This is a genomic window from Streptomyces sp. NPDC007164, assembly GCF_040634135.1.
Lineage (GTDB): Bacteria > Actinomycetota > Actinomycetes > Streptomycetales > Streptomycetaceae > Streptomyces > Streptomyces sanglieri.
The window spans coordinates 115344-172221 of the sequence record NZ_JBEYFB010000003.1; the positions used below are offsets into that span (position 1 = coordinate 115344).

The 56878-nt window shown below is 68.2% G+C and carries 52 protein-coding genes and 1 riboswitch (2 of these 53 only partly in view); of the genes, 26 read left to right on the forward strand and 26 right to left on the reverse strand.

The features are described 5' to 3' along the window. On the reverse strand, positions 1 to 364 hold the start of the coding sequence (gene hisC, locus ABZ622_RS07120) for a histidinol-phosphate transaminase (protein WP_360541206.1). Its footprint begins 716 nt before the window's first position; 364 of the gene's 1080 nt are visible here — the first part of the coding sequence; the start codon lies at positions 362 to 364; its stop codon lies beyond the left edge, outside the window. 370 nt (positions 365 to 734) lie between these two features. Between hisC and ABZ622_RS07125 the strand changes: the two genes are divergently transcribed. The 3 genes from ABZ622_RS07125 (at position 735) to ABZ622_RS07135 (ending at position 4086) form a co-directional block, all read left to right on the forward strand. Beyond that, the gene (locus ABZ622_RS07125) at positions 735 to 1847 is read left to right on the forward strand and encodes a LacI family DNA-binding transcriptional regulator (protein WP_124719917.1); all 1113 of its coding nucleotides are present in this window, start codon (positions 735 to 737) and stop codon (positions 1845 to 1847) included. 173 nt (positions 1848 to 2020) lie between these two features. Beyond that, the gene (locus tag ABZ622_RS07130) at positions 2021 to 3079 is read left to right on the forward strand and encodes a metallophosphoesterase (protein ID WP_360541208.1); all 1059 of its coding nucleotides are present in this window, start codon (positions 2021 to 2023) and stop codon (positions 3077 to 3079) included. A gap of 182 nt (positions 3080 to 3261) precedes the next feature. Beyond that, entirely contained in the window at positions 3262 to 4086 is an 825-nt protein-coding gene (locus ABZ622_RS07135; RefSeq protein WP_360541210.1) for a hypothetical protein, read from the forward strand. A 182-nt stretch (positions 4087 to 4268) separates the two neighbouring features. On the opposite strand, the gene thiC is transcribed toward ABZ622_RS07135, so the two are convergent. After that, positions 4269 to 6044 (reverse strand): phosphomethylpyrimidine synthase ThiC, encoded by a 1776-nt coding sequence (gene thiC / locus ABZ622_RS07140; RefSeq protein ID WP_360541212.1) that lies wholly within the window; start codon positions 6042 to 6044, stop codon positions 4269 to 4271. Continuing rightward, positions 6037 to 6170, reverse strand: a riboswitch (TPP riboswitch). It overlaps the preceding gene by 8 nt. A gap of 70 nt (positions 6171 to 6240) precedes the next feature. On the opposite strand from thiC, the gene ABZ622_RS07145 reads away from it, so the two are divergent. Continuing rightward, entirely contained in the window at positions 6241 to 7563 is a 1323-nt protein-coding gene (locus ABZ622_RS07145) for a YibE/F family protein (RefSeq protein WP_360541214.1), read from the forward strand. A gap of 79 nt (positions 7564 to 7642) precedes the next feature. On the opposite strand, the gene ABZ622_RS07150 is transcribed toward ABZ622_RS07145, so the two are convergent. From ABZ622_RS07150 to ABZ622_RS07165, 4 genes are all read right to left on the reverse strand, one after another. Further along, positions 7643 to 8080: an SsgA family sporulation/cell division regulator gene (locus ABZ622_RS07150; RefSeq protein WP_072488197.1), complete on the reverse strand. Its 438-nt coding sequence runs from the start codon at positions 8078 to 8080 to the stop codon at positions 7643 to 7645. Positions 8081 to 8181: 101 nt separating this feature from the next. After that, the gene (locus tag ABZ622_RS07155; RefSeq protein WP_360541216.1) at positions 8182 to 8952 is read right to left on the reverse strand and encodes an IclR family transcriptional regulator C-terminal domain-containing protein; all 771 of its coding nucleotides are present in this window, start codon (positions 8950 to 8952) and stop codon (positions 8182 to 8184) included. A 243-nt stretch (positions 8953 to 9195) separates the two neighbouring features. Next, positions 9196 to 9408 (reverse strand): DUF5326 family protein, encoded by a 213-nt coding sequence (locus ABZ622_RS07160; protein WP_266731284.1) that lies wholly within the window; start codon positions 9406 to 9408, stop codon positions 9196 to 9198. Positions 9409 to 9706: 298 nt separating this feature from the next. Beyond that, the gene (locus ABZ622_RS07165; protein ID WP_360541218.1) at positions 9707 to 10024 is read right to left on the reverse strand and encodes a cupin domain-containing protein; all 318 of its coding nucleotides are present in this window, start codon (positions 10022 to 10024) and stop codon (positions 9707 to 9709) included. A 68-nt stretch (positions 10025 to 10092) separates the two neighbouring features. On the opposite strand from ABZ622_RS07165, the gene ABZ622_RS07170 reads away from it, so the two are divergent. The 4 genes from ABZ622_RS07170 (at position 10093) to ABZ622_RS07185 (ending at position 13334) form a co-directional block, all read left to right on the forward strand. Further along, complete coding sequence (locus tag ABZ622_RS07170) at positions 10093 to 10470, forward strand: phage holin family protein (RefSeq protein ID WP_266914452.1); 378 nt, start codon at positions 10093 to 10095, stop codon at positions 10468 to 10470. Positions 10471 to 10552: 82 nt separating this feature from the next. Then, on the forward strand, positions 10553 to 11683 hold the full coding sequence (locus ABZ622_RS07175) for a cystathionine gamma-lyase (protein WP_360541221.1): 1131 nt from the start codon (positions 10553 to 10555) through the stop codon (positions 11681 to 11683). Between the two features lie 211 nt (positions 11684 to 11894). Next, a complete protein-coding gene (locus ABZ622_RS07180; protein WP_360541223.1) occupies positions 11895 to 12791 on the forward strand; it encodes a LysR family transcriptional regulator in 897 nt (298 codons plus the stop codon). A 63-nt stretch (positions 12792 to 12854) separates the two neighbouring features. Next, positions 12855 to 13334 carry an NUDIX hydrolase gene (locus tag ABZ622_RS07185; protein WP_360541225.1) on the forward strand — a complete coding sequence of 160 codons (480 nt, stop codon included), beginning with the start codon at positions 12855 to 12857 and terminating at the stop codon, positions 13332 to 13334. A 115-nt stretch (positions 13335 to 13449) separates the two neighbouring features. Here ABZ622_RS07185 and ABZ622_RS07190 read toward each other — a convergent pair whose 3' ends face one another. Next, entirely contained in the window at positions 13450 to 14631 is a 1182-nt protein-coding gene (locus ABZ622_RS07190; protein ID WP_360541227.1) for a globin domain-containing protein, read from the reverse strand. Positions 14632 to 14964: 333 nt separating this feature from the next. Between ABZ622_RS07190 and ABZ622_RS07195 the strand changes: the two genes are divergently transcribed. Next, positions 14965 to 15492, forward strand: coding sequence for a DUF2269 domain-containing protein (locus ABZ622_RS07195; RefSeq protein ID WP_360541229.1), 528 nt, complete (start codon positions 14965 to 14967; stop codon positions 15490 to 15492). 5 nt (positions 15493 to 15497) lie between these two features. Continuing rightward, positions 15498 to 16367: a GNAT family N-acetyltransferase gene (locus tag ABZ622_RS07200; RefSeq protein ID WP_360541231.1), complete on the forward strand. Its 870-nt coding sequence runs from the start codon at positions 15498 to 15500 to the stop codon at positions 16365 to 16367. A gap of 17 nt (positions 16368 to 16384) precedes the next feature. Here the strand turns inward: ABZ622_RS07200 and ABZ622_RS07205 are convergent, their stop codons facing one another. Both ABZ622_RS07205 and ABZ622_RS07210 read right to left on the reverse strand, forming a co-directional pair. Then, positions 16385 to 16810: a heme-binding protein gene (locus tag ABZ622_RS07205; protein WP_360541233.1), complete on the reverse strand. Its 426-nt coding sequence runs from the start codon at positions 16808 to 16810 to the stop codon at positions 16385 to 16387. A 119-nt stretch (positions 16811 to 16929) separates the two neighbouring features. Beyond that, entirely contained in the window at positions 16930 to 18141 is a 1212-nt protein-coding gene (locus ABZ622_RS07210; RefSeq protein ID WP_360541235.1) for an MFS transporter, read from the reverse strand. Between the two features lie 141 nt (positions 18142 to 18282). Between ABZ622_RS07210 and ABZ622_RS07215 the strand changes: the two genes are divergently transcribed. Both ABZ622_RS07215 and ABZ622_RS07220 read left to right on the forward strand, forming a co-directional pair. Next, the gene (locus ABZ622_RS07215; protein WP_266797268.1) at positions 18283 to 18750 is read left to right on the forward strand and encodes a MarR family transcriptional regulator; all 468 of its coding nucleotides are present in this window, start codon (positions 18283 to 18285) and stop codon (positions 18748 to 18750) included. A gap of 73 nt (positions 18751 to 18823) precedes the next feature. Beyond that, entirely contained in the window at positions 18824 to 19276 is a 453-nt protein-coding gene (locus ABZ622_RS07220) for a GNAT family N-acetyltransferase (RefSeq protein WP_360541237.1), read from the forward strand. A gap of 227 nt (positions 19277 to 19503) precedes the next feature. Here ABZ622_RS07220 and ABZ622_RS07225 read toward each other — a convergent pair whose 3' ends face one another. The 4 genes from ABZ622_RS07225 to dnaB all read right to left on the reverse strand — a co-directional run bounded on the left by ABZ622_RS07225 (position 19504) and on the right by dnaB (position 24645). After that, a complete protein-coding gene (locus ABZ622_RS07225; RefSeq protein WP_360541239.1) occupies positions 19504 to 20880 on the reverse strand; it encodes a serine hydrolase domain-containing protein in 1377 nt (458 codons plus the stop codon). A 254-nt stretch (positions 20881 to 21134) separates the two neighbouring features. Further along, positions 21135 to 22409 (reverse strand): hypothetical protein, encoded by a 1275-nt coding sequence (locus ABZ622_RS07230; RefSeq protein ID WP_360541241.1) that lies wholly within the window; start codon positions 22407 to 22409, stop codon positions 21135 to 21137. A 41-nt stretch (positions 22410 to 22450) separates the two neighbouring features. Next, a complete protein-coding gene (locus ABZ622_RS07235) occupies positions 22451 to 22963 on the reverse strand; it encodes a SigE family RNA polymerase sigma factor (RefSeq protein ID WP_124719898.1) in 513 nt (170 codons plus the stop codon). A gap of 221 nt (positions 22964 to 23184) precedes the next feature. Further along, positions 23185 to 24645 carry a replicative DNA helicase gene (gene dnaB, locus ABZ622_RS07240; protein ID WP_360541641.1) on the reverse strand — a complete coding sequence of 487 codons (1461 nt, stop codon included), beginning with the start codon at positions 24643 to 24645 and terminating at the stop codon, positions 23185 to 23187. A 477-nt stretch (positions 24646 to 25122) separates the two neighbouring features. Here dnaB and ABZ622_RS07245 point away from each other — a divergent pair, with 477 nt between their 5' ends. Next, complete coding sequence (locus ABZ622_RS07245; RefSeq protein ID WP_360541243.1) at positions 25123 to 26460, forward strand: MATE family efflux transporter; 1338 nt, start codon at positions 25123 to 25125, stop codon at positions 26458 to 26460. 161 nt (positions 26461 to 26621) lie between these two features. On the opposite strand, the gene rplI is transcribed toward ABZ622_RS07245, so the two are convergent. The 4 genes from rplI to rpsF form a co-directional block, all read right to left on the reverse strand. Continuing rightward, positions 26622 to 27068 (reverse strand): 50S ribosomal protein L9, encoded by a 447-nt coding sequence (rplI, locus tag ABZ622_RS07250; RefSeq protein ID WP_124719895.1) that lies wholly within the window; start codon positions 27066 to 27068, stop codon positions 26622 to 26624. A gap of 18 nt (positions 27069 to 27086) precedes the next feature. Continuing rightward, a complete protein-coding gene (gene rpsR, locus ABZ622_RS07255) occupies positions 27087 to 27323 on the reverse strand; it encodes a 30S ribosomal protein S18 (RefSeq protein WP_003967857.1) in 237 nt (78 codons plus the stop codon). A 43-nt stretch (positions 27324 to 27366) separates the two neighbouring features. Beyond that, positions 27367 to 27981, reverse strand: a complete 615-nt coding sequence (locus ABZ622_RS07260) for a single-stranded DNA-binding protein (RefSeq protein WP_124719894.1) — start codon at positions 27979 to 27981, stop codon at positions 27367 to 27369. Positions 27982 to 28055: 74 nt separating this feature from the next. Beyond that, positions 28056 to 28346 (reverse strand): 30S ribosomal protein S6, encoded by a 291-nt coding sequence (gene rpsF, locus ABZ622_RS07265; protein ID WP_072487610.1) that lies wholly within the window; start codon positions 28344 to 28346, stop codon positions 28056 to 28058. 276 nt (positions 28347 to 28622) lie between these two features. Here rpsF and ABZ622_RS07270 point away from each other — a divergent pair, with 276 nt between their 5' ends. The 3 genes from ABZ622_RS07270 (at position 28623) to ABZ622_RS07280 (ending at position 31468) form a co-directional block, all read left to right on the forward strand. Next, positions 28623 to 28937: a hypothetical protein gene (locus ABZ622_RS07270; protein ID WP_317860251.1), complete on the forward strand. Its 315-nt coding sequence runs from the start codon at positions 28623 to 28625 to the stop codon at positions 28935 to 28937. A 228-nt stretch (positions 28938 to 29165) separates the two neighbouring features. Further along, entirely contained in the window at positions 29166 to 30284 is a 1119-nt protein-coding gene (locus ABZ622_RS07275) for a peptidoglycan bridge formation glycyltransferase FemA/FemB family protein (RefSeq protein ID WP_360541246.1), read from the forward strand. Between the two features lie 152 nt (positions 30285 to 30436). Further along, on the forward strand, positions 30437 to 31468 hold the full coding sequence (locus tag ABZ622_RS07280; protein WP_360541248.1) for an alanine racemase: 1032 nt from the start codon (positions 30437 to 30439) through the stop codon (positions 31466 to 31468). A gap of 79 nt (positions 31469 to 31547) precedes the next feature. Here the strand turns inward: ABZ622_RS07280 and ABZ622_RS07285 are convergent, their stop codons facing one another. Then, positions 31548 to 33047, reverse strand: a complete 1500-nt coding sequence (locus ABZ622_RS07285; RefSeq protein WP_360541250.1) for a glycosyltransferase 87 family protein — start codon at positions 33045 to 33047, stop codon at positions 31548 to 31550. A gap of 102 nt (positions 33048 to 33149) precedes the next feature. Then, entirely contained in the window at positions 33150 to 35888 is a 2739-nt protein-coding gene (locus ABZ622_RS07290) for a transglycosylase domain-containing protein (RefSeq protein ID WP_360541252.1), read from the reverse strand. Between the two features lie 409 nt (positions 35889 to 36297). On the opposite strand from ABZ622_RS07290, the gene ABZ622_RS07295 reads away from it, so the two are divergent. The 3 genes from ABZ622_RS07295 to ABZ622_RS07305 all read left to right on the forward strand — a co-directional run bounded on the left by ABZ622_RS07295 (position 36298) and on the right by ABZ622_RS07305 (position 39542). Continuing rightward, positions 36298 to 37005, forward strand: a complete 708-nt coding sequence (locus ABZ622_RS07295) for a helix-turn-helix transcriptional regulator (protein ID WP_360541254.1) — start codon at positions 36298 to 36300, stop codon at positions 37003 to 37005. A 62-nt stretch (positions 37006 to 37067) separates the two neighbouring features. Then, entirely contained in the window at positions 37068 to 38150 is a 1083-nt protein-coding gene (locus ABZ622_RS07300; protein WP_360541256.1) for an inositol-3-phosphate synthase, read from the forward strand. 123 nt (positions 38151 to 38273) lie between these two features. Beyond that, positions 38274 to 39542, forward strand: a complete 1269-nt coding sequence (locus tag ABZ622_RS07305; RefSeq protein ID WP_360541258.1) for an MFS transporter — start codon at positions 38274 to 38276, stop codon at positions 39540 to 39542. A gap of 116 nt (positions 39543 to 39658) precedes the next feature. Here ABZ622_RS07305 and ABZ622_RS07310 read toward each other — a convergent pair whose 3' ends face one another. Continuing rightward, positions 39659 to 41101, reverse strand: coding sequence for a CCA tRNA nucleotidyltransferase (locus ABZ622_RS07310; RefSeq protein WP_360541260.1), 1443 nt, complete (start codon positions 41099 to 41101; stop codon positions 39659 to 39661). A 183-nt stretch (positions 41102 to 41284) separates the two neighbouring features. On the opposite strand from ABZ622_RS07310, the gene ABZ622_RS07315 reads away from it, so the two are divergent. The 7 genes from ABZ622_RS07315 to trxA all read left to right on the forward strand — a co-directional run bounded on the left by ABZ622_RS07315 (position 41285) and on the right by trxA (position 51158). Further along, entirely contained in the window at positions 41285 to 43582 is a 2298-nt protein-coding gene (locus ABZ622_RS07315; RefSeq protein ID WP_360541262.1) for a DUF6049 family protein, read from the forward strand. A 49-nt stretch (positions 43583 to 43631) separates the two neighbouring features. Next, positions 43632 to 45791, forward strand: coding sequence for a murein biosynthesis integral membrane protein MurJ (gene murJ / locus ABZ622_RS07320; RefSeq protein WP_360541264.1), 2160 nt, complete (start codon positions 43632 to 43634; stop codon positions 45789 to 45791). Positions 45792 to 45918: 127 nt separating this feature from the next. After that, entirely contained in the window at positions 45919 to 47646 is a 1728-nt protein-coding gene (locus ABZ622_RS07325; protein WP_360541266.1) for a protein kinase family protein, read from the forward strand. A 380-nt stretch (positions 47647 to 48026) separates the two neighbouring features. Then, positions 48027 to 48731, forward strand: coding sequence for an RNA polymerase sigma factor SigM (gene sigM, locus ABZ622_RS07330; RefSeq protein WP_360541268.1), 705 nt, complete (start codon positions 48027 to 48029; stop codon positions 48729 to 48731). Beyond that, a complete protein-coding gene (locus tag ABZ622_RS07335; RefSeq protein WP_360541270.1) occupies positions 48728 to 49684 on the forward strand; it encodes a hypothetical protein in 957 nt (318 codons plus the stop codon). Before sigM ends, ABZ622_RS07335 begins: the two co-directional genes overlap by 4 nt. A gap of 134 nt (positions 49685 to 49818) precedes the next feature. Beyond that, entirely contained in the window at positions 49819 to 50781 is a 963-nt protein-coding gene (trxB, locus tag ABZ622_RS07340; RefSeq protein ID WP_360541272.1) for a thioredoxin-disulfide reductase, read from the forward strand. A gap of 47 nt (positions 50782 to 50828) precedes the next feature. Further along, the gene (trxA, locus tag ABZ622_RS07345) at positions 50829 to 51158 is read left to right on the forward strand and encodes a thioredoxin (protein WP_360541274.1); all 330 of its coding nucleotides are present in this window, start codon (positions 50829 to 50831) and stop codon (positions 51156 to 51158) included. A 118-nt stretch (positions 51159 to 51276) separates the two neighbouring features. On the opposite strand, the gene ABZ622_RS07350 is transcribed toward trxA, so the two are convergent. The 6 genes from ABZ622_RS07350 to yidC form a co-directional block, all read right to left on the reverse strand. Continuing rightward, a complete protein-coding gene (locus ABZ622_RS07350) occupies positions 51277 to 51894 on the reverse strand; it encodes a GNAT family N-acetyltransferase (RefSeq protein WP_360541276.1) in 618 nt (205 codons plus the stop codon). Positions 51895 to 52191: 297 nt separating this feature from the next. Then, a complete protein-coding gene (locus ABZ622_RS07355; RefSeq protein WP_360541278.1) occupies positions 52192 to 53304 on the reverse strand; it encodes a ParB/RepB/Spo0J family partition protein in 1113 nt (370 codons plus the stop codon). Continuing rightward, a complete protein-coding gene (locus tag ABZ622_RS07360) occupies positions 53301 to 54377 on the reverse strand; it encodes a ParA family protein (protein WP_124720173.1) in 1077 nt (358 codons plus the stop codon). The genes ABZ622_RS07355 and ABZ622_RS07360 overlap by 4 nt, the downstream gene beginning before the upstream one ends. Before the next feature lie 309 nt (positions 54378 to 54686). Next, the gene (gene rsmG / locus ABZ622_RS07365) at positions 54687 to 55403 is read right to left on the reverse strand and encodes a 16S rRNA (guanine(527)-N(7))-methyltransferase RsmG (RefSeq protein ID WP_360541280.1); all 717 of its coding nucleotides are present in this window, start codon (positions 55401 to 55403) and stop codon (positions 54687 to 54689) included. A gap of 110 nt (positions 55404 to 55513) precedes the next feature. Continuing rightward, positions 55514 to 56023, reverse strand: a complete 510-nt coding sequence (locus ABZ622_RS07370) for a R3H domain-containing nucleic acid-binding protein (RefSeq protein WP_124719874.1) — start codon at positions 56021 to 56023, stop codon at positions 55514 to 55516. Between the two features lie 14 nt (positions 56024 to 56037). After that, positions 56038 to 56878, reverse strand: the 3' portion of a protein-coding gene (gene yidC / locus ABZ622_RS07375) for a membrane protein insertase YidC (protein WP_360541282.1). 422 nt of this gene lie beyond the right edge of the window; only the last 841 of its 1263 coding nucleotides appear in the window; the start codon falls outside the window, past its right edge; it ends in the stop codon at positions 56038 to 56040.

Below are 56878 nucleotides of genomic sequence, written 5' to 3' on the forward strand. Positions count from 1 at the left end.
TGATGATCGGGTACGCCTCGAAGGAGCGCCAGGCGTAGATGACCTCGTCGCCCGGGCCCGACGTCGCCTGGAGCAGCTGCTGCGCCACACCGACCGAGCCGGTTCCGGTGGCGAGGTGCGTCAGGGGCACACCGAAACGGTCGGCCAGCTCGTTCATCAGACCGGTGCAGGCCATGTCCGGGTAGCGGTTGAAGTTCGCGGCCGCCGCCAGGGCGGACTCCATCACTCCGGGCAGTGGCGGATACGGATTCTCGTTGGAGGACAGCTTGAACGCGACCGGTCCACCGGCGGCAGCCGGCTTGCCCGGTACATAGGCGGGAACGCCGTCCAGCTCGGCACGCAGCTTGGGGCTCGTCTCGCTCACCGCAGGTCCTCCTCGATCGTCTGTACACATCAATACTGCTCACCTTATGAGGATTGGGCGCCGCTGCGAATGGCCGGAGCACCCAATCGTCCGGTGCGACCAGGAATGGGGGGAGCGCCTTTTGGTCCCTCGTGCGCCGGTGGCTCACTCCGTGGCGCGCGTCCCTCGAAGAGGTGAGATGAGACCCCTTCGAGACATCGACCATTTAGCAGGCCCATCGGGTTCGACGCATGACACACTACGGTCAAGCCCTTCAACACCCTTGTTTTGCAAGGCATTTGGCCTTTGATGATCATGCAAAAACGTGCCTGTCAACGAGTGAATATGCGACCAGGCCATCCACCCCTCCGAGCCCTACTATCGGCTCGCCATGACAGCAGCAGGGAAGCACCAGGTGAGCCGGACGGACACACCCCGGCGCGGCGGCCGGCAGGGACGAGCGGGAATCCGGGACGTGGCCGCCGCCGCCGGGGTCTCCATCACGACCGTCTCCGACGCGCTCAACGGCAAGGGCAGGCTCCCGGACGCCACCCGCCGCCATGTCCGCGAGGTCGCAGAGCGCCTGGGCTACCGCCCTTCCGCCGCGGCCCGAACCCTCCGTACCGGCAAGTCCGGCCTGATCGGCCTGACCGTGACGACCTACGGGGACGAACCCTTCACCTTCACCGAATTCGCGTACTTCGCGGAGATGGCCAGAGCCGCCACCTCCGCCGCGCTCGCCCGCGGTTACGCCCTCGTCATCCTGCCCGCCACCTCGCGCCACGACGTCTGGTCGAACGTCGCCCTCGACGGCACCGTCGTGATCGACCCGTCCGACCAGGACCCGGTCGTCACGGAGCTGGTGCGCCAGGGGCTGCCCGTCGTCTCGGACGGACGCCCGGCCGGAACGCTCCCGGTCACGGCCTGGGTCGACAACGACCACCGGGCGGCCGTGCTCGACCTGCTCGACCATCTCGCCGCCGCCGGGGCCCGCCGTATCGGCCTGCTCACCGGCACCACCACCGACACGTACACCCGCCTCTCCACCACCGCGTACCTCCACTGGTGCGAGCGCGTGGGCCAGGACCCGGTGTACGAGTCGTACCCCGCCCACGATCCCTGCGCGGGCGCGGTCGCCGCCGACCGGCTGCTCGCCCGCCCCGACCGCCCCGACGCCGTCTACGGGCTCTTCGACCCCAACGGGACCGATCTGCTGGCGGCGGCCCGCCGGTACGGCCTGCGCGTCCCCGAGGACCTGCTGCTGGTCTGCTGCAGCGAGTCCACGGTGTACGCGACGACCGAGCCGCCTATCACCACCCTCTCGCTCAAGCCGCGCAGAATCGGCACCGCGGTCGTCCAGCTCCTGATCGACGCCATCGAGGGCGTGGATCACGACGGACCGGTGGAGCAGGTCATACCGACCGAACTCATCGTGCGGACCTCCTCGCAACGCCGTCCACCCCGCACCACGGTCAGTGCGCCCCGCTCTCCGGCAGGGGATTGATCAGGAGATTTCGGACCAAACGGCCGGTGAACCCGACGTGCGTCCGGATTCACCACCCCTGGTGCGTCACAGAGCACGATCCGCATTCCTATGATGGGCGCACGACACCGCGGACCGCCCCGACCAGCAGGGCCCGTCAGGTGTACGGCGGCGCGACGGTGGTGGAGGGGTCGATGACACAGGGGGCCGGTCAGGAACCCGTGGTGCGGACTGCGACGTTGCGCGACTTCCGCGTACCGCCCTATGCCCAGAGCCCGGTGCCGCCGCCATCGGCGCACCCGGGCAACGCCGTCCCCGGCGACATGCCGCCGGACGGGTACACGCCCACCGCGCGCGATCTTCCGGTGATCAACCGCGGTGACACCGTGGAGGTCCCGACGGTCCCCGACCCGCTCCCCGCCCCGGAGCAGGGCCGCGGGCCGCTGTACGTCGTCGGCGACGTCCACGGCTATCTGGACGAGCTCCACGCCGCCCTCGCCGAGCAGGGCCTCATCGACGCCGAGGGCAAGTGGTCGGCGGGCAACGCCCGGCTCTGGTTCCTCGGCGACTTCACCGACCGGGGCCCGGACGGCATCGGGGTCATCGACCTCGTGATGCGCCTGTCCGCCGAGGCAGCGGCCGCCGGCGGCTACTGCAAGGCCCTGATGGGCAATCACGAACTGCTGCTCCTCGGCGCCAAGCGCTTCAACGACACCCCGGTCAACTCCGGTGCGGGCACCGCCACCTTCCAGGCGGCCTGGCTGCTCAACGGCGGCCAGAAGAACGACATGGAGCGCCTCCAGGACGTCCACCTCCAGTGGATGTCCCGGCTCGACGCGGTCGTCGAGGAGGACGGGCATCTGCTGATGCACTCCGACACGACGGCGTACCTCGAATACGGCAGCACCATCGAGGACGTCAACGACACCGTGCACGCCATTCTCACGCGTAACGACGCCGACGAGTGCTGGGACCTCTTCCGGAAGCTCACCAAGCGGTTCGCCTTCCGCGACGAGTCGGGTCCGCAGGCCGTCCGGGAGCTGATGTCGGCCTACGGCGGACAGCGCATCGTCCATGGTCACAGCCCCATCCCGTACCTTCTGGGCGAGGTCGGCTCGGAGGACGGCGAGGATGGTTCCGGCCCCGTGGTCGAGGGTCCGCACGTGTACGCGGACGGGCTCGCCATCGCCATGGACGGCGGAGTGACCATGGCCGGAAAGCTACTGGTCGTCCAACTGCCTCTGCATGACTGACACACTTCCGGGAAGAGGGTCCCTCGACCTGACCAGTCCGACCGCTGGGCCTATTTACGGAAACCCCCTGTCACCCCGTGCCGTGGGCGCTCTACCATCGGCGTATCAGTAGCAGGCTCTCCTCCGTTTCCGCCCAACTGCTCGCATTCAGCGGGCACTCAGGCCCGACGGAGCATCGGGGGATGCACATGAACAGCGCTCCGCACCTGCTGGCCGAGGACCGACCCGAGTACGAGCGGATCCTCGACGACGCACTGCGTCATGCCCATGAACGGCCGGATCTGGCCGCGGTCGGCGAACGGCTCAATGCCGTGCAGCTTCGCACCATGGCGCTGGACGCCACCGAGCTGATCACCACGACGGCCGCCACCGAGTACAAGCACTACGTGGAGGCCCGCGAGGAACTTCGCGGCCCCGCCGACGGGGCGGACCAGGATGCGAACCCCGGTCCCGGCACGGTCCGTTCGCATCAGTCGGGCGCCGGCATAGGAGCCGTCGTCACGGTCCTGGCGCCGGTGCTCGCCGGTACCGCGGCGTTCATATTCCTGCTGGCCGGCTACCTGCTGAGGCTGCTCGACCCGGCGCCGTCCTTCGCCTCCACGATGGTCTCGGCGGGCTGGTTCTTCGCCGCGGTCACGGCCGCAGCGATCCTGGTCGCCGCCGTCGGGCTGCTCATCACGGCGCTGCGCAACGGATCGGTGGCCCAGCCCGTCGAGGACGACGAGGAGGAGCTGCCGGAGGACGTGGCGCGGGCCAGGGAGGCGTGGCGTCACGCCCTGCTGGAGCGCGGCATCCTGCCATTCCTGCGGGACGCGCTCGCCGATCCCGACGCCGGTCCCGCCTCGCGCACCCCGGTCCGCTCCGCGAACCGCATCCCGAAGATCGGCTACAGCCCGCCGGACTTCTCCAGCCCGGACGACGGCCCGGCGGCCGGCCCCCGGCCGACGTTCACCTCACCGGACTTCACCAGCCCCGACTTCGGCGGCCCCGAGCACGAACTGGACTGACCGGTGTCCGGGCGCACCCCGGCTCCGGCCACAGGCAGGATCACCGCCGATTCCCGGCCGGTGCGTCCTGACCCGTGATTCCCCGGTGATTCCCGGCCTTCGAGTCCCTGCCTTCGTGTCCCTGCCGGACAGCGCGTCGCCGCCCCGGAAGCATGATCCTCCGGGGCGGCGACGCGTCCGGATCAGTCCGCGATCGGCAGATAGACCCGGTTGCCGGCCGCCGCGAACTCCTTGGACTTCTCCGCCATGCCCGCCTCGATCTCCGACTGCGAACCGCCGTGCTCGCGCCGGATGTCCTGGGAGATCTTCATCGAGCAGAACTTCGGACCGCACATGGAACAGAAGTGGGCCGTCTTCGCCGGCTCGGCCGGCAGCGTCTCGTCATGGAACTCCCGTGCGGTGTCCGGGTCGAGGGCCAGGTTGAACTGGTCCTCCCAGCGGAACTCGAACCGGGCGTCGGAGAGCGCGTCGTCCCAGTCCTGCGCCCCGGGGTGCCCCTTGGCGAGGTCCGCCGCGTGCGCCGCGATCTTGTAGGTGATGACACCGGTCTTCACGTCGTCCCGGTTGGGCAGGCCGAGGTGCTCCTTCGGCGTGACGTAGCAGAGCATCGCCGTGCCCCACCACGCGATCATCGCCGCGCCGATGCCGGAGGTGATGTGGTCGTACGCCGGCGCGACATCGGTGGTCAGCGGGCCGAGCGTGTAGAACGGCGCCTCCTCGCAGATCTCCTGCTGAAGGTCGATGTTCTCCTTGATCTTGTGCATCGGAACGTGGCCCGGCCCCTCGATCATGGTCTGGACGCCGAACCGCTTGGCGACCGTGTTCAGCTCGCCGAGCGTGCGCAGTTCGGCGAACTGCGCCTCGTCATTGGCGTCGGCGATCGAGCCGGGACGCAGCCCGTCGCCCAGTGAGTACGTCACGTCGTAGGTCGCGAGGATCTCGCAGAGCTCCTCGAAGTGCTCGTACAGGAACGACTCCTTGTGGTGCGCGAGACACCAAGCCGCCATGATCGAACCGCCGCGCGAGACGATTCCGGTCTTGCGGCGGGCGGTCAGCGGTACGTACGGCAGGCGCACGCCGGCGTGGACGGTCATGTAGTCGACGCCCTGCTCGGCCTGCTCGATGACCGTGTCCTTGTAGATCTCCCAGGTCAGCTCCTCCGCCCGGCCGTCGACCTTCTCCAGGGCCTGGTAGAGCGGGACGGTGCCGATCGGCACGGGGGAGTTGCGCAGAACCCACTCACGGGTGGTGTGAATGTTGCGGCCGGTGGACAGATCCATGACGGTGTCGGCGCCCCAACGCGTCGCCCACGTCATTTTTTCCACCTCCTCCTCGATGGAGGACGTCACCGCGGAGTTGCCGATGTTGGCATTGACTTTCACCAGGAACCGCTTGCCGATGATCATCGGCTCGATCTCCGGGTGGTTGACGTTGGCGGGCAGCACGGCCCGGCCGGCCGCGATCTCCTCGCGCACCACCTCGGGCTCGACGTTCTCCCGGATGGCCACGTACTCCATCTCCGGGGTGATCTCGCCCCGGCGGGCGTACGCGAGCTGGGTCACCGGCCGTCCGTCCCGGCTGCGGCGCGGCAGCCGCGGGCGGCCGGGGAAGACCGCGTCGAGGTTGCGCAGCCCGCCACGCGGCGAGGTGTGCTTGAGCCCGTCGTCCTCCGGGCGGGCGGGGCGGCCCGGGTACTCCTCGGTGTCGCCGCGGGCGATGATCCAGTTCTCCCGCAGCGGTGCGAGCCCGCGACGGACATCGGTCTCGACGGTGGGATCGGTGTACGGACCCGACGTGTCGTACAGCGTCACGTCCTTGCCGTTGGTGAGGTGCACCTGACGGACCGGCACCTGGAGGTCCGGGCGCGAGCCCCGGACGTACCCCTTGTGCCAGCCGATGGACTTCCCGGCCTCGTCGCTCTGGTTCGAGGCAGGCGTGCGTGCGTCCGATGTGGTCATGAGACCTACTCCCTACGCCGGCATTACCCGGTAACAGGTTCGGCGGTCGGCGCAGCCTGTCCCGTACGGACGTACGGAGATCAGCGCCCTCTCAGCCCGGTGCTCCGAGCTCCCGCGTGTGCAAAGGTCCCTCCACGCTAGCGCCCCGTCCCGCCTGCTGAACAGTGGGCCCGTCTCTTCTTGCGATGATCGGCCGGTGACGTCCCCCCGAATCGACCACGAACCACAAACCCATCAGCACGGCCACTCGCACAGCCATGGCCCTGCCGCGCCCGTCTCCAAGCATCTGCGCAAGGTCATCGCGGCCGTACTGTTCCCGTTCGCCGCCGCCGTCCTCGTCGGTCTGGTGGCCCTCTGGCCGGGTGGTGCGCCGCCGCACGAACGGACCGGCGTCGGATTCGACCGGCAGACCCAGCAGGGAAAGGTGGTGAACATCGACAAGGTGGACTGCAAGGAGGTGAACGCGGCCCGGACGCCCGTCGACGGAGACACCACGCCTCCGTCGGAAGGCGGGCAGGGGCTGTGCAAGAAGGCGAGGATCGAGGTGACGACCGGTCATGACAAGGGCCGGACGTTCGTCGAGATCATCCAGCCCGACACCCCGCGCCAGCTGCGCGACGGTCAGGGCGTGGTCGTGGCGTACGCCCCCGACGCGCCCCGTGATCTGCAGTACTCGGTGACGGATGTGAACCGGAAGTTCCCGATGGCGCTGCTGGCCGGGATCTTCGCCCTGGTCGTGGTCGCGGTGGGCCGCATGCGCGGGGTGATGGCGCTGGTCGCGCTCGCGGTCTCGTTCGCCGTGCTGACCCTGTTCATCCTCCCCGCCATTCTCCAGGGCTCGAATCCGCTGCTCGTCGCGGTGGTCGGGGCCAGCGCGATCATGCTGATCGCGCTCTACATGTGCCACGGCCTGACCGCCCGTACTTCGGTCGCGGTGATCGGCACACTGATCTCGCTGCTGCTGATCGGACTGCTCGGCTCGCTCTTCATCGGCTGGGCGAGCCTGACCGGCAACACCGACGACAACACCGGCCTCATCCATGGCCTGTACCCGCACATCGACATGAGCGGTCTGCTTCTGGCCGGTGTCATCATCGGTTCGCTCGGGGTCCTCGACGATGTGACCGTGACCCAGACGTCGGCGGTCTGGGAACTCCACCAGGCGAACCCGACGTTGGGCGTACGGGGGCTCTACCGGGCAGGGATCAGGATCGGGCGCGACCACATCGCCTCGGTCGTCAATACGCTGGTGCTCGCCTACGCGGGCGCGGCACTGCCGTTGCTGCTGCTGTTCTCCGTCGCGCAGAGCAGCGTGGGGACGGTGGCCAACAGCGAGCTGGTGGCGGAGGAGATCGTACGAACGCTGGTCGGATCGATCGGACTGGTCGCCTCGGTGCCGGTGACGACGGTGCTCGCGGCGCTGGTCGTCTCCGCGGACCGCACAGGGCTCGGCGCGGAAGCCGGAGCTTCGGCACCCGTACGGACCGGGAGGGGCCGTCGTCGTAGGACGAGACCCTGAGCGTCTCCGCGGGTGAGTAATTCACCCGTTCAGCAGATGCCGTGTTCGACCGGCGGGCCGGTCGGCTGCGCCGTTCCGCTCAGCCGGCGTTCTGTTCCTCGGCGAGAATCCGGCCCAGGGCGTCTTCGAGATTGCCCTCGAAGTCACCCAGCGTGCACTCCTGCCCAAGTGGCACGAGCTTGTCGGTCCGATCGAGAAACGCCACAAGTGGTGCCGTACCGGCCCTGAAGAGCGCCCGGTCCTCGCCGACCTGGAGCCGGATATGTACGTCGGACAACCCCTCGGGCTCAGTGGGGCCGATGTGCACATCGCCGTCGCCACTGGGGCTGTTGAGGCCGTCGAGCAGCAGCTCACGGCCGAATGCCCAGGTGACGGGGGCGTCACCGGGCAGATGGAAGGTCATCCGGATCGCATACGGATCGCAGACCTCGTACCGGAGCTCCACCGGGATCCGGAAAGAGAGCTCCTCGGAGACGAGGAAGCTCATCATGACCTCAGCTTGAACCGACTCGCGCATCGTTCAACCCCGCAGTAGATGAATCTGGCCAGGAATGATCCCCCGTGGCCCTATTGACGCCATCGTGGTGCACGCGATAGCAGATCACAAGGAGTGATTTTTCAGATACTGATAGAGAACACGAACGAACGCAAGAGGTTGGCCACTTCGCCACGTAGTTGTTCGACTGCGGGGAGCAACCGGCTTTCCTGCTCCAGGGGTACCGAAATCGCCATCGCGGCAGCGGTGAATCCGGCTGTGATCGGGATGGCCGCACAGACCGTTCCGAGGGCGTACTCCTGTCGCTCGATGACAGGTTCCGTCCGCTCCAGCGACCGCAGCCGCTCAAGGAGGGTCGCGCGGTCCTTCACCGAGTAGCGGGTCAGCGGGCGCACAGGGTGACGGTCGAGGTGGTCCTCGCGGGCCTTCTCGTCGAGTTGGCTCAGCAGGCACTGGCCGATCGCGTGGGCATGGCCGGTCTCCCGGAAGGACGCCCACTCGTCGACGGCGGGCATGGCGGGGGTGTCCGCGACCGCGACGAGTTCGATCTCGCCCTCGCGGTAGACGGCGCAGTACACGGGGGTGCCGATGATGTCGCGCCAGCGGGCCAGCGACTCGGCCATTCCGCCGCGCCGGTTCCGCAACGCCCCTTCACCGACCAGGCGTTCCGCCGCGGTCCCGATGAGGAAGACGCCGTTCTCCCGGCGCAGATATCCCTCGTACGTCAGGGTGCGCAGCAGGTGGTAGGCCGTGGGAAGAGGAAGGCCCGCTTCCCTGGCCAGTTGTTTCGCGGGCGCCCCGTCGCGATGGGCCACCACGGCTTCCAGCAGTCTCAGCGCTCGCTGTACCGAGCCGATCAGCGTCGGCGCAGCAGTGCTCGATGCCGTGGTCAACAGTCACCCCCAGGCATGGTGACGGGTGGTCAGCCCGCCTGTGGGGGCCGCCCCCACGGGCTGCCGCATGGCTGGGGTCCGGATGCCGAACGCCGTACAAACCACTGGTCAGTGTGGTGACGGACTGTTAATTCCCAGGTGGTGGCAGCGAACTGCCACCTTATCCGCCAGTTCCGCGAGGGGCGTCGTTTCGACTTTCGCTTAGCTCAGCTGGGCTAATGCCCCGGTCGGCTTCCGATCGTCCTACCAGTCGCCGCGCGACGAGGACGACGACATGAACTTGCGTACGACGAAGATGAGCCCGCCGACCAGGATCACGAAGATCAGGACCTTGAAGAGCAGTCCGATCACGAACCCGATCACGCTGGCGATCAGGCCTCCGAACACGACGATCGCGATGACCGGCACCGCGATCCACTTCACCCACCAGGGCATCCCCGCGAATATCTCCCGCACGGCCATCGTCCTTACCTCGTCTCCATGAGTTCCTGCCTCGATGCTAGAGGCGCGGAGGGGGCCGGTGGGGGGCCCGCAGCCCTTGAAGTCCCCTGATCGACCCCTGAGGGATCCCTGAGACCGGACCCTCGCCCTCCGGGGGATCGCCATGCCTTCCGGGGATCGCCATGCCTTCCGAGGGATCGGTCCGGCCCCCTCCCGGCGTACCGACTCGGCGCCTCCGGAGGATCGCTCAGCTCTCCCGGCGTACCGACTCAGTGCCTCCGGAGGATCCGCTCAGCCCTCCCGGCGGATCCGCTCAGCTCTCCGGGGGAGAGAAGACCACCATCACCCGCAGGTCCTCGGTGATGTGGTGGAACTTGTGGGCGACGCCGGCCGGTACGTACACCACGCTCCCTCTGCCCACCTGCGTGGTTTCCATGCCGACCGTGATGGCGGCGCGGCCACTGACGACGAGGTAGACCTCGTCCTGATTGTGCGGCTGCTGCGGGTCGAGCTCACCGGCGTCCAGTGCGTACAGGCCGACGGACATGTGCCGTTCCTTCACGAACTGCAGATATGCGCCGTCGTTGGCGGCCCGTTCCGCCTCCAGCTCGTCCAGTCTGAATGCCTTCATGGCCTGTCCGCCCCTTGCCTCTGTGCTGCCGGTGTCCGCCACCGATCAGGTCTGCCACGATCAGACACATGAAGAATTTCGTAGTCAAGACGATCGCCAACGCAGGTGCGCTGGCCGTGGCCATCTGGCTTATCCAGGACATCACGCTGACCGGTGGCAGCACCGGGCGCAAGGCACTCACGCTGGTCGTGGTGGCCCTGCTCTTCGGCCTGGTGAACTTCGTGGTCAAGCCGGTCGTGAAGCTGCTGACCCTGCCGCTCTTCATCCTCACGCTCGGGCTGATCACGCTGGTGGTCAACGCGCTCATGCTGCTGCTGACCTCCTGGCTGGCCGGTCTGTTCGACCTGAGTTTCCATGTCGAGGGCTTCTGGACCGCCGTGCTCGGCGGCCTGATCATCTCCATCGTGTCGTGGGCACTGAACGTGATCCTGCCCGACGAGGACTGACCCGACGCCTCCTGAGGCAGTGCAGTTCAGGCCGGTGGCACACCGGAGAGAGAAGCACTGGGAAGAGAAGCGAGGAAGCGGTATGAGCACCATGGGTGACGGAACCCGGGCAGTACGGGCCGGGCTGCCCGAACCGGAGCAGTTCGAGCCCACCCTGCCCGGGCCGGTCTTCGCCGCACACTTCCATCTCTCCGGTGAGCCGACCGGTCCGTACACCTACGGCCGGGACACCAACCCGACCTGGACCCATCTGGAACGGGCCATCGGTGAGCTGGAGGCACCGGGGGAGCCCGTCGAGACCACGGTCTTCGCCTCCGGAATGGCGGCGATCTCGGCCGTGCTGCTCTCCCAGGCGCGCACCGGCGATGTGGTCGTGCTGCCCGACGACGGCTATCAGGCCCTACCGCTGGTGCGCGAGCAGTTGGAGGCGTACGGCGTCGAGGTGCGGACCGCGCCGACCGGCGACGATGCCCAGCTGGCTGTGCTCGAAGGCGCCAAGCTGCTGTGGATCGAGACCCCGTCCAATCCGGGGCTCGATGTCTGCGACGTGCGCCGGCTCGTCGAGGCGGCGCATTCGGCCGGCACGCTGGTGGCCGTCGACAACACCCTCGCCACACCGCTCGGCCAGCGTCCACTGGAGCTGGGGGCCGACTTCTCGGTCGCCAGTGACACCAAGGGCATGACCGGGCACGGAGACATCCTGCTCGGCCATGTGACCTGCCGTGATCCGGATCTGGCGGCGGGAGTACGGCGCTGGCGCAAGGTGGTCGGCGCCATTCCCGGCCCCATGGAGGCCTGGCTCGCGCACCGCTCGCTGGCCACGCTGGAGCTGCGGATCGACCGGCAGTGCGCCACCGCCCTGACGCTGGCGGAGGCGCTCGGCAAGCGGCCGGAGGTGACCGGGCTGCGCTATCCCGGGCTGCCCTCCGACCCTTCGTACCCCAAGGCCGTGCGGCAGATGCGGCGCTTCGGCTCCGTGGTGTCGTTCGTGCTGCCCGACCGCGAGCGGGCCGAGCGCTTCCTGGCCGAGCTGCGGCTGGTCGACGACGCGACGAGCTTCGGCGGTGTGCGTTCCACCGCCGAGCGCCGGGCGCGCTGGGGCGGTGACGCGGTGCCCGAGGGCTTCGTCCGCTTCTCGGTCGGTGCGGAAAGCCCCGCCGACCTGGTCGCGGATGTGGAACGGGCGCTCGACGCGGCAATGGGCGAGCGCTGACCGACCGGTGGTGCGGGCGGTCCGAGCCTCCCCCCTCGTGGCTCGGACCACCCCGGTTCCCCCTGCTCCCCCCTGCTTCCCCCTGCGAAGAACCGCCCGAACAAGGCTAGTTGACTCTCCGTCAGTGTCCAATCACAGTAGCGACAGCGACCTATCGACATATTTATAGTTGTACGGGTCCGAAGCATCGCGAGGGTGGGAGGGACAGGGCATGGACCTGACCCTGCTGCGCACGTTCGTCATGGTGCACCGGGCCGGTTCCTTCACCAGGGCCGCCGCCCTGCTCGGCCTCTCCCAGCCCGCGGTCACCTCGCAGATCCGGACCCTGGAACGGCAGCTGGGGCGCCCGCTCTTCCTGCGCAGGGCCCGCGGTGTGACCCCGACGACGATCGGCGACGAACTCGCGCACCGGGCGGCGCCCCATCTGGACGCGCTGATCGAGATCACCGAGGCGGAGCTCGACGAGGAGTCGGGCGTACGGACGCTGCATCTGGCCGGACCGCCAGAGTTCACCTCGATGCGCGCCCTGCCCGCGCTCACCCCGCTCGTCGCGCAGGGCCTGGCCCTGCGCAGTTCCTTCTTCGCCGGCGCCGAGGAAGCGCTGGAGGGGGTGGCCGCCGGGCACCATGACCTGGCCATCGCGACGGCCCGTCCGCGCGGTGGGCTGCTCACCGCGACCGCGCTCTGCGACGAGGAGCATGTGCTGGTCGCCGCGCCGCGCTGGGCCGGGCGCCTCGGCCCCGGGGCGCTGCGGCACAAGGGACCCGTGGTGCTGGAACAGCTGCCGGTCGTGGAGGTCCACGAGAGCCTGCCGCTCGTCTCCCGATACTGGGCCGCCGTCTTCGAGAGCAGGCCCGCCCTCGCGGGAACCGTCATCGTGCCGGACCTCCGGGCGGTCCTGGAGTGCACCGCGGCGGGCGCCGGACTCGCCGTGCTGCCTCGCTATCTGTGCGAGCGGGCGCTGGAGCGGGGCGAGGTGGTGGCCCTCCTCGATCCTCCGGTTCCGCCGCTGCGCACCTACTTCCTGGCGGTGCGGACCGGCACACTCGCACTGCCCCACATCGCGCGGGCGCACGAGTGGCTGCTGCGTGCTGCCGCCGACTGGTGAGCGCAGGGCCGCCCGGCACCGGTCCGGTGTTTCAGAACCGGTTCTGCGGGCCACTCTCTTGCCATGACCGAACGTCCCGTGGTCAAGCGCACCGCACGCGCCATCCTGCTCGACGGCAATGACCTGATCCTCATCAAGCGCACCAAGCCAGGAGTGGATCCCTACTGGCTCACGCCCGGCGGCGGGGTCGAGCCCGAGGACGCGACCGTCGTCGAAGCCCTGCACCGCGAGGTGGACGAGGAACTCGGCGCCAAGATCACCGATGTGGTGCCTTGTTTCGTGGACACCGTGGAGCACATCGAGGGCGGCGGGGTGAAGGGCGTGAAGGTCCAGCACTTCTTCGTCTGCCGACTGGATTCGATGGACCTGTCCCGGCGGCACGGCCCGGAGATCGACGACCCCTGCGGGGAGTACGACATCGTACGGGTGCCGTTCAGCCGGATGGGGATCGCCGCCGTCCACCTCGTACCGCTGTCACTGCGGCACTATCTGGACGGCAACATCGAGGGCGTACGCGCGATGCACGCACCCGATCTGGGCTGACCGGACGCTGGTGGTCCAGAGCTGCGGTGGCGGCTGCGGCTGCGGGGCGATCCCTCTGCCGTGGCGGTGACTGCCTCCGCCGTCATCGCATCCGCTGTGATTGCCCCCGCCTTGGTCAGGCGGGGCCGGTCGCTGCCAGCTCGTCGAAGAAGTCGTGCCGGATGCGCTCAGCGGGCATGCCGATGCCCCGGAGCGCGTCCACCCCGCTGCGGATCATGCCGGGCGGGCCCGAGAGATAGGCCTCGTACTCGGGCCACGGGCCGCACTCCCGCACCGCCTCGGGCAGCAGCCCCCGCATCAGGCTTCCTCCCGTTCCCGGCCCCGTGGAGACCACCGGCCGGACCGCGAGCCAGGGATAGGTCCTCTCGAGCCGCATCATCGTGTCGATGTCGTACAGGTCGTAATCGCTGCGTGCCCCGTAGAAGACCTCCACCGGGCGCCGGTCGCCGTGCTCCGCGACGTCCTCGACGAGCGCCTTGATGGGTGCGATGCCCGTGCCTCCGCCCAGGCAGAGCAGACCGTTGTGGGTGGAGTGGTCGACCGTCATCGAGCCCGTGGGAGGGCCGAGGCGCAGGATGTCCCCGGGCCGGGCCCGGTGCACCAGGGCGTTGGAGACCCAGCCGGCCGGGACCGCCTTGATGTGGAAGGTGAGCAGGCCGTCTCGGCGGGGTGCCGAGGCGAAGGAGTAGTGCCGCCAGTTCCGGGGCCACCACGGGGTCTCGACGGCCGTGTACTGGCCGGCGAGGAAGGGGTAGGCCTGGTCGGGGCGGAGCGTGAGCACCGCTATGTCCCGGGTCCTGAGGTCGTGGGACACGATCTCCGCATGCCACCAGGCAGGGGACCGCTGTTCGTCCTCGGCTGCGGCGTCGATCATGATCTGCGATATCGCGGTGTAGGCGCGTACCCACGCCGCTTCGGTCTCCCCGTCCCAGGTGGTGGTCGCGTAGCGGCTCAGTGCGCCCATGAGCGCCTCCCCCACCGCGGGATAGTGCATGGGCCGCGTGCCGTACTTGCGGTGGCCCCGCCCCAGTCCGCCGAGGTACTCGGCAAGTGCCCGCGGATCGTCCAGCCGATCGGCCGCGGTGAGGATCGCCCGGAGGAGCCGGTCGCGCTGGACGTCCATCGCGACCGGGAACAGCTCCCTCAGCTCCGGGTGACGCACGAAGAGCAGCGCGTAGAAGTACGAGGTCGCCTGGTCCGCGACGGGCGAGATCTCGGTCAGGGTGCGATGGATCAGGGTCGCGTCGCCGGATCTGCCCGTTCCGTCTTCGGTCCACCCTGTGGCCGGAGCATCCATACTGTGCCTCGCCTCGTACGTCTCGTGGTCGCCCTACGCACCAGCACGGCCCGTGGTCCCCCTGCCCGCGAACTCCGCGAACGCAGTCGGACCCTGCTGACGGCCGTCGCACGGCCACCTTCCGCGATCCCCCGGCCCAGCATGCCTTGCGGCGGACACGGGCGAGTCGTGAACCGATGACTGGCGCCCATGAGCGCATCAGCACCGAGCTGAACAGAAACTCGCCCAGCAAGGAAGCCCGCAGAGGAACGCGTGCCGTACGCCGAGGCTAGTACGCGCGATTACTCCCGCCGTCAGACGCCCGATCGCCCCGCTCCCGGCACCGTGTTTCACGTGAAACCACTCAAACGCTCCGCCCGCCGAAGCCTCCTGGTGGCGCATGTCGCGGTATCCGTGAGCTGGCTGGGACTGACTGTCGGACTGCTGACGCTCGGAATCGCGGCCTTTTCCACCGGGGACCCCGCCACTGCACAGGCCGCCACCCTCGCCATGAAGATCTTCGGGGACTGGTTGATCGTGCCGGTCGCCCTGTTCTCACTGCTCAGCGGCCTCGTCCTGGCGCTCCGCACGCCATGGGGGCTGGCCAGGCACCGGTGGGTCTGGACGAAGTTCTGGCTCACCCTGATCACCGTGGCGCTGTCCATCTTCTCCCTGCGGCCCGGCATCGACGAGGCCGCGGCACGGGGGGCCGTCGACATCGACCTGGTGGTCGCACCGTCGGTGGCGACGGCGACATACCTTTTCGTCACGGCGATATCGGTACTGAAACCCTGGGGGCCGACCCGGCGCGGCCGTCGGCTGCGCCGTTCGTCCGGAGTCGGTAAAGGGGTGGACGAGCGAACATCGGGTCGTACAGCCTGACCTTCATGCCCAGCTCACTGCCCCTTCCGATCACCGAACTGCCTGTCCGGCGCCTCTCCCCGGGCGACCTGGTCGCCTGCGCCGATCTCAGCGAAGACCGTGGCTGGCCACGCGATGAGCACAGATGGGGCCTGCTCCTCGCCGCCGGAACCGGCTACGGCGTTGACGACCCCGAGGGCAAGGGCCTGATGGCCAGCTGCGTGGTGACCTCCTACGGCCCCCGGCTGACCGCCATCGGCATGGTGCTCGTCGCGGAGCGCTATGCGCGGCAGGGAGTCGCGCGGCAGCTGATGCACCGTGTGCTCGCCGAGTCCGGGGACACGCCGCTCAGCCTCTACGCCACAGCTGCGGGGCAGCCGCTCTACGAACAGCTCGGCTTCTCGGTCGTGGGCCACGCCCAGCGGGTCACCGGCCTCTTCCGGCCAGCCGGCGGCAGGTCCTCCGCCGTGACCGTCCGCCCGGCCACGGCGGAGAACCTGCAGGCCATGGTCCGGCTGGATGCGGATGTCTTCGGCGCCGACCGGACCCATGTCCTCGCCCGGCTGCCCGCGTATGCCGACCACATCCGGGTGGCGCAGGACGGAGGACGCCTCATCGGCTACGCGGCCGCCTGGCCGAGCGACCGGACACATGCGGTCGGCCCCCTGGTAGCGCGCGACACCGCCACGGCCCGGGCACTCATCTCCTCGCTCGCGGAAGCGACGGATCGGCCGCTGCGCGCGGACATCGACGCGCGCCATACCGAGCTGCTCGACTGGTTCGAGGAGTGCGGCCTGCGATCCGGCTCCACGACTGCGGTGATGACACATGGAGCCTCGGACCTGCCCGGCGACTGGACTCGTCGCTACGCCCCGCTGACGGTGGCGATGGGCTGACCGCCCGGGCGAGCGGTTCAGGCGAGCGACCGTGCTGCGGCCGTCGCGAAGCCGTGGTCCTGGTCGGGGGCGCCTCCGCCGACGCCGATGGCGCCTATGAGCCGGCCGCCGCGATGCACCGGAATACCACCGGCAATGAAGAGCAACGGCCGGTCGAGGGCGGTGGGCAGGGTGTGGAAGAGCCCGCCGGGCTGGACCGCGTCGACCAGGTCGGTCGTGGGGGCATTGAGCTGAAGGGCCGTGTACGCCTTGCGGGTGCTGGTCTCGCCGGCGATGAGGACGGCCCGGTCGTCCCGCCGGAAGGCCAGCAGGTGACCGCCGGCGTCGAGGACGGTGACGGCGACCGCGACATCGGCGGCCTCGGCGGCAGCACGGGCCGCGTCGATGAGCGCTTCGGCGTCCCGGGTCGTCAGCGGGGCGACGGCGACTGTGGTGGTGCTCATGAGGGGGGTGACTCCTTGGTGTGCTGTGGTGCGATGAGGTTCTGCGTGGTGCGGTTCTGTGTTGTGGGCGGTTCTGTGTTGTGGGCGGTGAGGCGCTGCGTGTCGCTCGGTGAGCGGGGTCAGTTCCGGGACGCGGGGGTCAGGGCAGGCTCGGGGCTGTGCCGGGCGACGAGTCGGCTGGGCGTGACCGTGCGGCGTTCCAGCGCGCCGGAGACGATCGCGAGCGCGAGGGCGGAGGCAGCCAGCGCTGCGCCGACCCAGTTGGGCGCGGTGTAGCCGAGGCCGGCCGCGATGACGATGCCACCGAGCCACGCCGAGAGCGCGTTGCCTAGGTTGAAGGCGCCGATGTTGGCGGCGGAGGCGAGGGTCGGGGCGCCGGCGGCCTGGTCGAGCACCCTCTTCTGCAGCGGCGGTACGGTCGCGAAGCCCAGGCCACCGATCAGCACGATGGTGACCGCTGCGGCGGTCTTGTTGTGCGCGGTCAGGGTGAACAGGGCGAGGACCACGGCGAGGGCGCCCAGCGACACGTACAGCAGGGGCATCAGGCGACGGTCGGCGAACTTGCCGCCGATCAGATTGCCGCCCACCATGCCCAGTCCGAGAAGGACCAGCAGCCAGGTGACGGAGGACGTCGAGTATCCGGCTACCTCGGTCATCATCGGAGTGATGTAGGTGATCGCGGCGAAGACTCCACCGAAGCCCAGCACGGTCATCCCCATGGCGAGCAGGACCTGCACATTGCGGAACGCGGCCAGTTCGTCGCGGAGCCGCACGCCTTCGTTGCGCGCCTGTTCGGGGACGAGCCTGGCGACACCGAAAAGGCCGACGACGCCGATCGCGGCGACGACGAGGAACGTGGTGCGCCAGCCGACGCTCTGCCCGATGTAGGTGCCCAGCGGTACGCCGACGACATTGGCCACGGTGAGGCCGGTGAACATCATGGCGATCGCGCCGGCCCTCTTCTGAGGGGCGACCAGGTCCGCCGCGACGACCGTTCCGATTCCGAAGAAGGCACCGTGGGCGAGCGAGGCGATCACCCGGCCGGCGAGCATCACGCCGAAGACCGGGGCGACCGCGGAGACGACGTTGCCCACGACGAACAGTCCCATGAGCAGCACCAGCATGCGTTTGCGGGTGACCCGGGTGCCGAGGGCCGTCATCAGCGGGGCCCCGAGGACGACGCCGAGGGCATATCCCGTGACGAGGAATCCCGCGGTGGGGATCGAGACCTGGAAGTCCGCGGCAACCTCGGGGAGCAACCCCATGATCACGAACTCGGTGGTCCCGATACCGAAAGCCCCGATGGCGAGGGCCAGAAGCGCCAGCGGCATGGGTTTCACCTTCCCTGAAGATTGCGTCTGCGCCTTACGAGCGTCCACAATAATTGCAGACGCCGATTAATTGCAAGCGCGGGCTATTGCGGTAGTCGCCTATCCTGTAGGCAAGCGGCTCCGACACGGAGGAGAGACCCCATGACAGCGACAGACCCCGCACTCACCGCCCTCTCCCAGGGCTGGTGCGCTCTCTCCTTGCTCCACGGAAAGATCGAGGCCCGTATCGAGCGGGCACTGCAGTCCGGGCACGGACTCAGCGTGCGGGAGTACTCCCTGCTCGGAGTTCTGAGCAGGCAGCACAACGGTCCCGGTGGGCATCTCCAGATGAAGCAGGTCGCGGACGCGGTCGTGCTCAGCCAGAGCGCCACCACCCGCCTGGTCACCCGCCTTGAGGACCGTGGACTGCTGACGCGGTATCTCTGCGACACCGACCGCCGCGGCATCTACACCGATGTCACCGAGGCCGGCCTCGCCCTGCTCGACGAGGCCCGGCCGACCAACGACAGCGCTCTGCGTGCCGCGCTGGACGAAGCCGCGAAGAATCCCGAACTGGCCCCGCTGGTCGAGGCCGTCGAAGCGCTGAAGGTCCCCGTACCGGTCGCGTGAGTCGCCCGGCATCAGCCCGTCCGAGTCGGCCGGAACCGTGCACCGCCCGGTCGGTCTGCGTACCCTGCCGATCATGAGTGATCTGGAGATACGCCCCGCCGCCCTCACCGACATCCCGGTGATCGTTGCCATGCTCGCCGACGATCCGCTGGGTGCCCAGCGGGAGTCGCCGGACGATCTCGCCCCGTACCGCACCGCGTTCCAGCGACTTGCGGACGACCCGAACCAACACCTGGTGGTCGCCGTGCGCGAGGGCCGCGTCGTCGGCACCCTGCAACTGACGGTGATCCCCGGGCTGTCCAGACGGGGCTCGACCCGCTCGGTCATCGAGGGTGTACGCATCCACGCCGACGAGCGCGGCAGCGGCCTCGGCACCCTGCTGATCGAATGGGCCGTGGACGAATCCCGGCGCCAGGACTGCCAGTTGGTGCAGCTGACGTCCGATGCGACCCGGACCGATGCACATCGCTTCTACGAGCGGCTCGGGTTCACCGCCAGCCACGTGGGCTTCAAGCTCGCCCTCTGACCGCAGCCGGGATCCGAAGGCGTCCGTCGGATGTCTCGCCGGCCCGGCGAATGCTGTCCGACATCGGCCGGGATGCTTCCGCCGCGATCGAGGCGGAAGCATCCCGGCTTTCGCGATGGGCGGATCAGGCCGGGGTCACTCCACGCTTCCGCACCCTGTTGGAACGGGAGTTGACGGCCTGGGCCGACCCGCGCTCCGCCGTTTCACGTGAAACATGACGCCCGATCTCACAGGCCCCGCCAGCTGCCCTCGTCCACACCACCAGGAACGGCTGCCGCCGGGTCGTACGGCTCCCGCGTGAAGACGAACGACCCCAGGTCCAGGTGGTTCACGCTGCCGTCGCTGTTACGGACCACGCGCAGCGTCTCTCCCGCGTAGTAGCCGTCGAGACCGGTCCAGGTGCCGTCCGGCTGAGCGGTGAACCGGGCGCCGCGGCCGACGCCTTGCAGGGGTCCAAGCTCCAGCCCACCGTCCGGAGCCATCCGCAGAACGTTCGCGCGCGTGCCCCAGTACCAGGGACCGGTCAGCGCGAGCAGTTCGGCATCCACCTCCGGCAGCGGGCGCCAGGGCTCCGGGATGCGGGGCTCGGCCTCGGCCACGATGTCCACGAGGTCGGCTGCGACACCACCGACCATCAGGCCCGCCGTTGTGTTGGTGAGCACGACGGCCGCTACATCATCCTCAACGCTGATCCACAGGGCGGCCAGGAATCCGGGCAGCGAGCCCGTATGGCCGATCAGCGTGCGGTTGCCGCTCCGCACCACCTGGAGGCCCAGACCGTAATTGAACTGCCAGTCACCGGGCTCGCCCGGCGCGGACGGTTCACGCATCTGCTCCACGGAGGCGGCACGGAGCACCCGGTCGTCGCCCTCGGCCAGGAAGGCCGCGAAGCGCAGGAGGTCATCGGTCGTGGACCAGAGCTGACCGGCCGGGGCCATCAGCCCGAGGTCCTCGGCCGGTTCGGGCAGCATGGCATCGGCCCAGGGGTGCACGGCCCAGCCGCCCGCGTGCGGCGCCTGCGGCTGGGGGCCGGTGCGATGCATGGCGAGCGGTTCCAGGATCTCCCCGCGCAGCGCCTCCGCCCAGCTCGCCCCGCGCACCTTCTCGACCAGTGCGCCCAGCAGCGTGTAGCCGGGGTTCGAGTAGTGGTGACGGTGCCCCGGACTGTGCATCCGCGTCTGCTCGCCGAGTACGTCGGCCAACACGGGCCGCAGCGTGCCCGGGGTCCGCTCCCACCAGGGCGCGGGCGACTCGGCACCAAGTCCTGCACTGTGCCCCAGCAGTTGATGGATCGTCACATCACCGACTCCGGTGCCCGGCAGATGCTTCTCCAGCGGATCCTCCAGGTCCAGCAGCCCCTCGTCACGCAGGCGCAACACCAGAACCGCGGTGAAGGTCTTGGTGAGGGAGCCGATCCTGAACTGTGTGTCGCCGTCCGGTGCGTGTCCGTCCACACAACTGCGGGCACCGCTCCAGACTGTCTGCCCCTGTCTCCGCACCGCGGCGACGAGCGAGGGCGCCCGGCCCTCCGACTGAGCGGTGGCAATGCGGTGCAGCAGGGCGCGCTGCGTCCCCGGAAGCAACTGTTCGGCAGAGTAGGTCATGCTCAAACAACTACCCGCAGAACCGGGCGGAGGCGAGCCCATTTCCCCCGGACTCCACCCGAGGGCGACTACTTATGGTTCGGGGCCTTCGTGAGGTCTGCGGTCAGTCGGGTTCCGGGGAGCGAGCCTCGTCGCTGATGTTGTCGGCCTGCGTGTAACAAACGCCCGCGCTACGCAACACGAAGCGGGAGGCGGCGACCCCGAAGGGTGATCCGCCTCCCGAACCACCGCAAGCAGGCGCGTTGCCCACGGCCCTACTTTCCGGCCCACTTGCCGCTCGTAGCGATCGACTTCAGCTGCTGCATGGTCAGCGCGGGTGTCTGCCGTGTGGCCTTCGTATTCTGGGACCCGGAGTTGAACGCGGACACCACGACCCGGAGGCCGTCGGTACGGATGGTGTCGGCGGTCCACATCACCACGCCCGCGCCGCCCTTCTCGCCCAGGCCCCGATGCATGACGACCTTCGTCCCGTCCGGCAGCACCTCCGCCCCGGCCCCGAACAGCTGCCCTTCCACGTCCGACATGTTCGGCTGCACATTGATCTGCACCAGGCTCGCGCCCTTGCCGTCATTCACGACGACGTACGCGAATCCGTCGTCACCGCGCTCGGAGGCCACCTTCGCCGACACAGGCAGCAGCGACTTGAGCTTCCTCAGGATCGCCCGGCCGTCCTGCCCCTGCGCCGACGGCTGCCGTACCGGCTTCGGGGCCGCCTTTCCCAGAGCGTTCATCACGGGCCGCCACTCGTCGGAGATGACGAGTCCCTTCAACTGCCCAACAGTGAGCGGGGGCTCGGCCCGTGAAACGGCGGCGCCCTTCTCTGCGGGCGCGTTCCACTCGCTGGCATCGACCGTGTATCCGTCAGGGGTCACGAGATAGGCGTGCCACCTCTTAGTGTCCACGCGCTTGTCGGGGTATTCGTACCCGCGCAACACCATCAGGCGCGAACCGTCGGCAAGCGTCTCATTCCGGCAGGAGTCGTACGGAACGAAGATCTTGTCCGGGCATTCGAGCTGCTGCTCCGCCTCCGTGCCGTCCGGGTCGATGGCGCCGACACTCACGCCGATCGCAGCTTTGCCCTTGCCATCGTCGAAGACGAGCTGCGCCGATGGCCCGAACCGGTCGGCCGTACCGCGCCCTGCCCGCCCGCTGACCTTCCCCTCCGGCAGCAGCCCCTCCAGCCTCTCGATCACCTGCTGCGCCGAGAGCTGCGGCCCCTTGCCGGGCGACGACTTCGTCGAAGGGCTGGTCTCCTGCGCCTTCGGCTGCGCGGCCACGCCCGCCCCGCCCTGCCCCGAGCCGCCGCCGAACGCCCCTGTGGCGTACGACGCCCCGAGCCCCACGACGGCGAGCGCCGCGACGCTGCCGGTCACGGCCGCGACCCGCCTGCGCCGCAACGCCCGTCGGCCGCGCACGACGCCGCCGTCCACCAGCGGTCGCCCCTCCACGGAGAAGACCTCCCCGGTGCGGCGTAGCACGTCACCGAACCCGCCTTCGAACGCGTCCAGGTCCTCCTGCGTTCCAGACATGCCAAACCACCACCATTTCTCGTAATAGTCAGTCGGGCTGATCAGTGCGCGGCGAACTCTCCGATGTTGTCGCCCAGTTGCGCCCTCAGCCGGGCGAGTGCACGGGTGCTGCGGGTGCGTACGGCTGCGGAGCTGACGTTGAGTACGTCTGCAGTCTCCGTGACGGACCGGTCCTCCCAGTACCGCAGTACGACCACCGCCCGGTCCTTGGCCGGCAGCTTCCGCAGCGCGTCCAGGAGCATGAGCCGCAGCGAGGCGTCACCCTGCGCGGCCGTCTCCGAGACCTCGGGAATCTCGTCGCTCGGCCGCTCTCCCGACGAACGCCGCCGCTGGTGCGCCAGAAAGACACGCACAAGAACGGTCTGCGCGTAGGCCGCCGGATTGCCGAGCTTCGACGACCTACCCCACACCACATACATCCGCCCCAGCGTCTCCTGCACCAGATCCTCGGCGAGATAGGTGTCGCCGCTGGTCAACAGGCACGCCGAACGGAAGAGATGCCCCATGCGGGCCGCCGCGAACTCCCGGAAGGCGCTCTCCTGGGACCGTCTCATCCGCCGCCCTCCCCCTTGGCCAGTCACCTACACCATTTAGATGCGGTGGGGGCGGCGGGATGTTTCACCCGAGTTGCTTCCTCTCTCCGCGAACTCATCAGCGAGTCGTTCCCGCACCCTCGGAACCATGGGAGAGAACGACCTCTGAGCAACGATGGAACGCACGGCGGGATCGAAATCGGCGAAGAGCAGCTCGCCAACTGCGCCAACTTCAGGCGCGGTCAGGTCTGCGCCATGTCCACGAAGCGCGAGTAATGGCCCTGGAAGGCCACCGTGATCGTTGCCGTCGGACCGTTACGATGCTTGGCCACGATGAGGTCGGCCTCGCCGGCGCGGGGGGACTCCTTCTCGTACGCGTCCTCGCGGTGCAGCAGGATCACCATGTCGGCGTCCTGCTCGATGGATCCGGATTCACGCAGGTCGGAGACCATCGGCTTCTTGTCCGTGCGCTGTTCGGGGCCACGGTTCAGCTGGGAGAGCGCGATGACCGGAAGCTGAAGCTCCTTGGCCAGCAGCTTGAGGTTTCGGGACATGTCCGAGACTTCCTGCTGGCGGCTCTCGGCTCGCTTGGAACCGCCGGACTGCATCAGCTGCAGATAGTCGATGACCACGAGCTTGAGGTCGTTGCGCTGCTTGAGACGACGGCACTTCGCCCGGATCTCCATCATGGAGAGGTTCGGGGAGTCGTCGATGTAGAGCGGGGCGGCCGAGACATCGGGCATCCGGCGGGCCAGCCGCGTCCAGTCCTCGTCAGTCATGGTGCCGGAGCGCATGTGGTGCAGCGCCACCCGGGCCTCGGCGGAGAGCAGACGCATCGCGATCTCGTTGCGGCCCATTTCGAGGGAGAAGATCACGCTGGGCAGATTGCTCTTGATCGAACAGGCCCGCGCGAAGTCGAGAGCCAGCGTGGACTTACCCATGGCGGGACGGGCGGCGATGACGACCATCTGGCCCGGGTGCAAGCCGTTCGTCAGGGCATCGAGGTCGGTGAAGCCGGTCGGCACTCCGGTCATCTCACCGCTACGCGAACCGATCGCCTCGATCTCGTCGAGCGCGCCCTCCATGATGTCGCCGAGCGGCAGGTAGTCCTCACTGGTGCGCTGCTCGGTGACCGCGTAGATCTCGGCCTGCGCGGAGTTCACGATGTCGTCGACATCGCCGTCCGCCGCGTATCCCATCTGCGTGATCTTCGTGCCGGCCTCGACGAGCCGCCGCAGGACCGCCCGCTCATGGACGATCTCCGCGTAGTACGAAGCGTTGGCCGCGGTCGGTACGGACTGGACGAGGGTGTGCAGATACGGCGCCCCGCCCACCTTGGTGATCTCGCCACGTTTGACCAGCTCGGCCGCCACCGTGATCGGGTCGGCCGGCTCGCCCTTGGCGTAGAGGTCGAGGATCGCCTGGTAGACGGTCTCGTGCGCGGGGCGGTAGAAGTCGTGGCCCTTGATGATCTCCACGACATCGGCGATGGCGTCCTTGGACAGGAGCATGCCACCGAGTACCGACTGCTCGGCATCGAGGTCCTGGGGCGGCACCCGCTCGAAACCGGGGGATCCCCCCTCCCAGCCGTCGCTCTCCCTGCCGCGTTCGTGCTGCTCGCCGCGGTCCCTGCCTTCTCCGCGGCGCTGCCGGGAAACGGGCAGACGGTCGCTGGGACCGGTCTCGGCCCAGGGGTCGTCCAAAGGCTCGGGAATGGTCACCGGGCCACCTCCTCCCGTCCGCTCCGCGGACCTCGCCACGCCACTCTTTCTTACGGCACAGCACCGACAAACAAGACGCCCGACTCCGGTTCCGGCGCGACGAGTTCTGAGTGGTTCCGGGTCCAGAACGGGGTGCGGGCGCCGGTCCACGGTAGGCCGCTCGGCACCGTCAGCCAATCTGGTTATCCACAGGGCATGTGGACGACGGACCAGATGCTGTGGAGAAGTCCGCAGAACCTGTGCACGGAGCGGGGGACAGCACTGTGGACAAACTCATAACACCCGCACCATCACCGCGCTGACCTGGCCTTTCCCCATCCACGGCCTGTGGGGGAGAAAAACTTTCCGAGTCAGCACAAGATCACGACAAACGGCCCACGGGAGAACGCCGAGCCCGAGCAAATGTAAGGGCTACTAAGCCATTGCATCCATTACCTGTGGAAGATTAGATTGGCCCCCATGATCCAGGCCCCGGCGTCCCCGCCACCCAGTCGTCGACGGCACGACCGCGAGATCATCTCGCTCGCCGTACCCGCCTTCGGCGCACTCGTCGCCGAGCCGCTCTTCGTCATGGTCGACAGCGCCATCGTCGGCCATCTCGGCACCCCGCAACTGGCCGGCCTGGCCGTCGCCGCCGCCCTGCTGACCACTGCTGTCAGCATCTTCGTCTTCCTCGCCTACGCCACCACCGCGGCAGTGGCACGGCGAGTCGGGGCAGGCGATCTGGCCTCCGCGATCCGGCAGGGTATGGACGGCATCTGGCTGGCGATCCTGCTGGGCATCGCCGTCATCGCCGTCACCCTCCCCACGGCCCCCTGGCTGGTGGATGTCTTCGGCGCCTCCGACACGGCAGCCCCCTACGCGATCACATATCTGCGGATCTCCAGCCTCGGCATCCCGGCCATGCTCGTGGTGCTGGCAGCGACCGGCGTTCTCCGCGGCCTGCAGGACACCAGGACCCCGCTCTACGTCGCCATCGGAGGCTTCGCCGCCAACGGCGCCCTCAACGCGGGACTGGTCTACGGCGCCGGCCTCGGGATCGCCGGATCGGCCTGGGGCACCGTGATCGCACAGGTCTCGATGGCCGTCGTCTATCTGATCGTGGTGGTACGGGGGGCCAGACGGCACGGTGCCTCACTGCGTCCCGATGCCGCAGGTATCAGGGCCAGCGCCCAGGCCGGCGTACCGCTGCTGGTCCGTACGCTGTCGCTCCGCGCAGTGCTGATGATCGCCACGGCCGTTGCCGCCCGCCTCGGCGACACCGAGATCGCCGCGCACCAGATCATCCTTTCGCTCTGGAGCCTGATGGCCTTCGCTCTGGATGCCATCGCCATTGCCGGTCAGGCGATCATCGGTCGCTATCTGGGAGCCGATGATGCCAGGGGCGCACGCGAGGCATGCCGTCGCATGGTCCAGTGGGGCATCGTCTCCGGGGTGGTGTTCGGAGCACTGATCGTCCTCGCCCGGCCGCTGTTCGTGCCCTTGTTCACCAGCGACCAGGCCGTACAGGACACCCTGCTCCCGGCACTGCTGGTGGTAGCACTGTCCCAGCCGATCGCAGGAGTGGTCTTCGTTCTGGACGGAGTGCTGATGGGCGCGGGCGACGGGCGGTACCTGGCCTGGGCCATGCTCGTCACTCTCGCGGTCTTTGCCCCGGTCGCCCTGCTGGTGCCGGTGATCGGTGGTGGGCTGACGGCGCTGTGGTGGGCGATGGCCCTGATGATGACCGTCCGCATGGTGACGCTCTGGCTGCGCACCCGCTCCGGCAAGTGGATCGTCACCGGGGCCAGCCGCTGAGCCACCGGCCGTGCTCCTGTTTCACGTGAAACAGGAGCACCGAGGAGTCGTTCGACACCACTCGCCGCCGCTCAGCACCGGCGGAAGCCACAGCGGAAACCACGACGAAGGGCCGCACCCCACGGGGTGCGGCCCTTCAGCTGCTCAGGTGAGCTGTGCCCTTAGGCAGCAACGACCTCGATGCCGAGGCTCGCAGCGACCTCGGGGTGCAGACGCACGGACACCTGGTGTCCGCCGAGCGTCTTGATCGGCGAGCCGAGCTCGACGCGACGCTTGTCGACGTCGGGGCCACCGGCGGCCTTGATCGCCGAGGCGATGTCGGCCGGGGTCACGGAGCCGAAGAGACGGCCGGCGTCGCCGGAGCGAACGGCCAGACGGACCTTCACGGCCTCGAGCTTGGTCTTGATCTCGTTGGCCTGCTCGATCGTGGCGATCTCGTGGATCTTGCGGGCGCGGCGGATCTGCGCCACGTCCTTCTCGCCACCCTTGGTCCAGCGGATGGCAAAGCCACGCGGAACCAGGTAGTTACGGGCGTACCCGTCCTTGACGTCGACGACGTCGCCCGCAGCACCGAGGCCGGAGACCTCGTGGGTGAGGATGATCTTCATGATTCGGTCACCCTTCCCTTATCGTGCGGTGGACGTGTAGGGCAGCAGCGCCATCTCACGGCTGTTCTTGACTGCCGTGGCGACGTCACGCTGGTGCTGCGTGCAGTTGCCGGTGACGCGGCGGGCACGGATCTTGCCGCGGTCGGAAATGAACTTCCGCAGCATGTTCGTGTCCTTGTAGTCCACGTACTGGGTCTTATCCTTGCAGAACGCGCAGACCTTCTTCTTAGGCTTGCGCACAGGCGGCTTCGCCATGGTGTTTCTCCTGTGTGATCAAGAAGTGGGGGTACGAGCTGCCCTAGAAGGGAGGCTCGTCCGAGTAGCCGCCGCCAGAACCGCCGGAACCGCCGGAGCTTCCGCCCCAGCCGCCTCCGCCGCCCTGCTGGCCCCCGCCCTGCTGACCGCCGGACGGCGCGCCAGTGGCCCACGGGTCGTCGGCGGGAGCGCCGCCGCCGCCCTGCTGGCCACCACCACCGGGACCGCCGCCCCAGTTGCCGCCGCCCTGCTGGCCACCGCCGTATCCACCCTGGCCGCCCTGACCACCGCGACCGGTGGTCTTGGTGACCTTGGCCGTGGCGTTCTTCAGGCTGGGGCCGACTTCCTCGACATCCAGCTCGTAGACCGTGCGCTTGACGCCCTCGCGGTCTTCGTACGACCGCTGCTTCAGCCGACCCTGCACGACAACGCGCATGCCTCGCTGGAGCGACTCGGCGACGTTCTCCGCCGCCTGCCGCCAGACCGAGCAGGTGAGGAACAGGCCTTCGCCGTCCTTCCACTCATTGGTCTGCCGGTCGAAGATGCGGGGAGTGGACGCGACACGGAACTTCGCGACCGCCGCACCGGACGGGGTGAAGCGCAGCTCGGGGTCGTCGACGAGATTGCCGACGACCGTGATGACGGTCTCGCCTGCCATGGATGAACCTCTCGGCGGGGATTGCTTCTGGCTGCTTGCTGCTACTCGAACCCGATGACCACTGAGCTAGATGCTCAGTGGGACTCGGGACGGAGGACCTTGGTCCGGAGGACCGACTCGTTCAGGTTCATCTGGCGGTCGAGCTCCTTGACGACCGCAGGCTCGGCCTGCAGGTCGATGACCGAGTAGATGCCCTCGGGCTTCTTCTTGATCTCGTAAGCGAGACGACGACGGCCCCAGGTGTCGACCTTCTCGACCTTTCCGTTGCCCTCACGGACGACGGAAAGGAAGTTCTCGATCAGCGGGGAGACAGCGCGCTCCTCGAGATCGGGGTCGAGGATGACCATCACCTCGTAGTGACGCATGTGGAACCCACCTCCTTTGGACTCAGCGGCCACGGTCGTTCCGTGGCAGGAGGGTCGTGATGCGTGAGCATCAGTGTCTCCGAGTAAAACAGCCGCCACTGACAATGCCCTCCATGGAGAGGGGCTGCCGTGCTGGCCTGGGCAGACACCGGTGCAGACCGTACAGAGTACCCGCACAACGGCTTCCGGTTGAAATCCGGTGGTCAGGAGACGCAATCTGGACACATCGGGTGTGAGCGGCGCCACCACGCGCCCCATTCGGCCAGGAGGTACTCCATGGCACAGGCAATACGACCCCGTCCCCCCGTTTCCCTACTCGCCACGGACGGCAAGACCCATCCGCTCCAGGAGACCCTGGTGGCGGTGACGCTGATCCTCGGTGTGCTCGCCTTCGTGACGGCGATGTTCCACAACCTGCATCTGATCAGTTCGTGGGCCGGACTCATCGGGATCCTCACGGGCGCGTACGGGCAGTACGTCTCGGTGACCACCCGCGAACGGTTCCCGCTGATCATCGGCATGGGCGCGGCCGCCATCGGCTTCTTCCTGGGCATGGCCCACGGCGGCCTCTTCGGTGGCGTGGTGGGCTGAATCGCGACAGACACAGCAGTCACAACCGGACAAGCGGAACGGCGCGGGAACCTCACAGGGTCCCCGCGCCGTTTCTCGTACGTGAAGGACCCGGCAACCCGGGTCCCGACGGCGGCGGAGCGGCAAGGGCCATAGGGCCAGACGGCGTGCTCGTCGGCCACAGTAGGCTTCGGCGCGAGAGCCGGAGCCCCTGACCGATGGGGACACACCTGCCGAGGAGCGCCCCGCATGAGCCTGACCCTGAGGACCATCAGCCGAGAGCAGCATCTGGCTTACTTCCAGAATCTGCCCGCGGCGAGTCACATGCAGGTCCCGGCATGGGCAGATGTGAAGGCCGAGTGGCGCTCGGAGAGCCTCGGCTGGTTCGACGGGAACGGACAGCTCGTCGGCGCCGGCCTGGTGCTCTACCGGCAGTTGCCCAAGATCAAGCGGTACCTCGCCTATCTGCCCGAGGGCCCGGTCATCAACTGGTACGCCCCGAATCTGGACGACTGGCTGCGGCCGATGCTGGCGCACCTCAAGCAGCAGGGCGCCTTCTCCGTGAAGATGGGCCCGCCGGTCATCATCCGCCGCTGGGACGCGGCCGCCATCAAGTCGGGTATCCAGGACCCGGAAGTGAAGCGCCTGCGCGACGTCGAGGCCACCCACATCGAGCCGCGTGCCTTCGAAGTGGCGGACCGGCTGCGGAAGATGGGCTGGCAGCAGGGCGAGGACGGCGGCGCCGGATTCGGTGACGTACAGCCCCGCTACGTCTTCCAGGTGCCGCTGGCCAACCGGTCGCTCGAAGACGTCCACAAAGGCTTCAACCAGCTGTGGCGACGCAACATCAAGAAGGCCGAGAAGGCCGGCGTCGAGGTCGTCCAGGGCAGCTACGCCGACCTCGCCGAGTGGCAGCGGCTGTACGAGATCACGGCGGAGCGCGACCACTTCCGGCCGCGTCCGCTGGGCTACTTCCAGCGCATGTGGACGGCCCTCAACAATGAGGACCCGAACCGGATGCGGCTGTACTTCGCCCGGCACGAGGGCGAGAACGTCGCGGCCGCGACCATGCTGATCGTCGGCGGGCACGTCTGGTACTCCTACGGCGCCTCCGCCAACCACAAGCGCGAGGTCCGGCCCTCGAACGCGATGCAGTGGCGCATGCTGCGCGACGCGTACGCCATGGGGGCCACCGTCTACGACCTGCGCGGCATCTCCGACTCGCTGGACGAGACCGACCACCTCTTCGGTCTGATCCAGTTCAAGGTGGGCACCGGCGGCCAGGCGGCCGAGTACCTCGGCGAGTGGGACTTCCCGCTCAACAAGCTGCTGCACAAGGCGCTCGACATCTACATGTCGCGGCGCTGACCCGCGTCGCGCCGTTACGCGTCGCACCGCTGTCACGCGTCGCCCATTACGCGTCGCCCCGCTGACGAAACCGGCTTCATTGGTTTCAATGGGGGCTTCGGCTTCATACACACCTCCCACACAGCAGCCACCAGAAGGGTTCCGGACCGGCCATGGCGCTCTCCCTCTACGTCGACACCGCGCGCTGGCGGGCGCACCAGAAATCCGTCCTCGACCAGTTCCCCGGCCTCGTACCGGTCTGCAAGGGCAATGGATACGGCTTCGGCCACGAACGGCTGGCCGACGAGGCCATCCGCTTCGGCTCCGACACGCTCGCCGTCGGGACCACCTACGAGGCGGCCCGCATCAAGGACTGGTTCAGCGGCGACCTTCTGGTCCTCACCCCGTTCCGCCGCGGCGAGGAGCCGGTACCCCTGCCCGACCGTGTGATCCGGTCGGTTTCCTCCGTGGACGGCGTGCACGCCCTGGTGGGCGCGCGGGTCGTCATCGAGTGCATGAGCTCAATGAAGCGCCACGGCGTCAAGGAGGAGGAGCTCGGGCAGCTGCACGCCGCCATCGAGGACGTACGGCTCGAAGGCTTCGCCCTGCACCTGCCGCTGGACCGCACGGACGGCTCGGACGCGGTCGAGGAGGTCATCGGCTGGATGGACCGGCTGCGCGCGGCCCGGCTGCCGTTGCACACCATGTTCGTCAGCCATCTGCGCGCCGAGGAGCTGGGCCGGCTCCAGCAGCAGTTCCCGCAGACCCGTTTCCGCGCCCGCATCGGTACCCGGCTGTGGCTCGGCGACCATGAGGCGACGGAGTACCGGGGGGCCGTCCTGGACGTCACCCGCGTGGCCAAGGGCGACCGCTTCGGCTACCGCCAGCAGAAGGCCGCCTCGGACGGCTGGCTGGTCGTCGTCGCCGGCGGTACGTCGCACGGCGTGGGCCTGGAGGCCCCGAAGGCCCTGCACGGCGTGATGCCGCGGGCCAAGGGAGTCGCCCGCGCGGGCCTGGCCACCGTCAACCGCAACCTGTCGCCGTTCGTCTGGGCGGGCAAGCAGCGCTGGTTCGCGGAGCCGCCGCACATGCAGGTGTCGATCCTGTTCGTCCCGTCGGACGCCCAGGAGCCGAAGGTCGGCGACGAGCTGGTCGCCCATCTGCGCCACACGACCACCCAGTTCGACCGCCTCGTCGACCAGTAGTACGTACCGCTGATCGACCGGTACGGCCGATACAGCTGGTCCCGGAGCCGGGCCTCTCCCACCAGGAGGGGCCCGGCTCTCAGTCTGCGACCGGTCCGCGCGCCGCTCCCCATTCCACCCGCGGCCCTTCCACCGCCGGGTGGGCATGCCGCGCCGGATGCGCCGCCCGCCCCAGCACGAACACGTCCGGGGCCCCGTCGAGCACCCCGCCGGACGGATCGTCCGATCCGTCGCGCCGTACGACGTCCCGCTCCGGCTTGAGGATGTCCCGCACGACCACGGCGCAGAGGTACAGCGTGCCCAGCAGATGCAGGGCGATCGCCAGCTGGTACCCCTCTGTGGGCAGCCCCTGGTGCTTGTCCCCGCTCGTCGTGTACGCGAGGTACATCCAGATGCCCAGGAAGTACATGACCTCGCACGCCTGCCAGATCAGGAAGTCGCGCCAGCGCGGCCGGGCCAGGGTGGCCAGGGGGATCAGCCACAGCACGTACTGCGGCGAGTAGACCTTGTTGACGAGGATGAACGCCGCGACGACGAGGAAGGCGAGCTGTGCGAAGCGCGGCCTGCGCGGTGCCATCAGGGTGAGCGCGCCGATCCCCGCGCACAGCAGGACCGTCGTCAGCGTCGAGACGGTGTTGACGGTCGAGACCTCGATGCTCTCGCCGGTGCGCTGGGTGATGATCAGCCAGAAGGAGCCGAAGTCGATGCCCCGCTCCTCGCTGAACGTGTAGAACTTCTTCCATCCCTCGGGCGCGAAGGCCATCACCGGCAGATTCACCACCAGCCAGGACACCGCCGCCCCGAGCGTCGCCATGCCGAACTCCCGCCACTTGCCCGCCCGCCAGCACAGGACGAACACCGGCCCCAGCAGGAACACGGGATAGAGCTTGGCGGCCGTGGCGAGCCCGATGAGGATGCCGAACGCCAGTGCCCGTCCCCGGGACCACATGAGCATCGCCGCGGCCGTCAGCGCGACGGCCAGCAGGTCCCAATTGATCGTCGCGGTGAGCGCGAAGGCGGGCGCGAGGGCGACCAGCAGCCCGTCCCAGGGGCGCCGCCGGTGCGTACGGGCGACACAGACGGCGATGATCACGGCGCAGATCATCAGCATGCCCGCGTTGACCATCCAGTACATCTGCTCCTGGTGCTGAATGGATCCGCCCGGCGTCAGCCAGGCGGCGACCTGCATGAACACACCCGTCAGGACGGGGTACTCCAGGAACTGCATGTCGCCCGGCAGCCGGTCGAAGTACGGCACCAGCCCGTCGGAGAATCCACGGGCGGCGAAGAGGTGCGGAATGTCCGAGTAGCAGGCGTGCGTGTACTGCGAGCCCGCGCCCCTGAACCAGGCCCAGTTGTAGCAGGGCAGCTTCTGCACCATGCCCAGCGCGAACATCCCGAGGGCCACCAGCGCGATGGCGCCCACCGGCGTGAGGGCCGTGCCGCCGAGCCGCGTCCAGCGCCCCGACCGGCCGCCGATCAGCTCACTGCCGGCCGCGGCGACCTCGTCCTGGTGCGTAGGCCGTACGACCGATCGCTCCTCGTGCTGCTGCACACTCGTTTCTTCTGCGCTTGGCATGCCGCTCATCCTGCCGTACGGGGCTGTGGAAACGACGAGGGCCGCCGCACCGTGTGGTGCGGCGGCCCTCATGACCGGGTCGGCCCGGAGGCCGCGCGGGCGCTATCCGGCCGGTCCGCCGAAGAATCCGCCGTTGCCGTTCCCGCCGTCGGCGCCGTTCCCGCCGTTTCCGTTCCCGCCGCCGTTCCCGTTGCCACCGGTCAGCGGGTCGGGGGTCGTCGACGGGCTGCTGCTGGCTCCGCCGGAGTCCCCGCCGTTCGCACCGGTGCTGGTCCCGCCGTTGTTGTGCTGGCAGTCCCAGTCCCACGTACCGCAGGTCTCGGTGGGACCCGTCGGCGGCGCCGTCACGGGCGTCGAGGGCGACTCGCTCACCGACATGGTCGGCGAGGGGGTCGTCGGCGCCGTGGGCGTCGGCGTGGGGCTCTGCGCACCGCCGCCGTAGACCTTGTCACCGATCGGGCCGGGCTCCGGGAAGCTCAGGACCGGCTTCCCCTTCAGCGCGTCCACCATGTAGTCGTGCCAGATCTGGGCCGGGAACGAGGCACCGTGGATCGTCCGCTCGCCACCCGTGCCGTACATCTTTTCGAACTTACGGTCCTTATTGGTCGCGTCGTCGTCGAGCCGGTACATGCTGATGGCCGTGGACAGCTGCGGCGTGTAGCCGACGAACCAGGCCGACTTGTTGTCGTCCGTCGTACCCGTCTTGCCCGCCACGTCCCGGCCGGGGATCTGCGCCGGAGTACCGGTGCCCTTCTCGACGACGTTCTTCAGGACGTCGGTGACGTTGTCCGCGATCGCGGCGTCGAAGGCCGGCTTGGCGGCGTCCTTGTGCTGGTAGATGGTCTTGCCGTCGTATTTCGCCTCGGAGACCGAGAAGGGCTCGCGCTGCTGGCCACTGGCTGCGAAGGTCGCGTACGCGCCTGCCATCCGGATCGCGCTGGGCGAGGACGTGCCGATGGAGAACGACGGCACGTGCGAGTCCGCCATCTGTTCGTCGTCCTTGAGCCCCGCGGCTATGGCGATGTCCTTCACCTTGTCGGTGCCGACATCCATGCCGAGCTGTACGTACGGGGAGTTGGCGGACCACTGCATCGCCTCGCGAAGGGTGATGTTGCCCTTCGACTCATGGCCGTCGTTGGCCTGCAGCCACTCCTTGCCGTTCTCGTCGGTCCAGATCTCACCGTTGTACTTCTTGATCTTCAGCTTGTCGTCGGCGTTGTAGATGCTGAGCGGCGAGACCTTGGTGCGCTCCGAGGCCCCCTGGTCCTCCCCGAGCGCCGGGTTCCGCTTGCCGTACTCCATCGCCGCCGCCAGCACGAACGGCTTGAAGGTCGAACCGACCTGCGCGCCGGTGGGGTTGGCGTTGTTGGTGAAGTGCTTGGTCGCGTCCTGACCGCCGTAGATCGCCACGATGGCCCCGGTCTTGGGATCCACCGAGCCGCCGCCGAACTGGACGTGGGTGTCCGTCTTCGGCCGCTCCTTCGGCTTGATCTTGCTGTCGTAGACCTTCTTGACGGCGTCGTTGAGCTCCTTGACCTTCTTCTTGTTGAAGGTGGTGCGGATCTGGTAGCCACCCAGGGCCAGCTTCTCTGCCGTGACGCCCTGGCCGTTGTTGCTGAGGAAGTACTGCCTGGCGAGTTCGACCAGATATCCGGTCTGGCCGCCCAGCTGAGCGTTCTTCTTCGGAGGGTCGGGCATCGGGAACTCGGTGTACTTGGCGCGCTCCGTCGAGGAGAGACGCTTGTCCTTCACCTCTTCGTCGAGGATCCACTTCCAGCGCTTCTTGGCCCGGTCGGTGTTCAGCTCCTTCGTCGCCTGCACGGGGTCGACGTCGGTGGCACCCGCCGGGTCGTAGTAGGACGCGCCCTTGAGCAGCGTGGCCAGGAACGCGCACTCGCTCGGATCCAGTTCGACGGCGTCCTTGCCGTAGTACGTACGGGCCGCGGCCTGGATCCCCGAGGCACCTCGTCCGTAGTACGAGACGTTGAGGTAGCCCGCCATGATCTGGTTCTTCTTCATGTCGTTGCTGACCTTGAGCGTGATGAAAAGTTCCTGGAACTTCCGGCTCAGGGTCTGCTCCTGGGACAGACGCGAGTTCTTCACGTACTGCTGGGTGATCGTCGAGCCACCCTGTGTCTCACCACCCGTGGCCATGTTGAACAGGGCTCGCGCGATGCCCATGGGGTCGATGCCCCGGTCATGATCGAAGGACTTGTTCTCGGCCGAGATGACGGCGTTCCGCATCGCCTCGGGGATCTGCTCGAAGCCGATGATCTGGCGGTTGACCGCACCACCGGTGGCGACCATCTGCGTGCCGTCGTCCCAGAGGTAGACGTTGTTCTGCGCCTCCGCGGCTTCGTTCACCTTGGGCTTCTCGACCATCGCGTACGCGATACCGGCGAGGCCCATGAGCAGGCCGAGGAAGCCGATACAGAGGCTGGAGACCAGCTTCCACGACGGAACCCAGCGCCGGAAGCCGTACTTGCCGGCGCGCGGGTAGTCGATGAAGCGTTTCTTGGCAGGGCGCTGGGGGCCACGCCCCCGCCCGCGGCCCGGTCCCTCGTGCCCGCCGTCACCGCCACCACGACGGCGGCCTCCGCCCCCGCGGCCCGCTCCGCCGCCCTCGGCGGCGCGACGGCTCCCGCCGCCCCGCTGGGCGGCACGTCTGGCCTCGGCGCGGCCGCCGTACGGGCTGTCGCCGCCGTGCGAACCGGAAGGTGACTCGGAAGTTACTCCACGTGACGGTGCGGCGCGGCGTCCTGAGGACTGCTGGGCGGCTCGTCTGGCCGCTGCACGCCCGCCACCTTGTGGTTGCGACGTTTTGCGGCGGTGCTCGCTCATCGAACGACTACTCCTCGGGCAGGCGAGAGCGCCTGGAAGCGGCAGTTGAGATCCGGTCCCCCCGAATTACGGACAAGCCTTGCGACGGGCACGTCCGCCATGCGTCCGGCTGGTCCGCGAAGACTGACGCGCGGGGGCGTCACACGGTTCCCGGTGGTCTGCATGCCGCACAGACTACGCACGGTCAAAACCCTCCTAGGGCCGAACTTCACCCCAAACAACGCAAGTCGGTTCCTACGAATTCGCGATGTGACGCCGTTCACGATGGCTCCCCTTGTCGCATCGCGGCGACCGATCTATCGTCGTGATGTATCGAGTCGATACATCAGCTCGGTACATCGGCCCGGCACCGGGCTCCGCAGGAGCACTCGGACGCACTCGGACGTACTCGGAGAAGGAGGAGGCGAAGTTGAGCAGACGCTCCGGCATCCTCGAATTCGCCGTTCTCGGCCTGCTCCGCGAGTCCCCGATGCACGGCTACGAGCTGCGCAAGCGCCTCAACACCTCGTTGGGGATCTTCCGCGCCTTCAGTTACGGCACCCTCTATCCCTGCCTCAAGACGCTGGTCGCCAACGGCTGGTTGATCGAGGAGCCGGGCGCCGATCCCGTCGACCAGCCACCCGCCACCAGCCGTGCGGTCGCCCCCGCCTCCTCACTGGCCGGGCGCCGCGCCAAGATCGTCTACCGGCTGACGGCGGAAGGTATGGAGCACTTCGAGGAGTTGCTCTCGCACACCGGCCCCGATTCCTGGGAGGACGAGCACTTCGCAGCCCGCTTCGCCTTCTTCGGGCAGACGGAGCACGAGGTGCGGATGCGAGTGCTGGAAGGCCGGCGCAGCCGACTGGAGGAGCGGCTGGAGAAGATGCGGGCCTCACTGGCCCGTACCCGTGAGCGCCTCGACGACTACACACTTGAGCTGCAGCGACACGGCATGGAGTCCGTGGAGCGCGAAGTGCGCTGGCTGAACGAGCTCATCGAGAGCGAGCGGTCGGGACGGGATCAGCGACGATCCTCGCCCGGGAGCGAAGCTCAGCAGAACACCGCAGGAGAGACGGACGGCCTGCCCCGGCGCCGGGGTGACACCCCGCCGGATCCGTCCGACGACACCGCAAAGTGAGGTCCCCGCAGATCCGCGGGGCCTTCATCGGAAACATCCAAAACACACAGGGAGCAACCGGAATGGGTTCGGTTCGCGTAGCCATCGTCGGCGTGGGCAACTGCGCCGCCTCGCTGGTCCAGGGCGTCGAGTACTACAAGGACGCCGATCCGGCCGGCAAGGTGCCCGGTCTGATGCACGTCCAGTTCGGCGACTACCACGTGCGGGACGTCGAGTTCGTCGCCGCCTTCGACGTCGACGCGAAGAAGGTCGGTCTCGACCTCGCGGACGCCATCGGTGCCAGCGAGAACAACACCATCAAGCTCTGCGACGTGCCGAACTCCGGCGTCACCGTGCAGCGCGGCCACACCCACGACGGTCTCGGCAAGTACTACCGCCAGACCATCGAGGAGTCGGCCGAGGCCCCGGTCGACATCGTCCAGATCCTCAAGGACCGCAAGGTCGACGTCCTCGTCTGCTACCTGCCCGTCGGCTCCGAGGTCGCTGCGAAGTTCTACGCGCAGTGCGCCATCGACGCCAAGGTCGCGTTCGTCAACGCTCTCCCGGTCTTCATCGCCGGCACCAAGGAGTGGGCGGACAAGTTCACCGAGGCCGGTGTCCCGATCGTCGGCGACGACATCAAGTCGCAGGTCGGCGCGACCATCACGCACCGCGTGATGGCGAAGCTCTTCGAGGACCGGGGTGTCGTCCTGGACCGCACGATGCAGCTGAACGTCGGCGGCAACATGGACTTCAAGAACATGCTTGAGCGTGAGCGCCTGGAGTCCAAGAAGATCTCCAAGACGCAGGCCGTCACCTCCCAGATCCGGGACCGCGAGCTCGGTGCGGACAACGTCCACATCGGCCCGTCGGACTACGTGGCCTGGCTGGACGACCGCAAGTGGGCGTACGTGCGCCTCGAAGGCCGTGCCTTCGGTGACGTTCCGCTGAACCTGGAGTACAAGCTGGAGGTCTGGGACTCCCCGAACTCCGCCGGTGTCATCATCGACGCCGTCCGCGCCGCGAAGATCGCCAAGGACCGCGGCATCGGTGGCCCGATCCTCTCCGCGTCCTCCTACTTCATGAAGTCCCCGCCGGTCCAGTACTTCGACGACGAGGCCCGCGAGAACGTCGAGAAGTTCATCCGGGGCGAGGTCTCCAACTGACGCAGCCGGACACGGCACGTCCACGCGGCAGGGTGCCGAGCGGCAACGTTCTTTCCCTTCCGTGCTGTTGAGGGTCCCCGGGCATCTGCCCGGGGACCCTCAACGTATGTGACTCTTGATCGCATGGCCGTCGTGGGTGATCTTCGCGTTCTTCTGCGCCTTCGGAACTTCCGTCGTCTGCTGGCCGTACGACTTCTCTCCCAGTCGGCCGACGGTGTCTTCCAGGTGGCGCTGGCGGCTCATGTCGTCTTCTCGCCGGAGAAGCAGGCTTCGGCGGGTGCCATCGCCTCCGCCATGGCGGTGCTGCTGTTGCCGTACTCGCTCATCGGCCCCTTCGCCGGCGTTCTGCTGGACCGCTGGCCGCGCCGCCAGGTCTTTCTGTACGGGAACCTGCTGCGTGCCGCGCTCTCCTGCTGCACGGCGCTCCTCATCCTCGTCTCCGCACCCGACTGGCTCTTCTACGCCTCGGCGCTGTGCGTCACCGCGGTCAACCGCTTCGTCCTGGCCGGGCTCTCGGCCGCGCTGCCGCGCGTCGTCGACAGCGACCGGCTGGTGCTGGCCAACTCGCTCTCACCGACCGCCGGGACGCTCGCGGCCACGGCGGGCGGTGGCCTCGCCTTCGCCGTGAGGCTGCTGGTCGCGGACTCCGATGCCGCGGTGGTGCTGCTGGGGGCGACGCTCTACCTCACGTCGGCGCTGGCCTCCCTGACCCTTGCCACCGGACTCCTCGGACCGGATCGGGACGGACACCGGATCGGACTGCGGGAGGCCCTGGCCGCCACCGTGCGGGGACTGTCCGACGGGTTGCGCCATCTGGCACAGCGGAAGCAGGCCACCCGGGCGCTGGTCGCCATGACCGTGATGCGCTTCTGCTACGGGGCGCTGACCGTCATGGTGCTGATGCTGTGCCGGTACGCCTGGACAGGCAGCGAATCCGAGGGCCTGGCGCTTCTGGGGCTGGCAGTGGGGGTCTCCGGCGCGGGGTTCTTCGCGGCGGCCGTACTGACGCCCTGGGCCGCAGGCCGGCTCGGTCGGCTCCGATGGCTGACAGTGTGCGCGGCAGGGGCGGCCGTCCTCGAACCCGCACTTGGGCTGTGGTTCGTCCCCGCCCCCATGCTGGTGGCGGCGTTCGTCCTCGGGCTGGCCACCCAGGGGGCGAAGATCTCGACCGACACGGTGGTGCAGACCTCGGTGGAGGACTCCTTCCGCGGCCGGGTGTTCTCCCTCTACGACGTGCTGTTCAACGTCGCCTTCGTGGGAGCCGCCGCAGTCTCCGCCCTGATGCTGCCCCCTGACGGGCGATCGGCCGTGGTGGTGGTCGGGGTGGCCGCCCTCTACACGATCGTCGCGGTGCTGATGTTCCGGTGGAGCCGCACCGGAGAAGCGGTCTAGCGTCAGCGAGGGGCGTTGTTTCACGTGAAACAACGCCCCTCGACCTATCGGGGTGCGGCACCGAAGAATGGTCATGTTTCACGTGAAACATGACCACCGCTCCCGCAGGATCGGGCTCAGCCCTGAGCGGCCCACCACTCCTTGAGCTTCTCGACCGCCGCATCATGCGCCATCGGGCCGTGCTCCAGGCGCAGCTCCAGCAGGAACGCGTACGCCTTGCCGATCACCGGACCGGGGCCGACACCCAGGGTCTTCATGATCTCGTTGCCGTCCAGGTCGGGGCGGATGGCATCCAGCTCCTCCTGCTCCTGCAACTGCGCGATGCGCTCCTCCAGCCCGTCGTAGGTCCGTGAGAGGGCGGCGGCCTTGCGCTTGTTCCGCGTGGTGCAGTCCGAGCGGGTCAGCTTGTGCAGCCGCTCCAGCAGGGGGCCGGCGTCCCGCACATAGCGACGTACCGCGGAGTCCGTCCACTCCCCGTCGCCGTATCCGTGGAAGCGCAGATGCAGCTCCACCAGCTTCGAGACGTCCTTGACCATGTCGTTGGAGTACTTGAGCTCGGTCATCCGCTTCTTGACCATCTTCGCGCCCACCACTTCATGGTGATGGAACGAGACGCGCCCGTCCTTCTCGAAGCGCCGCGTCCTCGGCTTCCCGATGTCGTGGAGGAGCGCGGCGAGGCGCAGGACCAGATCCGGGCCGTTCTGCTCCAGATCGATGGCCTGTTCCAGAACAGTCAGCGAATGCTCGTAGACATCCTTGTGACGGTGATGCTCGTCACTTTCCAGACGCAGCGCGGGGAGCTCCGGCAGCACCTGCTGCGCCAGCCCTGTGTCGACGAGCAGCGCCAGGCCCTTGCGGGGGTTGGTGGAGAGCAGCAGCTTGTTGAGCTCCTCCCTGACCCGCTCGGCGGAGACGATCTCGATGCGCCCGGCCATCTCCGTCATCGCGGCGACCACGTCGGGAGCGACATCGAAGTCCAGCTGGGCCGCGAAGCGCGCGGCACGCAGCATCCGCAGCGGATCGTCCGAGAAGGACTCCTCGGGCGTCCCGGGGGTACGCAGAACGTGCTCCGCCAGGTCCTCCAAGCCGCCGTGAGGATCGATGAACTCCTTCTGCGGAAGCGCGACAGCCATCGCGTTGACCGTGAAGTCACGGCGGACCAGGTCTTCCTCGATGGAGTCGCCGTAGGACACTTCGGGTTTCCGCGAGGTCCTGTCGTACGCCTCCGACCTGTAGGTGGTGACCTCGATCTGGTAGCCGTCCTTCTGGGCGCCCACCGTGCCGAAGGCGATCCCGACCTCCCACACCGAGTCCGCCCACGGCCGGACGATCTTCAGTACGGCCTCGGGGCGGGCGTCGGTCGTGAAGTCCAGGTCGTTCCCGAGCCTGCCGAGAAGTGCGTCCCGGACCGAACCTCCGACCAGCGCGAGACTGAACCCGGCGTCCTGGAAACGACGAGCGAGATCGTCGGCGACCGGGGACACCCGCAGCAGTTCGCTGACTGCGCGGTGCTGCACCTGGGTCAGGGCACGGGAGCTGTCTTCATTGGCGTTCGACACAACAGAAAAGGGTACGTGCCCGGACCGGCCCGGTCGCCCTGGTTTCGGTCCACCCTGCAAGACTCTTCCGATCATGTAGCGAACTCCCCAGCACTTGGCACCCGCGTACATCGTTACCATGCGTGGACGCAAGAACCGACAAGCATCGACACCAGCTGACGACGACGAGGGACGGGTAGGCGCGTGGCCGAGGCGGCAGACATTCAGGGAATCGGTCCCTCTCCTGCCCGCCGGTGGCTGCGGCGCACCGCCGCCCTGATCATCGGGGCGCCGCTCGTCGCGGCGCTGCTGGCCGGTCCGGCCGCACCTACGGCACAGGCCGGCGGGACCGGCAAGGCCCGCACCGGGTCCGAAACGGTGGACGTGGCCCTGAACGCCCTGGCTCCGAGCGCGCCGGTCAAGGGGGACACCCTGACCGTCTCGGGCACCGTGACCAACCGGGGCAAGGACGCGATCACGCAGGCCGTGGTCGACCTGCGGGTGGGCCCGAAGCTCGGCAGCCGGACGGAGATCGACACCGCCGCCAGGCGCACCAGGTACGTGCCCGGCAGCGACCCCGCCCCGATCGGCGGCAAGTACACGGTGAAGTTCGCAAAGCTGTCCTCCGGGATCAGCCAGGACTTCACGCTCTCCGTCCCGGTCGGCAAATTGGGGCTCGGCGACGACGGCATCTACCAGCTCGGTGTCTCGCTGACGGGACAGACCTCCCGGGTCCAGTACGACCAGGTGCTGGGGATCCAGCGCACCTTCCTGCCCTGGCAGGAGGAGGAGCGCGACTCCCGGACGAAGGTCACCTACCTCTGGCCGCTCATCGCCTCGGCCCATGTCACCGCCGAGACGGGCACCGACGATCAGCAGACGCCCGTGTTCGCGGACGACGACCTGGCCGCCGAGCTGGCTCCGGGCGGACGGCTCGAACAGTTGGTGTCGCTGGGCAGCCAACTGCCCGTGACCTGGGTGATCGACCCGGACCTGCTGGCCAGTGTCGACGCGATGACGGGGAACTACCGCGTCAAGTCCGGCGACACCACTGTCGCCGGAAAGAACCAGGCCGTCGCCAAGCAGTGGCTCACCTCGCTCGAGGCCGCGGTGACGGACGGGAAGGTCGTCGCGCTGCCGTTCGCCGACCCCGATCTGGCGTCCATCGCACACCGTGGCAAAAACGTCTCCGGCACCCTCAGCCACCTTCAGACCGCCACCGAAGTGGCCGGGACGACGGTACAGACGATCCTCCATGTGAAGCCGTCGACCGACTTCGCGTGGCCCGTCGACGGAGCGATCGACCCGTCGGTCGTCGACGTCGCCACCTCGGCCGGAGCCCACAAGGTGATCGCCCGGAGCGACAGCCTCCAGGAGACCGGTGGTCTGACGTACACACCGACCGCTGCCCGGCCGATCGGCGGCGGAACCACCGCGGTCGTCGCCGATGCCCGGCTCTCCACGGCCTTCCAGGGCGACATGTCGAAGGCGGGGACGTCCACCCTCGCCGTGCAGAAGTTCCTCGCTCTGACGCTCGCCCTGGCCGAGCAGGACACGGACACCGAGCGGAGCATCGTCGTCGCACCGCAGCGGATGCCCACCGTGGCCCAGGCCCAGTCGATGGCCCGCGCCCTGCACGGGCTCGACGACGGGCGCTGGACACAGCCCCTCGGGCTGGTGGACGCGGCCGGGGCGAAGCCCGACGCGGACGCGACGACCAGCGTCCCCGGGGCCTCCCAGTACCCGAAGAAGCTCCGCAGCCAGGAGCTGCCCACCCAGGCCTTCCAGGACATCAAGTCCACCCAGGTGTCGCTGAACAACTTCCAGGTCATCCTCACCCAGCCCGAGCGGGTGGTGACCCCCTTCGGCAACGCGCTCAACCGGTCCATGTCGACGTCGTGGCGCGGCAGGCCGCTGGAGGCCCAGCAGTACCGGGACTCGGTCCGCGGCTATCTGCAGGACCTCGTCGGCGAGGTCCAGCTCATCTCGAAGTCGGACGTCACCCTGTCCGGCCGCAGCGCCACGATCCCGGTGACCGTGCAGAACAGGCTGCTGCAGGGCGTGGACCATCTCGTTCTCCGGCTGAAGTCGGAGAACGCGACCCGCCTCAAGCTGAACGACGGCGGGGCCGTGGCGGAGCAGCCGATCCGGATCGGTGCCGGCCACAGCCAGTCCGTGAAGTTCGACGCGGCTGCCAACGTCAACGGCCAGGTGCAGATGACGGCGCAGCTCTACACCGAGGACGGCACGCCGTACGGCGGAGCGATGACCTTCACGGTGAAGGTCTCCGAGCTCACTCCGACCGTGCTGCTGGTCATCGCCGGCGGGCTGCTGCTCCTGGTCCTCGCGGGCATCAGGATGTACACCCATCGCAAACGTGCCAACGCGGGCGGCGCGTCCGGCGAAGACGGCGGCGAACCCGAGCAGCCGAGTGACCCGACTCCGGACACCGGTCCGGAAAGCGGGGAGCCGTCGGGCTCGGGTGAGAAAGTGGAACGTTGAGCGATGTCTGTCGTGGCCGGTCGGCCGGGGACGATGAGGTGGGGTTTCGATGAACGCGCCGTACGACGGTGACCGCAGTCAGGGTGCGGGCGGAGCCGGGTCTTCCGGCGGGCCCCCGGTGCCCCCAGGACCTGGCCAGGTTCCACCGATGCTCGATCCGTACCTGCAGGACGCCTACGACCGCGATCCCTACCGCGCTCAGGACCTGTCCGTCCAGGACCCGGTGACCGAGGCGCTGTACGACCGGGCCGCACACCCGCCGCCGCCCCCGGGCACCTACCAACAGCCCCAGCCCCTCTACCAGCAGCCGCCCGCGGCCCAGTACCCGCCCGATCCGCGTATCTGGGCGCAGACCCCGCCGCCCGAGCCCGGCGGACCGTCGCGGCATCTGCCGTACGGCGACGATCCGGCGACCACCCAGTTCGTCGGGGTGGACGACCTCGTCAGTCAGGCGTCCCGGGACGACGAGCAGCCGGATGCCTTCGCGCACCTCTTCCGGGACCAGGAGGGCCCGGCAGGGTCCGCCCCCGTCCCCGCTGAGCCCGAGCCGGCCCCGGCGCCCGCTCCGCCGAAGTCCGGCGGCCGGGCCTCCGGGATACTGAAGTCCAGCGCGCTGATGGCGGCCGGCACCCTTGTGTCCCGCCTCACCGGATTCGTCCGCAGCCTCGTGATCACCGCCGCGCTGGGTGCGGCGCTGCTCGGCGACAGCTTCACCATCGCCTACACCCTGCCCACGATGATCTACATCCTCACCGTGGGCGGCGGCCTGAACTCGGTCTTCGTGCCCCAGCTCGTCCGTTCCATGAAGGACGACGAGGACGGTGGCGAGGCCTACGCCAACCGGCTGCTGACCCTCGTCATGGTCGCGCTCGGCGTGATCGTCGCGATCGCGGTTTTCGCCGCTCCGTGGCTGATCCACATGATGTCGCCGACGATCGCCCAGGACACCGCGGCCAACAGCGTCTCCGTGACCTTCGCCCGGTACTGCCTGCCGACCATCTTCTTCATGGGCGTGCACGTCGTGATGGGCCAGATCCTCAACGCCCGCGGCAAGTTCGGCGCGATGATGTGGACCCCGGTCCTCAACAACATCGTCATGATCTTCACGTTCGGCATGTTCATCTGGGTCTACGGCACGTCCGCCGAGTCCCAGATGGGCGTCCAGACCATTCCGCCGGAGGGCGTCCGGCTCCTGGGCATCGGCACGCTGCTCGGCCTGGTCGTACAGGCCCTGGCGATGGTCCCGTACCTGCGCGAGGCCGGGTTCCGTTTCCGCCCGCGCTTCGACTGGAAGGGACACGGGCTCGGCAAGACGGTCAAGCTGGCCAAGTGGACCGTCCTGTTCGTGCTGGCCAACCAGGCTGGTGTGATCGTCGTCACTCAGCTCGCGACATCGGCGGGCAAGCTGTCCGGCAAGGACGGCACCGGCTTCCTCGCCTACTCCAACGCCCAGCTCATCTGGGGCATGCCGCAGGCGATCATCACCGTCTCCGTCATGGCGGCCCTGCTGCCCCGCATCTCCCGCGCCGCCCACGACGACGACCCGGGCGCCGTCCGTGACGACATCTCCCAGGGGCTGCGGAACTCGGCCGTCGCGATCGTGCCGGTCGCGTTCTCGTTCCTCGCACTCGGCCTGCCGATGTGCACCCTCCTGTACGCCTCCGCCGGCACCGAGGCCGCCCGCTCCATGGGCTTCATCCTCATGGCCTTCGGCCTCGGCCTGATCCCGTACTCCGTGCAGTACGTCGTGCTGCGCGGCTTCTACGCGTACGAGGACACCCGCACGCCCTTCTACAACACGGTCATCGTCGCCGCGGTCAACGCGGCCGCCTCGGCCCTCTGCTATCTGGTCCTGCCCGCCCGGTGGGCCGTGGTCGGCATGGCCGCCTCGTACGGGCTCGCCTACGCCGTCGGCGTGGGCATCGCCTGGCGGCGGCTGCGCAACCGCCTGGGCGGGGATCTGGACGGTGCCCATGTCGTGCGTACCTACGCCCGGCTGTGCCTGGCCGCGATCCCGGCAGCGGTACTCGGCGGCGGCGTGGGCTTCGCCGTTCTCCTGGGTCTCGGCGAGGGTGCCTTCGGTTCGCTCGCCGCCCTGATCTGCGGTGGAGCCGTACTGCTCGGCGTCTTCTTCGTCGCCGCCAAGCGGATGCGAATCGAGGAGATCAACGGCATGGTCGGCATGGTCCGAGGGCGACTCGGTCGCTGAGAATCAACCACCGCACAACCATCACCGCCCCTTGCGTGTCGTGCATAGCGCCGGAGTATGGGCACAATTGGCGTGACTGTGCAGAGCTGGCTGGCATCGCGCAACGGATGGGGAGGCAGGAACGACGGTGGCGGAACGTAGCACGGCTGCCGTCGACGTGGCCGACAACAGCGGCGATGAACCGCTGACCGCCAAGGCGGACGAGGCCACGACCGACGGGACGGCAGAAGCTCAGGACACCAAGGGCACGAAGCCGCAGGACACGGATGGTGAACGCATCGATTCCGAGGTCACCCTGCCGACCCCTGACCTGCACAGTGGGCACAAACTTGCCAGACGCTACCGGCTGGAGGAGTGCGTCACCCGTCTGGACGGCTTCAGCAGCTGGCGCGCTGTCGACGAGAAGCTGCGCCGCGCGGTGGGCGTCCATCTCCTTCCGGCCGACCACCCACGTGCCCGCTCCGTGCTGGCCGCGGCCCGCTCCTCCGCGCTGCTCGGTGACCCGCGCTTCGTGCAGGTCCTCGACGCGGTGGAGGAGGACGACCTCGTCTACGTCGTCCACGAATGGCTCCCCGACGCCACCGAGCTCACCTCTCTGCTGGCCTCGGGGCCGATGGACGCGCACGACGCCTACCAGCTCGTCAGCCAGGTCTCCCAGGCCATGGCGGCAGCCCATCGGGAGGGCCTCTCGCATCTGAGGCTCACCCCGGGGGCGGTGCTGCGGAGCTCGACCGGGCAGTACCGGATCCGCGGTCTCGCGGTGAACGCCGCCCTGCGGGGCATCACCTCCGACGGTCCCCAGCGTGCGGACACCGAGGCCATCGGCGCTCTGCTGTACGCCGCGCTGACCCACCGCTGGCCGTACGAGAGCGACGCGTACGGCCTGGCCGGGCTGCCCAAGGGCGTGGGGTTGATCGCCCCCGACCAGGTGCGCGCGGGCGTCCACCGCGGCCTTTCCGAGCTCGCCATGCGCGCCCTCGCCAACGACGGCGCGACTGCCTCCCGGCAGGAGCAGCCGTGCACGACGCCGGACGAGCTGGCCAGGGCCGTTGCCGCGATGCCCCGCATCCGTCCTCCGGAGCCCGTCTTCACGGCACCTCCCGAGTATCAGCGCACGACCTATCAGCAGGGTTCCTACGGGCGCCCGTCCGCCCGTCCCGGCGTATCCGTGACCACGCCCGTGATGGCCGTACCCCCGGCGCCGCTCCAGAGCCGCACCGGCAAGGCTCTCAAGTGGGCCGTTTCCGCATTGCTGATCGCGGCCCTGGGCCTCGGCAGCTGGCAGCTCGCCGAGACTCTGCTCGACCACTACAACAACACGGGTGACCCCGGCAGCTCACAGACCGACCCGAAAAACGGTGACGACGGCAAAAAGGAGCCCACGGGCCAACTGCTCACGGTCAAGGACGCGGTCGAGTACTTTCCGGATGGAAAGGCACAGCACCCCGGCGACGTCCACCTGACGTACGACGACGACAGCGCGACGTACTGGCGGTCCAAGAGCTTCATAGACGGCCCCAAATTGGCTCCCTTCAAACAGGGCGTCGGCATCGTGTATGAACTCGATTCTGCTCAGTTCATTTCGTCAGCCTCCGTAAAATTCCAATTCGGCGGCGATCACACCACCACCTCGCTCTACGCGGCCGACTCTCTCAACTCATCAACGCCGCTGACGTCGATGCAGAAGATCGCAACGACCGAGACAACCGGCACGGAAGCGAAACTGCAAACGAAGAACCCGGTGAAGACCCGGTTCGTTCTCGTATGGCTTACCGATATGCCGAAGTCACCCGCCGATCGCTACAGCGGGGCAGGCTACAAACAATCCATCACCGATGTTAAGTTCATGGGCTGACCACCTGCTCACGGGTCATCACACTCGCCCCCCCCATTCACCGATGCCGCACATTCTCCATAAACTCAAACTTCACAGACCGTGCAACGGTTCAGCTCGTCCGGCGTGGTCTCGATCTCCCACCACTCGTTGTGGAGGGCGCCGCAGCAGGTCTGCGCCGCCGGTCGAGCCCGCCCGCCACAGCTCCACCCCCTGCGCGGCGTACCCTCATCCCGGCAGCCGCCTGACAGCACACGCCACCGGGGGCTACTTTGGCCATGCCCACCTGGCCATGGAGTTTTCCGATCAGGGGCACTTTCCGCTTTCCTGATCTAGCATTGGACGACCCACTTCGCGAAAGCCCGAGGTTACGGTTACTTTTAGGCACTTAGGGGTATCGCGTGGTTGCTGAATCCTTAGAACCCGGCTCTAGCGACTCAGACCTCCTCGCTCGCCATGTGGCCGGTGACCCGGACGCCTTCGGTGAGCTCGTACGGCGCCACCGCGACCGGCTGTGGGCCGTGGCGATACGGACCCTGGGGGACCGCGAGGAAGCCGCGGACGCCGTTCAGGACGCTCTTGTCTCCGCCTTCCGGGCCGCCCACACCTTCCGCGGTCAGTCCGCCGTCACGACGTGGCTGCACCGCATCACGGTCAACGCCTGCCTCGACCGGGTCCGCAAGGCGGCCAGCCGCAGGACCGCGCCGATCGATGACACGGAACGGTTCGAGCAGCTCTTGGAACCGCATGAGTCCGCGGAGGCACCGGCAGAGCGCCAGGACCTGCACCGCGAGCTGCTTGCGGCGCTTGCCACCCTGACCGCCGAGCAGCGGGCCGCACTCGTCCTCGTGGACATGCAGGGCTACCCCGTGGCCGAGGCGGCACGCATCCTCGACGTACCGACAGGCACCGTGAAGAGCCGCTGCGCGCGGGGGCGGGCCCGGCTGGCCCCGCTGCTCACTCATCTGCGCGGCGAGGTCGCGGGAGCCGACGAGACGGCCACAAGGAACCGGACGCCGCGTACATCCGTCCCACCGCCATCGGGGCCGAGAGATGCGGCCACAAGCGATCCCGCTTCAGTGAAAGGCGGAGGTGGGCGCACATGACATCAACGGCCGACACGACCCAGCATCCGGATGTCACGGAGATCTCCGACCTGACGGAGGAACTACTCCCACCATCACGGGCGACAGAGGTACGCGACCATGTGGACGGCTGCGCACTCTGCAGTGAGGTCCATGCCTCTCTCATGGAGATCCGCGAGCTGCTCGGCACCGTGCCCATGCCGCAGCGTATGCCGGACGACATCGCGGACCGTATCGACGCCGCACTCGCCACCGAGGCCGCTCTCGGCATCACGATGCCCTCCGGCTCGAAGCATGTTTCACGTGAAACAGAGCGGCCGGCAGCAGCGAAGCCGAACACGGAGCCCAGTTCCTCGGACCGTCCCGCAGGACGCCCCCGGGCGACCACCGGCCCCGGCCGCCGGCCGCTCGGGCGCCGTCGTCGCTCAGCCGTGCTCGGGGCCGCTCTCGGCGCGGCCGTGGTCGGTGTGAGCGTCTTCCTGCTGCAGAGCGTCCAGCCCTCCCAGAATTCCGGGAGCCTCAAGGCAGCCGACCGCAGTTCCAGCGCGGGGGAGAGCGGCGGAGGGACGTTCTCGGAGTCCACGCTTGAGGACCGGGTACACACGCTTCTTCTGAGCACCGGCTCGAAACCGTCGAAGTCGGCGGACGGTGTGGGGGCCCAGGAGCAGACGCCGTCCACCGGTGCGCAATCGACGCCCAAGAGCGCCTCTGCCGGATCCGAGTCGCCCCAGACTCCGTTGCGCGCACCCACCGTGCCCGTCCCGCCCTGCGTGGAGCAGGGCACCGGACGTGATACTGCCGCCCTCGCCGTGGAGGAAGGTACCTACGAGGGAACGGATGTCTTCCTCGTCGTTCTCCCGCACCCGTCCGATGCGGCCCGGGTGCAGGCGTACGTCGTCGATGCGGCCTGCGTCCAGGCGAAGCCTGCGGGCAAGGGTGAACTCCTGCTGACCCGCACCTACCCACGCCACTGAGAATCCCGCCGGTAGCTGCCTCGGCACGTCGGGGAATGCATCCCCCGTAGGATCCGTTGGGTGGGGTGAGAGTCGTTGAACCGGCCCCAGTAGGCGTGGACAGTAGGCAGTCTGCAGAGACGAGGAAGAAACCCGTGAGCGACGTCCGTAATGTGATCATCATCGGCTCCGGCCCTGCGGGCTACACGGCCGCCCTTTACACCGCACGCGCCTCGCTGAAGCCGCTGGTGTTCGAGGGCGCCGTCACCGCCGGTGGCGCGCTGATGAACACCACCGACGTGGAGAACTTCCCGGGCTTCCAGGACGGGATCATGGGCCCCGAGCTCATGGACAACATGCGCGCCCAGGCGGAGCGCTTCGGCGCCGAGCTCGTCCCGGACGACGTCGTCTCCGTGGACCTCGCCGGAGACATCAAGACGGTCACGGACACGGCCGGTACAGTGCACCGCGCCAAGGCCGTCATCGTGACGACCGGCTCCCAGCACCGCAAGCTTGGCCTGCCCAACGAGGACGCTCTCTCCGGACGCGGCGTCTCCTGGTGCGCCACCTGTGACGGCTTCTTCTTCAAGGACCAGGACATCGCCGTGGTCGGTGGTGGCGACACCGCGATGGAGGAGGCGACCTTCCTCTCCCGCTTCGCCAAGTCGGTCACCATCGTCCACCGCCGGGACACGCTGCGTGCCTCCAAGGCCATGCAGGAGCGGGCCTTCGCCGACCCGAAGATCAAGTTCGCCTGGGACAGCGAGGTTGCCGGCGTACACGGCGAGCAGAAGCTGTCCGGTCTGACCCTGCGGAACACCAAGACCGGCGAGACGTCCGAGCTCGCGGTGACGGGCCTGTTCATCGCGGTGGGCCACGACCCGCGCACCGAGCTCTTCAAGGGCCAGCTCGACCTCGACGAAGAGGGCTACCTCAAGGTCGACGCCCCCTCGACCCGGACCAACCTGACTGGTGTCTTCGGTGCCGGTGACGTCGTCGACCACACCTACCGGCAGGCCATCACGGCCGCCGGTACGGGCTGCTCGGCCGCTCTCGACGCCGAGCGCTTTCTGGCCGCACTCGCCGATGGCGAGAAGGCCGCTGCGGCCACCGTCTGACTCACGCCTCTCACCCCACTACACCCCAAGAAGTTAAGGAGGCCGCCGTGGCCGGCGCCCTGAAGAACGTGACCGACGACTCCTTCGACGAGGTCGTCCTGAAGAGCGAGAAGCCCGTACTGGTGGACTTCTGGGCAGCCTGGTGCGGTCCGTGCCGCCAGATCGCCCCGTCCCTGGAGGCCATCGCTGCCGAGCACGGCGACCAGATCGAGATCGTCAAGCTCAACATCGACGAGAACCCGGCCACGGCTGCCAAGTACGGCGTCATGTCCATCCCGACCCTCAACGTCTACCAGGGCGGCGAGGTCGCGAAGACCATCGTCGGTGCCAAGCCGAAGGCCGCGATCGTCCGCGACCTTGAGGCCTTCCTCGGCTAGGCATACCGCACGCCGATGTTTCACGTGAAACGGGTCCGTCCCTCAGGGGATGGACCCGTTTCACGTTGCCCTGGGCTCTCGGATCGTCATGGGGATCGGACCGTCATGCGATCCCGGATCACAGTGGCCTGAGCGCCGGCTCCTTCTGCACTGCGCCCAGCAGCCGGTCCAGTGCCAGTTCGACGTCTTCCTTCCAGGACAGCGTCGTACGCAGTTCCAGTCTCAGCCGCGGATGGACGGGATGCGGCCGAACGGTCTTGAAGCCGACTGCCAGCAGATGATCCGCAGGAAGCACACAGGCCGGCTCCTTCCACCGGGCGTCACCGAACGCCTCGATCGCCTTGAAACCCCGGCGCAGCAGATCCTTGGCGACGGTCTGCACGATCACTCGTCCCAGCCCCTGTCCCTGGTAGCCCGGCATGATCCAGGCAGTCATCAGCTGCACGGCATCGGAAGAGACGGGGCTGGTGGGAAACGCGGTCGAACGCGGCACATAGGCAGGTGGGGCGTAGAGCGCATAGCCCACCGGCACATCGTCGACATAGACGACCCGGCCGCACGACCCCCACTCCAGGAGAACGGCCGAGATCCAGGCTTCCTTCTCCAGCTCGGGCGTCCCCGCCTTTACCGCAGCTTCCCCACTGACCGGATCAAGCTCCCAGAAGACACACGCACGGCATCGTCTGGGGAGATCGGAAAGGTTGTCCAGTGTGAGCGGTACGAGCCGACGCCCCATGAAGGCTGTTCCTCGCTTCCTTCGCCCGCCGCATCGCATGCGACGGTCAGTGCACCCTGTTCGAGAAGCAGGCTGCCGACGAACCCTCCGACAGCCCCAGGCCCAGCCCGACTGTCATCAGTCGGCTGCGGCTCACTGATCGCATGACCCTCCTGCCAAGGCGGTCAAGCCGGATGTGCCATATCAGAACGCATCGTATCCACCCAGGAATGAAGCCGACACCGAGAAAAAGCAAAGGGCGGGCTGTGTTCCAGTAACAACCGGAACACAGCCCGCCCGACAACCCCAGAGGCAGGGTCAGCCCTCGTCTTTCTCAGCGCATTCCTCAGCGGAGTCCTCGGACGGTGCCTGATCCAGCACACGGCCCTCGCCCGGTGCCAGGCTGCCGAGAATGCGGTCCAGATCCTCCATCGATGCGAACTCGACGACGATCTTCCCTTTCTTCTGACCGAGGTCGACCTTCACCCTGGTCTCGAAGCGGTCCGAGAGCCGGGTGGCGAGTTCGGACAGGGCGGGTGACACCCGGCCGCCGGCCCGCGGCCCCCTGGCCTTGGCAGGGCTCGTGGGATTGGAGCCCATGAGCCGCACGATCTCCTCGACCGCACGCACCGACAGCCCCTCGGCCACAATGCGATGGGCCAGCCGGTCCTGCTCCTCCGAGTCGTCCACGGACAGCAGGGCCCGCGCATGACCGGCCGAAAGGACCCCGACCGCCACCCTCCGCTGTACCGGAGCCGACAGCTTCAGCAGACGCAGCGTGTTGGACACCTGCGGCCGGGAACGCCCGATCCGGTCGGCCAGCTCGTCATGCGTGCACTCGAAGTCCTTGAGCAGCTGGTCGTACGCGGCTGCCTCCTCCAGCGGGTTCAGCTGAGCCCGGTGGAGGTTCTCCAGAAGCGCGTCCAGGAGCAACTTCTCGTCGTCCGTGGCCCGGACGATAGCCGGAATCCGCTCCAGGCCCGCCTCACCGCATGCCCTCCAGCGCCGCTCGCCCATGATGAGCTCGTAGCGCTCCGGCCCCACCTCCCGCACGACGACGGGCTGGAGGAGGCCCACCTCCTTGATGGAGGTCACCAACTCCGCGAGCGCGTCCTCGTCGAACACATCACGGGGCTGGCGGGGGTTCGGAGTGATGTCGCCGATAGGAATCTCGGCGAAGTACGCTGCGGCAGGTTCCACCGAATCGGTGGCCACCCCGGACCCCGACACCGGCGCACTCGGCTCCGGCACGATGGGAGCGCCCGTACGAGCGGCCAGCTTTGCCGCAGCCACCCCCCGCTCCACCGTCAGTACAGGATTCGCCCCGGCAGAGGTCGATCCCATCCCCATGGATGGCACCTGCTTCTCCTGCGGAGCGGCGGGGATCAGGGCACCCAGCCCACGCCCCAACCCTCTTCGACGCTCGCTCACTGAATCCCCTCCGAAGTGCTCTGCTGGCTGTTCCCCATGCCCGTCCGGGCATGCTGGGGCTCGTAGTGGATCCCGACGCCCCGCAGGGCGATCTCACGCGCCGCTTCAAGGTACGAAAGCGACCCGCTGGAACCCGGGTCATAGGTCAACACGGTCTGCCCGTAGCTCGGCGCCTCCGAGATCCGCACCGATCGCGGAATGTTCGTCCGCAGCACCTCCTTGCCGAAGTGGCTGCGCACCTCCTCCGCGACCTGAGAAGCGAGCCTGGTCCTGCCGTCGTACATGGTGAGCAGGATCGTCGACACATGGAGATCGGGGTTGAGATGCCCCCGTACCAGGTCCACATTCCGCAGCAGCTGGCCCAGCCCTTCCAGCGCGTAGTACTCACACTGGATGGGGATCAGCACCTCGGCCCCGGCGACCAGGGCATTGACCGTCAACAGACCGAGCGAAGGCGGGCAGTCGATGAGGATGTAGTCCAACGGCTGCTCATACGCCTGGATCGCCCGCTGCAGTCGACTCTCCCGCGCCACCAGCGACACCAGCTCGATCTCCGCACCGGCGAGATCGATGGTGGCGGGGGCGCAGAAGAGGCCTTCGACGTCCGGTACGGGCTGAACCACCTCGGAGAGCGGCCTGCTCTCCACCAGGACGTCATAGATAGAGGGGACTTCAGCATGGTGATCGATACCCAGAGCCGTAGAGGCATTCCCCTGCGGGTCGAGGTCGACCACCAGAACACGGGCGCCGTGAAGCGCGAGCGAGGCAGCAAGATTGACCGTCGTGGTCGTTTTGCCCACTCCGCCCTTCTGGTTGGCCACCACCATGACGCGCGTCCGGTCAGGACGGGGCAGGCCCTCGCCGGCGCGGCCAAGGGCCTCAACCGCCAGCTGGGCCGCGCGACCGATGGGTGTGTCGTCCATCGGCGGCGGTGTTTCACGTGAAACACCGTCCCCCGCCGATTCGGTTCGGGGACCGGGGACCGGATCGGTCATCGGTCCCGCGATGTTGGCGTCGGACCGCAAGGATTCACTCTCCTCGACTTCAGGCTCGCAATGAGCAGAGCCTGCCATGCTTTCGGGGTCGTGAACCAGCGAGGCCCGCTCTTCTGTGGATGAATCCACTTCTGTGGACAACTCCGTAGTCCTAACGGGCCTGCGATGCCGCGGCGCGGCAGCCGCGCGACCGCGGCTGATGATTCCATGCAGCAGAGAGCGACGTTTCACGTGAAACACGATGCCCCCGCAGCCTGGCTGCAGGGGCACGACACTCCGTATGGGTGCATACAGCTACGTACCGGACCTCACATGCGTACCGGACTCGCAACCGGCAGACGGCATGTACTGCACGTAGCACTCGACCCCGCGGAGTGAGTGGAGATGTCAGCGACGACGCCTCGTACGGCTCGTCCTGGCTGCCTTGGCCCGCTTTGCGGCGAACCTCACACCGCCCGGACTCTCACCGACCACCACACGCACCACGGTGGACATCGGGTCGACCACGCCCTCTCCGACATGCAGCACCTCGGTCTCCACCACTCCGAGCTTGCCCAGGGCCGCACGTGCCCCGGCGATCTCCTCCTCGGCGGTGTCCCCCTTGAGGGCCAGCATCTCCCCGTACGGACGCAACAGCGGAACGCCCCAGCCGGCCAGCCGGTCCAGCGGTGCCACGGCCCGGGCGGTCACCACGTGCACCGGCTGGAGCGAGCCCAGAACCTCCTCGGCCCGACCACGCACAACCGTCACATGGTCCAGGCCCAGCAGCTCCACCACTTCCTGGAGGAAATTCGTGCGCCGGAGCAGGGGTTCCAGCAAGGTGATCTCGAGGTCCGGGCGCACCAGCGCCAGCGGGATGCCGGGAAGGCCGGCCCCCGAGCCCACATCGCAGACCGTGACGCCCTCGGGCACGACCTCGGAGAGCACCGCGCAGTTCAGCAGATGCCGCTCCCACAGCCGCGGCACCTCACGCGGGCCGATCAGCCCCCGCTTCACCCCGGCGTCGGCCAGCAGTTCCGCGTAGCGGACAGCCTCCGGGAAGAACTCGCCGAAAACCGCCCGCGCCCCTTCGGGCGCCTGGGGAAGCTCTACTTCCGCCGTCACGGGAACCGTCCTTCCATACCGCACTACCGCACTGTGGGTGGCTGATCTATCAGGCTGACAAAGATCGGCCCCGCCTGCGAACAGACGGGGCCGACAGAACTAGGGTCCGGTCAGGCCGGGAGGACGACGACGAAGCGCTCCGGCTCCTCGCCCTCGGACTCGCTGCGCAGGCCGGCGGCCGCAACCGCGTCGTGCACGACCTTGCGCTCGAACGGCGTCATCGGGTCCAGCTTCACCGGCTCGCCGGTGCTCTTGACCTCATCCGCGGCCTTGGCACCCAGCTCGGCGAGCTCCGCCCGCTTCTTGGCCCGGAAGCCCGCGATGTCGAGCATCAGCCGGCTGCGGTCCCCGGTCTCCCGGTGAACGGCAAGCCGCGTCAGCTCCTGGAGCGCCTCCAGCACCTCACCGTCGCGGCCCACGAGCTTCTGCAGATCACGTGCCGAGTCGCTGATGATCGAGACCGCGGCCCGGTCCGCCTCGACATCCATGTCGATGTCGCCATCGAGGTCGGCGATGTCGAGCAGACCCTCAAGGTAGTCCGCTGCGATCTCGCCCTCCTGCTCAAGGCGGGTCAAGGTGTCGCTGCCCTCAGCGGCCGTGGAGGTGGTGCCTTCCGTCACGGATGGACTCCTTCTTACTTCTTGGACGGGTGCTTGGGCCGCTGCGGGCCCTTGCGCTGTCCGGACTTGGCTTGGCGTGAGGAGCCGGACGCGGGCTTGCCCGCCGGCTTGGACTTTTCGTCCTGTGCGGCATCCCGCTTCTGCAGGGAGGTCTTGGAACCCGACTCGGTGGAGTCGGCGTCCTTGGTCCCCGCCTGCGCGGTACCGGTCTGGCGCTGGGACTTGGTCTGGCGCTTGGGCTGCTGACGCCGCTGCGCGGCTCCGCCCTCGGCCTCGGCGGCAGCGGTGTCGCTCTTGACCACGGTGCCGTCCTCCTGGGCGGCGAGGCCCAGCTTGGCCAGCCCCGTGATGAACTTCCGCTCGATGTCATTGCGGTCCGGGCCCTTGGACACGATCCGCTTGACGGTGTTGCGCCGGGTCTTGCCGCGGACTTCGCCGTGAGCGGTGACGCTCTTCAGCAGACGTCCCAGGTAATGGTCCTGCGCCTTGCTGCCCGGGGTCGGGTTCTGGTTGATCACGTACATCTGCTGACCCATGGTCCAGACGTTGGTGGTCAGCCAGTAGACGAGGACACCGACGGGGAAGTTGATACCCATGACGGCGAAGATCACCGGGAAGATGTACATCAGCATCTTCTGCTGCTGCATGTACGGCGTCTTGACCGTCAGGTCGACGTTCTTCGTCATCAGCTGGCGCTGGGTGAAGAACTGCGAGGCCGACATCATCACGATCATGATCGCGGTAACGACCCGGACGTCGGTCAGAGAGGCGCCGAGCGCCTGGACCTTCTCCTCGCTGTCCATGAACTTGGCAGCGAGCGGAGCACCGAAGATGTGTGCCTGACGGGCGCTGTCG

Excerpts from the sequence above, each read along its gene's own strand:
- rpsR (WP_003967857.1), bottom strand. The coding sequence starts at position 27,323 with ATGGCGAAGCCGCCTGTGCGCAAGCCTAAGAAGAAGGTCTGCGCGTTC.
- ABZ622_RS07200 (WP_360541231.1), top strand. The coding sequence starts at position 15,498 with ATGCCCAGCTCACTGCCCCTTCCGATCACCGAACTGCCTGTCCGGCGC.
- ABZ622_RS07175 (WP_360541221.1), top strand. The coding sequence starts at position 10,553 with ATGAGCACCATGGGTGACGGAACCCGGGCAGTACGGGCCGGGCTGCCC.
- ABZ622_RS07150 (WP_072488197.1), bottom strand. The coding sequence starts at position 8,080 with ATGCGCGAGTCGGTTCAAGCTGAGGTCATGATGAGCTTCCTCGTCTCC.
- ABZ622_RS07270 (WP_317860251.1), top strand. The coding sequence starts at position 28,623 with ATGGCACAGGCAATACGACCCCGTCCCCCCGTTTCCCTACTCGCCACG.
- ABZ622_RS07165 (WP_360541218.1), bottom strand. The coding sequence starts at position 10,024 with ATGAAGGCATTCAGACTGGACGAGCTGGAGGCGGAACGGGCCGCCAAC.
- ABZ622_RS07235 (WP_124719898.1), bottom strand. The coding sequence starts at position 22,963 with ATGAGACGGTCCCAGGAGAGCGCCTTCCGGGAGTTCGCGGCGGCCCGC.
- ABZ622_RS07230 (WP_360541241.1), bottom strand. The coding sequence starts at position 22,409 with ATGTCTGGAACGCAGGAGGACCTGGACGCGTTCGAAGGCGGGTTCGGT.
- ABZ622_RS07170 (WP_266914452.1), top strand. The coding sequence starts at position 10,093 with ATGAAGAATTTCGTAGTCAAGACGATCGCCAACGCAGGTGCGCTGGCC.
- ABZ622_RS07245 (WP_360541243.1), top strand. The coding sequence starts at position 25,123 with ATGATCCAGGCCCCGGCGTCCCCGCCACCCAGTCGTCGACGGCACGAC.
- ABZ622_RS07210 (WP_360541235.1), bottom strand. The coding sequence starts at position 18,141 with ATGCCGCTGGCGCTTCTGGCCCTCGCCATCGGGGCTTTCGGTATCGGG.
- ABZ622_RS07350 (WP_360541276.1), bottom strand. The coding sequence starts at position 51,894 with ATGGGGCGTCGGCTCGTACCGCTCACACTGGACAACCTTTCCGATCTC.
- ABZ622_RS07215 (WP_266797268.1), top strand. The coding sequence starts at position 18,283 with ATGACAGCGACAGACCCCGCACTCACCGCCCTCTCCCAGGGCTGGTGC.
- ABZ622_RS07260 (WP_124719894.1), bottom strand. The coding sequence starts at position 27,981 with ATGGCAGGCGAGACCGTCATCACGGTCGTCGGCAATCTCGTCGACGAC.
- ABZ622_RS07280 (WP_360541248.1), top strand. The coding sequence starts at position 30,437 with ATGGCGCTCTCCCTCTACGTCGACACCGCGCGCTGGCGGGCGCACCAG.
- ABZ622_RS07285 (WP_360541250.1), bottom strand. The coding sequence starts at position 33,047 with ATGCCAAGCGCAGAAGAAACGAGTGTGCAGCAGCACGAGGAGCGATCG.
- rpsF (WP_072487610.1), bottom strand. The coding sequence starts at position 28,346 with ATGCGTCACTACGAGGTGATGGTCATCCTCGACCCCGATCTCGAGGAG.
- ABZ622_RS07205 (WP_360541233.1), bottom strand. The coding sequence starts at position 16,810 with ATGAGCACCACCACAGTCGCCGTCGCCCCGCTGACGACCCGGGACGCC.
- ABZ622_RS07130 (WP_360541208.1), top strand. The coding sequence starts at position 2,021 with ATGACACAGGGGGCCGGTCAGGAACCCGTGGTGCGGACTGCGACGTTG.
- ABZ622_RS07220 (WP_360541237.1), top strand. The coding sequence starts at position 18,824 with ATGAGTGATCTGGAGATACGCCCCGCCGCCCTCACCGACATCCCGGTG.
- ABZ622_RS07305 (WP_360541258.1), top strand. The coding sequence starts at position 38,274 with ATGGCCGTCGTGGGTGATCTTCGCGTTCTTCTGCGCCTTCGGAACTTC.
- ABZ622_RS07125 (WP_124719917.1), top strand. The coding sequence starts at position 735 with ATGACAGCAGCAGGGAAGCACCAGGTGAGCCGGACGGACACACCCCGG.
- ABZ622_RS07290 (WP_360541252.1), bottom strand. The coding sequence starts at position 35,888 with ATGAGCGAGCACCGCCGCAAAACGTCGCAACCACAAGGTGGCGGGCGT.
- ABZ622_RS07335 (WP_360541270.1), top strand. The coding sequence starts at position 48,728 with ATGACATCAACGGCCGACACGACCCAGCATCCGGATGTCACGGAGATC.
- ABZ622_RS07190 (WP_360541227.1), bottom strand. The coding sequence starts at position 14,631 with ATGGATGCTCCGGCCACAGGGTGGACCGAAGACGGAACGGGCAGATCC.
- ABZ622_RS07135 (WP_360541210.1), top strand. The coding sequence starts at position 3,262 with ATGCACATGAACAGCGCTCCGCACCTGCTGGCCGAGGACCGACCCGAG.
- ABZ622_RS07185 (WP_360541225.1), top strand. The coding sequence starts at position 12,855 with ATGACCGAACGTCCCGTGGTCAAGCGCACCGCACGCGCCATCCTGCTC.
- murJ (WP_360541264.1), top strand. The coding sequence starts at position 43,632 with ATGAACGCGCCGTACGACGGTGACCGCAGTCAGGGTGCGGGCGGAGCC.
- ABZ622_RS07275 (WP_360541246.1), top strand. The coding sequence starts at position 29,166 with ATGAGCCTGACCCTGAGGACCATCAGCCGAGAGCAGCATCTGGCTTAC.
- ABZ622_RS07300 (WP_360541256.1), top strand. The coding sequence starts at position 37,068 with ATGGGTTCGGTTCGCGTAGCCATCGTCGGCGTGGGCAACTGCGCCGCC.
- ABZ622_RS07360 (WP_124720173.1), bottom strand. The coding sequence starts at position 54,377 with ATGGCAGGCTCTGCTCATTGCGAGCCTGAAGTCGAGGAGAGTGAATCC.
- ABZ622_RS07225 (WP_360541239.1), bottom strand. The coding sequence starts at position 20,880 with ATGACCTACTCTGCCGAACAGTTGCTTCCGGGGACGCAGCGCGCCCTG.
- ABZ622_RS07180 (WP_360541223.1), top strand. The coding sequence starts at position 11,895 with ATGGACCTGACCCTGCTGCGCACGTTCGTCATGGTGCACCGGGCCGGT.
- rplI (WP_124719895.1), bottom strand. The coding sequence starts at position 27,068 with ATGAAGATCATCCTCACCCACGAGGTCTCCGGCCTCGGTGCTGCGGGC.
- thiC (WP_360541212.1), bottom strand. The coding sequence starts at position 6,044 with ATGACCACATCGGACGCACGCACGCCTGCCTCGAACCAGAGCGACGAG.